We start from the raw sequence: 57,671 nt of genomic DNA, 5'->3' as shown, positions 1-57,671 counted from the left end.
AAGTCTGTGAACCTTTGCACTACATCCATTTGATTTTCAAGAATGTTTAAAGTCACTGCTGCATGGTCAGGAACCATGTTATACCTTTGTCCAGAAGTAAAACGTAGAACTTCAATTTTACCTTTTCCACCTTCCTCAACAGGTACCTTCTGAACAATATCCATATCGGCAATCCCTTTTTCAGCATTTATGATAGGAAAGTCAGCATCAGGTGCAAAACCTAGTGCAGGCATTTCTTCATGCTCAAAGTAGTGCTCCACACATCTCCAATCACTTTCTTCGTCAGTTCCGATAATCATCCTGACACGCTTCTTTAGAGGCAGCCCGAGCTCCAATACTATTTTCATTGCGTAGTAGGCAGCCATTGTTGGCCCTTTGTCATCAATAGCACCGCGGGCAAATATTTTACCTTCACGAATTTCAGCTGCAAAAGGATCACTTGTCCAGCCATCACCTGCTGGAACAACATCAACATGGCAGAGAATTCCGAGCAGCTCCTCTCCTTCACCAAATTCTAAATGTCCTGCTAAATTTCCAACATTCTTTGGTTTAAACCCATCCTTTTCACCGAGAGTGAGCATAAAATCTAATGCTTCTTTTACGCCTTTACCCAGTGGCGCATCTGGAAAGGTATTTACTTCGTCTAATAGACTCTTAATATGTAATAAATTTTGGGTATCTTTTAACAAGTCATCTTTTCTTTTTTCAACTTCATCCATCCAATTAATCTTTGTCAAATGTGTTGTCCTCCTAAGAGCTGCATTTGTTATTAATATCCATGCAGATATTCTATCAATATTCACCAAAAAAACGAAGTAATTTCCCGTTATGGTTTTCTATATTAATTTACTAAAAATTCAATTAATTTGTCATAATCTTAACATTCAAAACCATAGACTGTAGTAAGAATCTTGCAAAGGAGGAGAAAAACCGAACAATAATTGTTAAGAAAAGATGATTTTTATGTAAAATATTCACTAATGGTGGAAATTTTCAGAAATTATGGGTACAATAAACGTAAGTCAACAGGGTATCCACTGCAACTATTTATGAATAAAAGGAGTTGTCTGCGGAAATAAAATTACATACTAATCAAAGAGGCTGTCGGTAGCAGGAAATTGCCATAGGTTTGAAAAAAGGATAGGGAGTGGTTTTTTGAAACCTTCGACTAACCGGATGTTAAACCGCATCAAATGCATCTACATGTTTATTCGTAATAAAGGCACAGTCACGACGCAAGAACTTGTAGAGGAATTTGGTATCACTCCTCGCACCATACAACGAGATTTAAATGTTTTAGCCTATAATGACTTGGTAATTAGCCCAAGCCGCGGAAAATGGACGACCACACAAAAGAAAGTAAAAATGTCTTCTTAAAATATGAATAAACAGTTTGAACAAACAAGCACGCGATTAATTCGCGTGCTTGTTTGCTTTTATTTTAAAAATAAGGTTGAATATCTATTATACTATGATATATTAGTATAATACTTTAGTGCTTAAAAGCGTTTATGTAAGAGAGTGATAATTTTTAAATAAAGGTAGGACCAACATGGAAAATAATCATCAAGAATTAAAAAAAGGATTACTGCCAAGGCATGTCCAGTTTATCGCTTTAGCCGGCATGATTGGGACAGGAATTTTCAAAGGGAGTTCCGATACGTTAAATATTGCGGGACCTAGTGTTATCTTTACTTATTTAATTGGCGGGCTATTATTATTTATTGTAATGGCTGCTTTAGGTGAGATGGCAATTGCTTTTCCCAATCACAATGTTCAACTGCTCCTTTATCGAGCATTTGGTTTTAAGCTGTCGTTTATTACAGGCTGGCTGTATTGGATTAACTGGACTATTGTGATAACAGTTGAATTATTAGCTGCGGGAAGCTTTTTACAATTTTGGTATCCATCTGTTCCATTATGGCTTCTGAGTCTTCTGTGTGCTGCTGTTATCATTGGCATTAATTTATTCCCAGTAAAATATTACGGAGAGATGGAATTTTGGTTTGCTGGCATAAAGATCGTCGCATTGGTTGCGTTTATCTTATTAGGTGCACTTATTATTTTTGGCGTTTTACCTAGTAATATTGAGGATCCTCTAGCAAACTACACAGCGCATGGCGGATTTTTTCCTCATGGAGTCAGCGGAATGCTAAGTGCCTTTTTAGTGGTTATGTTTTCGTACGGTGGTGCCGAGTTAATTGGGGTAGCTGTAACCGAGACTCAGGATGCTGAGCGAGTAATGCCAAGTATCATAAAGGGTGCAGTATGGCGGGTAATTATTTTTTATATCTTCCCTATCTTAATTATTTGCGGCATTATGCCTTGGAATCAAGTCACGGGGCAGGATAGTCCGTTCGTTCAGGTTTTCAATATTACCGGGCTTCCAGGTGCTGCTCATGTGATGAACTTTATTCTATTAACAGCTGTACTGTCGGCTGCCAACTCTGGGATATATGCTACATCGCGAACGCTCTTTTCAATGGCAAAAAGCGGAGTAGCTCCGAAAGTATTAATGAAAACCACAAGAAACGGAATTCCGATTACTGGACTTACAATTACGACGCTCTGTCTATTAGTTGGTGTTTTTCTAGCTTATATTAGTCCAAGTAATATCATCAGTTACCTTATGACTATCCCTGGATTCACCATCATGTTGGTTTGGATAGGAATTTGTGCAGCACATTTAAAGCTAAGGCCGCAATACAAGACCCTGCCATCTTTTAAGGTTAGATGGTTCCCATTCACAACCATCCTTGCGTTTCTTGCTTTAAGTTTAATATTTATTGGATTTATCCTAAGTCCAAATAATCTAACTGGCTCAACAGTATCTCTATTAATCGTGGGAATACTTGTATTCCTTTCATTTTTAGCGAAAAAGAAGTGATATCCCATTTGGGTATCACTTCTTTTTTATAGAGCTATTCATCCTCTTTAAAAAGCTCGTAGAGAAACCTTTTTCGATTCTCTAGAAAATATTTAGTAATGCTGTAATGGTCTGTATCCTCATAGTTTACTTTTGAAATTTGTCCATGATCAAAACTATAGATATCTGCATCTGGATAACCCAATAGAATCGGAGAATGAGTTGCAATGATGAATTGGGCATCGCCTTCTGTTTCAAGGTCATGGATGATTTTCAAGAGGGTTAATTGCCTTGCAGGAGATAATGCAGCCTCGGGTTCATCTAGAAGGTAAATTGCTTCCCCATTGAAGCGATTTAGAAATAACGAAATAAATGATTCACCATGTGATTGTTGGAGCAGCGATTTTCCGCCATAATCTTTAAATCCATTCTCATCTATTTCATCAATATGGGTAGCAAAATGATAAAAGGATTCTGCACGTAGAAAGAAACCATTTGTTGCTTTTGGCATCCAGGAGAGTCTAATGTACTCACTTAGTTCTGAATTTGATTCATAAACATTATAAGAATTATTTCTGCCTCCGCCAGCTGTATTAAAATCACATTTGTCTGCTATTGCTTCTAATAAGGTAGATTTACCGGATCCATTTTCTCCTACAAAGAAGGTGACGTTACTTTCTAACTCCATTTCATTAAGACTCGCTATTGAAGGAATTGAAAAAGGATATTGGCTATAGGTATGGATTTTTTCTTTTAACAAAGTAACTTTTTTTAAAAACATTATTTTCTCCTCTAATAAATCATCTTCTATAAATACCATTTTACACCATACACACAAAAAAGCAGCCTTACTTTTTCGTAAAGCTGCTGCGAACTCTTCTTTTGGCCACTATTCGACTTATTAACGCGATGAGTAGAATAGTCATTTATTGGATGTTCTTGCCATAAAAGATTTCATCCATTTCTAACTTTATTCTCTCGGTAATTTCGATGAGTTCTTCTGGATGTAAGGTTTCTTTTTTATAGCCAAATAAATAGTTATTCAAATCAAATTCCCGAAGCTTACATTTTGTGTGAAAAATATTTTCCTGATATACATTTACATCAATCATGTCGAACATTTCGCCAACGTCCTCAGGAATATAATTCTGTATTGAGCCAATTTCATGGTCTATAAATAATTTATATCCGTCCTTATCCCTTGTAAAACCACGGACACGATAATCAATAGTCATAACGTCTGTTTCAAATGAACGAATTAGATAATGCAGTGCTTTAAGCGGGGAGATTTCGCCGCAGGTTGATACATCAATGTCTGCCCTGAAAGTACTAATTCCTTCATCCGGATGATATTCAGGGTATGTATGAACCGTAATATGGCTCTTATCCAACTGCAGCACTACTGAGCCTGGCAATGGACCTGGTGACTCCTCAAAGTGTTCTAAAGGAGCATTTTCAACAGGTCCTTCTGATACAAGTAGTGTTACACTTGCACCAGCCGGTTCAAAATCCTGGCTCGCTACATTTAATACATGTGCCCCAATAATATCTGAAACATGCGTTAATATCTTTTGTAATCTTTCGGCACTGTATTGTTCATCAATGTATTTTAAATAGGCCTCTCGCTCTTCTCGTGAGCGAGTGTAACAAATATCGTACATATTAAAACTCAATGATTTAGTTAAGTTGTTAAAACCATGCAGTTCAATTGTTTCCTTGTGTGTTAATTTCATGATGCTTCCCCCTTTTGTATTTTCAAAACGTGGGACAGTGTAGTAAATATCTATAGATTACCCATTTTCATAAATTGTTACTTATTTTTTAGATAATGATTTTCGTTTCAGGCACTTCGCTTTCCGCAGGCGGTTCGGGAAGCCTCCTCGGCGCTAAAGCGTCTGCGGGGTCTCCCCTGTCCCGTCCTCTGAGCAGGAGTCTACGTGCCTGAAACGAAAATCAACATGTTATAGCATTTAATCACCTTGTTTATAATAATTCTAATTTAATATTTACTTTCATTTAATATGTGTTATAATTAAAATAGATAAGAAATTAGGAGGAATGACAAATGACCCAAACAATTTCATTAGAACAAGTGATGAATCAACAACTCGCAAACTGGAATGTACTGTACACAAAACTACACCGTTTTCACTGGTATGTAAAAGGACCGCACTTCTTTACCCTGCATGCTAAATTTGAAGAATTGTATGAGGAAGCTGCTGGAACGATCGATGAATTGGCTGAACGATTATTAATTACTGGCGGTAATCCAATATCAACTTTAAAAGAATACATCGAATATGCCACTGTTGAAGAAACAACCGATGTTTTAACTGCTGAAGAAATGGTACAAGCTATTGTTAATGATTTTACCCAGATTATTTCAGAATTAAAAAGCGGTAAAGAAGCAGCAGAACAGGTGAATGATGATGTAACGAGTGATATGTTTACCGAACTAATCGAAAAACTAAGCAAGCATACTTGGATGTTAACTTCATTCTTACAGGCATAAAAAGGACAAGGCTGGCTGCCTTGTCCTTTTTGCTATTTATGAGTTCTTTTATCCTACTTGATACTCTTTAAGCATTTCTACTTCTTCCTCGGTTAATTCCCTGTATTCCCCAAGCTCAAGCGTTTCATCCAGCGGTAAAGGTCCCATGGATATTCGCTTTAAGTAAACGACCTTTTTTCCAACAGCTTCGAACATTCTTTTCACTTGATGAAACTTTCCCTCAGTAATCGTCAACTCAATATCAGAGCGAAGCCCAGACTTTAAAATTTTCAACTCACCTGGTTTTGTTTCGTACCCATCATCAAGCGTAACTCCCTCCGCAAAAGCCTTTACGTCATCTTCAGTTACTTCCTGATCTATCACTGCGAAATAGGTTTTGGGAACATGTTTTTTTGGTGATAATAACCTGTGGGCTAATTGGCCATCATTTGTTATAAGCAATAACCCTTCTGTATCCTTGTCCAGCCTTCCAACCGGGAATGGCTCATATACTTGGTCTTCGAGCTCCAATAAGTCAATTACCGTTTCTGCTGCACTGTCCTCGGTAGCTGACAAAACTCCTTGAGGTTTGTTCATCATTAAATAGATAAACTCTTTGTATTCAATAACTTCACCATTTAATGTAACAGTTTGTTTGTTTGTATCTACATGCTGTTTTGCATCCTTTACGATTACATCATCGATTTTGACTGCACCGCTTTTTAGAAGCTGCTTCACTTCTTTTCGGCTGCCATAGCCAAGATTAGCCAACATTTTATCAATTCTCAAAGTGATCCTCCTTCATTTTTTAGGAGTTTAATTCGTCAATCTTAATTTCTGTTTAATACGGTCCACCCTGTCACCAAATAGTCTGTTTACAAGTCCTGATTTTAATCCTAAGTAAAAATAGATTAAAGCTCCAATGGCTGCACAAACGAAAATGATTAAAAGCGACTGAAATTTAGAAGCTGGAGTTAAAAATAACAAGAGTAACTGATAAGCAATTTCGGTCCCAGCCCACATGATTCCAGCAAAAATGACAATTAACAAGCTCCTTCTCCAAACAAATAAGAATGGATATTTTGCATAACTTTTTATAACAAGTAATTGAATCAATATGGCTCCGATGTATCCAAGTGCTGTTGCGTACACCGCGCCTCTTGTTTCAAACATAGTAATTAGAGGTATATTAAGCGACAATTTAATCAGTAATCCAACTAACAGGCTTAACACTGTCCAGCGCTGCTCATTGATTCCCTGCAGAATTGAACTAGTGACTAGAAATAGAGAAAATAGAATGCCGACTGGGGCATAGGCTTTAAGAACTTCATATCCAAGTTCCTTATGCTCATAAAATACAGTATAGATCGGCTCCGCTAATAGAGAAAGACCAATTGCGGCAGGCAGTGTCAGGAACAACAGTACCTGAAAAGTTTGATTTAACTGCAGTTTTAACGCTTTCCGATCACCTTCCACAAATGCCTTCGTGATACTTGGAACAAGCGCTAACGAGAAGCCTGTTGCAAGAGAAACAGGGATGATTACGATTTTATGTGATTCAAAATTTAGAATGGAGAATGCTGCTTCGGCTGCGTTATAACTGTGACCAATATCCTGCATTGTCCGTGAAAAGGTAACTTGATCAATGGCTTGAAATAATGGGTTGGCGATTCCAACAAATACAAACGGAGCTGCATAGACAAGGATTTCCTTATAAATTTCTGATAACGAAACCTCTGCTTCCCCTTTATCATGCTGGAGCAGCTGGTCCAAATGTGGTTTCCGCTTATACCAATACCAAAATAAAACCACCAGACTTCCAATGGCCCCTGCAAATGCAGCAAAGGTTGCCACACTTACAGCTGTTACAATACTTCCATTTAAAAAATTTATGACAATAAAGGCTCCTGCCAGCGTGAAGGCAATTCGTACAATCTGTTCCACTACTTGAGATACAGCTGACGGTCCCATCGATTGATGCCCTTGAAAGAATCCTCTGATTAAACTCATGAATGGAATAACAATCAAGGCAAAGCTTACTGCACGGATAACTGTTATAATATCCTGTGCTCTTGAGCCGACATCGTCTTTTTTGCTGATAATCATGTCAGCTATAAGCGGGGCCGACAGGTATAGAATTAAAAACGCAGCAATACCCGTCAAAAGCATCATAATAAGTCCCGATTTAAATAACCTGCGGCCCACTGCATATTCTTCGAGTGCATTATACTTTGAAATAAATTTTGAAACAGCAAGCGGCACACCGGCCGTGGCAATACTTATAAAGATCGTATAGGGTATGTATGAATATTGGTACAACGCCGTTCCTTCTGAACCTACAATCTGATAAAAGGGTATGACATATAGTAAGCCAAGAATCTTGGATATAATGGTACCCAATGTTAAAATAAATGTTCCTCTTATTAACTTAGACGACATAAAATAAGAATCCCTTCCTAGTGAAGAAAAAGTTTGTGCGCATGTGAGCAAAGTTTATATCGGCTATTTTGCACACTATTAGTAGTTTACAACTCTTTGGGCTGTGATGCTACTAAGAGCATAGTTAATTTTTTTAAAATAGATGACTTTTCGTTTTCTTTTCTATTAGGATGTTTATAATGGAATAATGCGCAGGCTTAAATTTTTTACTTGAATATAAATAAAGTTGGTGGAAGTATGATATACGATGTTGTTGTTATTGGAGGCGGACCTTCAGGGTTAATGGCTGCGATTGCTGCAGGCGAGAAGGGTTTAAAAGTTCTATTAATTGATAAAGGGGACAAGCTTGGCAGAAAGCTGGCCATTTCTGGCGGCGGACGCTGTAATGTTACCAATCGTCTCCCTGTTGAGGAAATTATCAAGCACTTACCTGGGAACGGGAAGTTTTTATATAGTGCCTTTTCTATTTTTAGTAATGAAGATATTATTAAATTCTTTGAAAAGCTGGGAATTGAGTTAAAAGAAGAGGACCACGGCCGGATGTTCCCGGTTTCTAATAAAGCACAATCTGTTGTAGATGCCCTTCTGGAGCAATTAGAGAAGCTCAAGGTCAAAGTATATACCAACAGCCCCGTAGCGGATATTCATTACCAAGACGGACATGTATCTTCTTTAATTTTAAAAAATGGTACAGAAATTCAAGCAAAATCTGTTGTTATCGCGGTAGGCGGTAAATCTGTCCCCCATACAGGTTCAACGGGAGATGGCTATGCGTGGGCAAAGAAAGCCGGCCATACGATTACAGAACTGTTTCCGACTGAGGTGCCTGTCACCTCAAAAGAACCTTTTATCAAAAACAAATCACTTCAAGGTCTATCTTTAAGAGATATCGAGCTTAGTGTTTTGAATCCAAAAGGAAAACCTATAATTACTCACAAGATGGATATGATTTTCACACATTTTGGTCTCAGCGGCCCTGCTGTTCTGCGCTGCAGTCAATTTGTGGTTAAAGCAATGAAAAAGTGGAAGTTAGCTGAGGTCACCATGAGTTTAGATGTTATACCAGATAAAAAGGAAGAAGAGTTTTTCCAAGAAATTGTGAAGCTGGTAAAAAGCGAACCGAAAAAAAGTATAAAAAACACCTTAAAAGGACTTGTTCCTGAACGTTATCTGTTGTTCCTGCTAGAACAGAATGAAATTGACCCTTTAGAACAGGGCGCAACAATCTCAAATGAAAAAATTCGTACTTTTGTGAAAAGCTGTAAACAATTCTTGATTAAAGTAAATGGCACCCTGCCACTAGAAAAAGCATTCGTTACGGGCGGCGGCGTTTCCGTAAAAGAAATTGAACCGCAGACAATGGGTTCGAAAAAAATGGGAGGTCTTTATTTTTGCGGTGAGATTCTAGATGTTCATGGATATACAGGAGGATACAATATTACTTCAGCATTGGTAACCGGCCGACTCGCAGGTACTAACGCAGCACTTTCTGCAAAAAAACAATATCAGGCATGATGACTAATCATCATGCCCGATATATAATCATAGCTGAAAAACAATAAATTTGCTCTTCCTCTTCATCCTCCGTTATGGCTGCTACATTATACTTTATATCCATTAATTTCTTTTCATCAATCCCCTTTAAAAATCGGTTCATTTCCTTTTCTAGGTCCTTTTCATGTTCACGATCAAACAACTTTACCTGAATCATATGATTCTCCTTATCTGTTTTTACTATCATTATTTCCACTTTTTCTGAAAATTAAAAATAAAGGGTATAAAAAAAACGATTCCGCATTGGAATCGTTTATTTTGTTTCCCCAGTCCATTCAAGCATGCCGCCAATCATATTGCGAACCTTGTATCCTTGTTCTTGAAGATAATAACATACATTTTCACTTCTTCTGCTTGAGCGGCAAATAAAGATATACTCTTTATCTTTATCAAAATAATCAAGGTTAGCAGGAATCTCGCCCATCCGGATATGCTTTGCACCAGGTATCATTCCTTGCTCTACCTCTTCATGTTCCCTAACATCAATAAGCTCAAGGTTTTCCCCCTGCTCGAGCTTTTTCTTTAATTCTTCAGGCGTAATAATCTGAATTTCTTCCATATGTTCCACCCCTTTGTAAGGATTTCCCCCTCATAAAAGGGGGAACTACTATTAGTTAGCTACAATATTAACAAGTTTACCAGGTACAGTGATGACCTTGCGAATGGTTTTGCCTTCGATTTGTTCTTTTACTCGTTCATCATCCATTGCAATTCCTTCTAATGCTTCTTTGCTGGCATCTGTAGGAACTAGTAATTTAGTCTTTACCTTTCCGTTTACCTGTATAACAATTTCAACTTCTTCATCCACTAATTTAGCTTCATCATATGCCGGCCAAGTTTCGTATGAAATCGTACCGCGAGACCCAAGCTTTTCCCAAAGTTCTTCAGCAACATGCGGTGCTACTGGCGCAAGCATTTTTACGAAGCCTTCCATATAGTGCTTTGGAAGCACAGTTGCTTTATATGCTTCGTTAATAAATACCATCATTTGAGAAATAGCAGTATTAAATCTTAAGCCTTCATAGTCCTCTGTTACCTTTTTCACTGTTTGGTGGTAAACCTTTTCTAAATTAGCTGCTTCTTCATTTTCTTGAATTTTTGGATTTAATTCTCCATTTTCCTCAACCATCAAACGCCAAATACGATCTAAGAAACGACGGGAACCATCAAGACCATTTGTTGACCAAGCGATGGAAGCATCAAGCGGACCCATAAACATTTCATATAAACGAAGTGTATCTGCACCATGGCTGTCAACAATATCATCCGGATTTACAACATTTCCTTTTGATTTACTCATCTTTTCATTGTTTTCGCCTAAGATCATTCCTTGGTTGAATAGCTTTTGGAATGGTTCTTTCGTATGGACGACACCAAGATCATATAAAACTTTATGCCAGAAACGTGCGTATAGTAAGTGAAGAACCGCATGCTCTGCACCGCCAATGTAAACATCAACTGGTAACCAGTGCTTTAATTTCTCAGGTGAAGCAAGTGCTTGATCATTTTTTGGATCAATATAGCGTAAATAATACCAGCAGCTGCCTGCCCATTGCGGCATTGTATTGGTTTCACGGCGGCCCTTCTTGCCTGTTTCTGGATCCACTACATTTACCCAATCCTCAATCACAGCAAGCGGTGATTCTCCAGTTCCAGAAGGTTTGATGTTGGTTGTTTTCGGTAAGGTTAATGGAAGCTGATCTTCAGGAACGGCTGTCATTGTACCATCTTCCCAATGAATGATTGGAATCGGCTCACCCCAATAGCGCTGACGGCTAAACAGCCAATCACGTAAACGGAACGTTACCTTCTTCGTACCAATTCCCTTTTCTTCCAACCAAGAAATCATCTTGGTGATTGCTTCTTCTTTATTTAGACCATTTAAGAAATCAGAGTTAATGTGCTCTCCATCACCCGTATAGGCCTCTGTTTCAATACTGCCGCCTGCTACAACTGCTTTTATCGGAAGGTCAAATTGCTTTGCGAACTCGTAGTCACGTTCGTCATGAGCAGGTACCGCCATGATAGCACCAGTACCGTAGCTGACTAATACATAATCGGCAATCCAGATCGGCATTTTTTCACCATTTGCAGGATTGATTGCATACGCACCGGTAAATACTCCGGTCTTTTCTTTTGCTAAATCAGTTCGTTCAAGATCACTCTTCGTCTTTACTTTATCCAAATATGCATCAACTGCTGCCCGCTGTTCCGCTGTTGTAATTTTATCAACAAAGGAATGTTCAGGAGCAAGTACTGCATATGTTGCACCAAAAAGAGTATCAGGACGAGTTGTAAACACAGTAAAGGTTTCATCATGTCCTTCAATGTTAAACGTTACTTCCGCACCTTCCGAACGGCCGATCCAGTTACGCTGCATTTCTTTAAGGCTCTCTGGCCAGTCAAGCTCTTCTAAGTCCTCAAGTAAACGATCACCGTAAGCAGTAATTTTTAACATCCACTGCTTCATTGGTCTCCGTTCAACCGGGTGTCCGCCGCGCTCACTCTTACCATCAATGACTTCTTCATTTGCCAATACGGTGCCTAGTGCCGGGCACCAGTTAACAGCTACTTCATCTATATACGCAAGACCCTTTTCCCAAAGCTTCAAGAAAATCCATTGCGTCCATTTATAATATTCTGGATCTGTTGTATTTACTTCACGATCCCAGTCGTATGAGAAACCTAACGATTTAATTTGTCTGCGGAACGTGTTTATATTTTTCTCTGTAAATTCAGCAGGGTCGTTTCCGGTATCCAATGCATATTGCTCAGCAGGTAAACCAAATGCATCCCATCCCATTGGATGTAAAACATTATAGCCCTGCATTCTCTTTAGACGTGAAAGTATATCTGTAGCGGTATAGCCTTCAGGGTGTCCAACATGTAATCCTGCTCCGGATGGATAAGGAAACATATCTAATGCGTAGAATTTTGGTTTATCAAATTCTTCACTTGTTTTGAATGTTTTTTCTTCTTCCCATTTCTTTTGCCACTTTTTCTCGATATGCTGATGATCGAAACTCATAGTCCGTTCCTTCCTTCTTTAAAAAAATAAAAAACCCCTCATCCCAAAAAAGGGACGAGAGGATTGTATGTATCTTCCCGCGGTACCACCCACATTAGTGTTGTAAACACTCGCTTCATTCATCCTTAACGCGGAATACGGCAAACATTACTGCTAACATTTCATGTTTGCAACTCATAGGCGAGTTCATGATGTACCCGATTGACTTTCACCAGCCGTCAACTCTCTAAAAACGGATATGATTCACTACTACTCCTAATCACTGTCGTTCATTATAAAAGTATTACGGTTATTGTAATAAATTTCTTAGCAGTATGCAAGTAACATTCTCCTAAAACAGTTTGACCAAAAGAAATATTTTTAATACATAAAAAAACGGCCTCATAAAGAAGCCGGTAATTTTATACTAAAAATGTTTTTTGTTCCATTTCCTTTTTCGTTCTTAGTATGCGGTCATAGGATATGGTTGTTAATGCAGCTATGATGAATAATCCTACTAAGACGTAGAATAATGCAGACATACTATACAGGTCAACCAGCAGGCCGCCTAATATTGGACCAATCATTCTTCCTCCGGTAGCTGTGCTGTTTACAATTCCTTGATAAAATCCTTCGCGTCCCTTTGGAGCTAAATCAAAGGCGATGGTTGGAACAGCTGGCCAAATAAACATTTCACCAATTGTTAGTATGATCATAGCAACGAGGAACCCAGAAAATGCATCAGCATTTCCAGCAATTAAAAAGGCTACAGTAAAAATGCCGATCCCGATAAGAATTTGAATCTTTAGGGTCGCAGCCATATATTTTAGGAACCCATTTAGAAGCGGTTGTCCTAGGACAATAATCGCCCCATTTATAGACCACAATAAACTGTACTGTGTTAATGAAATATTTATTTCCTGTGTATAAGCAGCAATCGTTGTTTGCCATTGTACATATGCAACCCAGCACAGTAAGTAGCCGATGCATAGTATTAAGATAGCATACAAATTCTTTCTGCCTGTTTCAGTTAAAGCTGCCTTGTGATTATTTTCATGTTTTGCAGATTCACTAGAAATTCCCTTATAGCCAAAAACAGCGATTAGCATAAAGATTACATACATAATGGTATTTGCAAGGAAGATGTATTCAAAAGAATAATCCGCAACAATACCCCCAAGTGCAGCTCCAATAGCCACTCCGAGGTTTTGGGCAACATAAATTGCATTAAATGCTTTACGCCCTCCCTCTTTCCATACTGAACCTGCCATCGCATACATGGAAGGGAAAATAATCCCAGTTCCAAATCCGATAATAATTTGAAAGATAATATATGCCGGCCAACCGTGCCAAAGTGTTAAACCTATAAGAGCAGAAAGAGTAATACTAATTCCGAGAATAATGGATTTATAGCCGCCTATTTTATCAAATAGACTTCCGCCATAAAGATTTCCAATAACGCTTGCAGCTGAATTCAGCATTAACACAACACCTGCAATCGATAAGGACTTTCCTAGATGGTCGTGAATATAGATGGTATTTAAAGGCCATAAAAAAGAAGAGCCTGTTACATTCACAGCCATCCCAATAATCAAAAGCCATAGAGCACGCGGCATGAAAAACGCTCCTTTACAATAACAATAACAAGTTCCAAAAATATATTTTAGACTCATTCAAGATTCCTGACAATCTTTTTCTTTAAGCTGTTTAAATAATAATCTTGTATTACTCGATAATATTAAATAAAATGAATATATAGTTTATTAAAATAACATTAAGGACGTGGGAAATGATCATTCAACAGCGGCCGGAACCTTTAGAAATACTACTATTTCGCGCATTATTTGAACGACTGGTGTTACTAGAAAACCATATTATTTTTAGTGAAAAAGGCTACGAAGGAGAGTTGAGGAGTGACAAATGGTTAGAGGGCCTAACCGACAATTGGCTCGTGCTGCATGGTTTATTGTTAGAATATAACGGTTCTAAGTTTCAAATCGATACGTTGATAGTAGCACATGAAAAGATTTACCTATTAGACGTGAAAAATTACGAAGGCGACTACTATCTCGAAGATGATAAATGGTTTACCAAAACAAATCCTAACCTCAAGAACCCACTGCACCAGATGATAAGATGTGAAACGCTGCTTCTAAAATTACTCCTTGAGCTTGGATACAATTATCCGATTGAATCTTACCTAATCTTTAACAACCCCGAGTTTCACCTATACATGACCACAATCAATCCATCTATTATTTTTCCATCTCAATTAAACCGCTTTTTGAAAAAACTAAACACACGTCCCATAAAGTTAAATTCAAACCATCATAAATTAGCACAACAATTAGCATCTCTTCATATAGTTGAATCTCCTTATCTACGATTACCTCCTTACACATTTGAACAAATAAAAAAGGGTATTCTCTGCCCGGCTTGTCGAACATATTTTTTGGAAGCTTGTAAAGGTATATTTATTTGCGGACATTGCGGTTGTAAGGAAAGCGCAGATGCTGCTGTCTTGAGGAATGTGAAGGAATACAGACTGCTGTTTCCTGATAGCAAAATTACTACAAATGATATCTACGAGTGGTGTGGACGCATTGTATCCAAGAAAGTAATTCGAAGAATACTATTAAAAAACTTTAAACTAAAAGGATTTGGTCCTTCTTCAAATTTTGTATAAGTATCGTTTTTACTATCTATTAATAATGCAATTAAAAGAAGTAAAAATACCGTTTTAAATCGATAATTATCCCTCTTGGGAATCATTTGCCCCGAATGATTCCCTCCTACCTCCTTTTTCCTCCTTGACGGGCATCATTACCTTCAAATGATTCCCTCCTAACTCCTTTTTCCTCCTTAACGGGCATCTTTACCCTCAAATGATTCCCTCCTAACCCCTTTTTCCTCCTTGACGGGCATCTTTACCTTCGAATGATTCCCTCCTAACCCCTTTTTCCTCCTTGAGGGGCATCTTTACCTTCGAATGATTCCCTCCTACCTCCTTTTTCCTCCTTGTCGGGCATCATTCCCTTCGAATGATTCCCCCTTACCCATTCCCCCCTTCCCGGGAATCAAAGGCCGTATCTTCACAAAAAAAAAGCCCTTCATAAAAAGGACTTTGGTAATTATCTCTTTTTCTTCTTCGCTAGGTCGGCGGCTGTCGGTTTTTTAACTGCTGCCTTTTCTACTGTTATCTGTACATGGACATGCTTGTCATCAACCTGATTAACGCCAGTGACTTTCCCTTTACGACCTTTAATGGAGATCGGTTCACCAAGTTCTGGAACACTTCCAAGAAGCTGATTCAGTATCTCTACTTTATTCTCAAAAAAGTGGACAACATACATGAGACTCACCTATTTCATAAGGATTTTCCTTATAAAATATTTAATTCCCCTCCGTTTTAGACCAATACAAAATAAGTTTTATTGACAACGAGACGGAAATTATTCACAATAACAGCAGAAAACACTGTCTCACAAATAAAAACAGTGTTTTCTTCAATATTTTTATGGACTCTTTCCAAACATCTCTTAATCCTTCTTAGCGGGACGAATTAGGAAGATGATTGAAAGGGTCTATTTTTTTACAGCAGGCACTACTGGCTGCTGTGCAGGGAAGTAGCTATTTAGAGCATGATCCTTTTTCTTTTCATTTACAGTTTCAGCTTTAACCGCACTCTTTGCTTTTTCAATTTCTGAATTAAGCTCTTCGATGCTGACACCTTTTTTCACTAGCTCCTCTGTTGCAAGGCGAATGGCATTGTTGGATTGTACAACGGACTCTCTTAATGAATCCATGGAACCTTGCGGATTGTGGAAGCCTGAAGAATTCTCAGCTGCAATAATATCCCAGAACCATTGACCTTTACGTACAAATTCTTGAGCTTGCTTGATCTTATCTTGGCTCACTCCAGAAGTAATCATCCTGTTAATATAGTAGTGCGCCGTGGTTGAAATATCCTGTGCTTCATGTAATGCACTTACGTTTGCATCTTGGATTTCAATTACACGGTCTTTTAATTTGTCTAAATCTCTATCACCATGACATTGACCGCAAGATGTATCCATTGTTTTAAGCGGTGAAGTCCAATAGTGGGAAGTGATTTTTCTTTTTCCATCTACACGCTCGTACGGCATATGACAGTCTGCACAAGATACATTAGCCTTCCCGTGTGTACCACTGGCATGTGTTTCATATTCAGGGTGCTGTGCTTTTAACATTGGTGCTCCTGAAATATTGTGAACCCAGTCTTTCTCAAAGCCGTTTTCTTTAGCAATGGTGTTATAGTATTCATACATATCTTCAGGCTTGAAACCATTATCCCATGGGAACGTTACTTCGCTGTTATCTGCCGCAAAGTGGTACTCAACATGGCACTGTCCGCAAACATAGCTGCGCATATCGTTCTTAGTTGGATTGGAAGTATCTATTCCTTGAGCTTCTAAAGCCTTGTAAAAGCTTGGACGTGTAACCCGTAAGTCCATTGTTTCGGGATCATGGCAGTCAGAACAGCCAATTGGTGAGTGTCCCATTGCTTCCCCTTTTGGCCAAATTTCTTGATTAAAATTGGCTCCCCAATAATCGTCGCCCATTTCTTCAATCATTTGAGGGACTGCAGTTGATTTACAAGTATAACAAGAACCAACTGATTTATCAGTAATCCGCTTTACATCACGAATATCTTCTAGCGCATAAACGTGCCCGCGGTCTTCATTGTATTCAGTAGCAAATCCATACCCATTAAATAGTACTGGAAGTAATGGTTCTTTATCAGGGTCATATTTGCTGCGTTTTACGGATCCATTGTATTTTGTATCTTCCATTTTTTCATTTTTCATATAGCTATTATATTGAAGTGGAAATAACTCTTTAAAGGCCTCATTGCTTATTTCGTCTTTAGAAAGGCCTGTAGTACCCCTCGCTTCCTTAGCACTTGCACTTTTTTCACCAGCACTATCACTGGAGCCGCTGCAGCCAGTAACAATGAGAACAAATACTAGTAGAAGGAGGTATGCCCCATAACGGAACTTATTCATTCTTAAAATCCTCCCTTATTTTTTAATAGCTCACCAGACTTAGGCGGCTGATGGTAACTGTCATCTTTAAAATCACTTCCATGCGGCACAGTTTGGTGACATGACATGCAATTTTCTTTAGCATCATGTGAGACATTATCAACTGTGCTTTTATGACACTCTGCACAGTTTTTATTTATTACCCTCAAGGTCCGTGTTGTCGCATAAATTCTATCAGGTATATCCTCAGTACCCAGGGTGTTGTAAAAAATATGTGTCATCCCGGCACGGCCTTTAAAAAATAACTTTCCAACCTCACTCTCATGCGGCAAATGGCAGTCGTTACACTGCAATTCTGCATGAGTCGAATCTACAAATGATGTATACACCGACTTCATTGTATGACAGTTCTGACAAAAACCTGGTGAATCTAAGTAAGCCATCGTTTTAACTGTCCCGAATGAAAAGAGTACGCCGGCGATAAGAGCACCTAATATTAATACTCTCTTATCAATTGCCAGCAATTTCTTTAACCCTCTTTTTAACATTCTTTCACCTCCCATAATATAGATCTTTCTCTCTAATTTATTGAATAAAGTACGTAAGCACTTTATTTCCAAAAGGAATGTCTTGCATGCTAAATCTTTTCTCGTTTTCTTATCATGAAAAAAGCAAATGCACCTGCAGCAATTAAACCTATTCCACTAACTGCTGCGATTGAAAAAATAGCAGGACTTTTTTCACTATCCAACGTGTCAAGCGGTTGTTGTTCTTGTTTCTCCATCAACTCAAAAGTAGGGGTTGTTTCTTCACGTTCATATGAAAGAGTAAAGCTTTTCTCTTCTCCGGCTTTTAATCCTTGAAAGAAATAGGAGTGAACTCCTATTTCTTCAGCATGATTACTTTTCTTTTCAATTGCTGGTTCAAGTACGACTTTTTTTGCTTTTAGGGGCTCAACGAACGAAACATTGAATAAGCCAACTTCCGTAAAGCTCTTAAATTGGTATGATACTGTTTTCTTTTCTTTTTCAACACTTATGGTATCTATATAAAATTCAATAACAAATTTATAAACATCATTGGGCTGTATTTCTTCACTCGTTGTCCAGGAAATTGTTCCTTTTTCTTGATCTAGTAAGTACTCTATTTCATATACCTTCGATAAGTCGCTTGAATAATCCGCAACATAGCCTATTCGGAAGTTCTTATCATCCACGGGAAGAGGAATTTCAATCTGCCCTTTTTGTGTCTGTTCCGATTTGTTACGCATGGTTCCTTGATAGCCAATTAATAATGGAGGATCCTCTTTTTTCACGTCATTTGGATGGTAAGCAAATTCAGGCATTACTTTTATCGACAGTTCTTCCATAAGTAAGATATTTTGATTTTCTTCTCCGGCTGTAATGGAAGGATTTAATAGTAGCAGTAAACATAAGAAAATATTTATATGAAGCAGCGATTTCTTCATTCGTTCTTACTTCCTTTCTAATTGTGAACTTTTTGTGAATTTATTCACAAGATTTGTCACTTTTAATCAATAGTAGCGGAAAACTTCATACTTTATTTATCCCATGATGGCCAAACTCATTCTGTGACCAAAATCACAAATACATTTTGAGTTATTTCTAATTTGTGAACTGGAATTTTACCTTATTTTCATGGTGGTATTAGGGATTTTTGATATAAAAAGACCTTCAACGAATGTTGAAGGCCAAATGTATTATGAAGATTGATTTTTTTCTTGATGAAATTTTGATTTGACTGGCTGTCCGCCTGATTGTTCGTATTTCTTTTTCGCTTGTTTTACAAGGTCAAGGTCTTGACCTAACTCGAGATCTTGATTATTGCTGCCATTTCTTGTTTTTTGTTCTGGGTTATTTTTTTTCGAGCGTTTTTTCAAGTTAGGTTTCCTCCTGTGTAAGTCTGCCCTTCTAAAACCATGGTATTTTGTAGCTGCTGTATTTGTAATCTCATACGATGGAGTTGATCCCGCTGCTGGGAATTTGCACTATGGGCCATTTTTGCAATATCCTGATAGGTTTGTTCAAGATCCTGTAAGGCCTTTGTATAGTCATCATTATTGTAATGCTCTTGAAGACTGCTTGTTTCAAACTGTTCTTTCGCATAGCGAATTGTATCCTCACACTGCTGGATTAATGCGTCCATTGAAGCACGTGTAGCCATCTAAGGACCCCCTTCTTTTTGGTGACAGGAATTCAATCCGAATCTCCTGAAGCACAGGCTTCATTCCTTATTTTGTTCTCTAACAACTTTCCTATTACAACTTCTGATTGATAATTACTGCCAATACATTTATTACAAATGGATAAGCCCTTCTATTCATGTTAAAATGGTAGTTATGTTAAAAAATATAAAGGAGGTTTCTGAATTGACTCAGACCAACCCTTTTCCATATGCTACTGACGATAAACGTTACCATACATGGAATTATCACCTTCGCCAGCAATTTGGCCATAAAGTATTTAAAGTAGCTCTAGATGGCGGCTTTGATTGCCCTAATCGTGATGGCACAGTTGCACACGGTGGCTGTACTTTTTGCAGTGCTGCTGGTTCTGGTGATTTTGCCGGTGACCGAACAGATGATTTAGAAACACAATTCCTTGAAATTAAGGAAAAGATGCATACGAAATGGAAAGATGGCAAGTACATGGCCTACTTTCAAGCCTATACAAACACGCATGCACCTGTTGAGGTTCTACGTGAAAAATTCGAGAAGGTTCTCAAGCAGGAGGGAGTCGTTGGATTATCAATTGCGACTCGTCCAGACTGCCTTCCTGATGACGTCGTTGAATATCTAGCTGAGTTAAACAAAAGAACTTATCTGTGGGTTGAACTTGGCTTGCAAACCGTGCATGAACGTACTGCGTTATTAATTAATCGTGCTCATGATTTTCAATGTTACGTTGAAGGTGTAAATAAGCTTAGAAAACATGGAATCCGCATTTGCTCCCACATTATCAATGGATTACCGCTTGAATCGTATGAAATGATGATGGAAACGGCAAGGGAAGTGGCTAAGCTTGATGTCCAAGGGATCAAAATTCATTTGCTCCACTTACTAAAAGGTACTCCGATGGTTAAACAGTATGAAAAAGGAATGCTCGAATTTCTTTCTCAAGAGGATTATGTCAATTTAGTATGTGACCAATTAGAAATTTTACCACCGGAAATGATTGTTCATCGAATTACCGGTGATGGTCCGATTGATTTAATGGTTGGACCAATGTGGAGTGTCAATAAGTGGGAAGTACTTAATTCCATTGATGCTGAGTTAAAAAGAAGAAACAGCTATCAAGGTAAATATTATCAAAAGAGCGTTGTGAGGAATTAACGATGAAGCTAGAGCGAATACTTCCCTTTGCGAAGAAATTACTCAAAAAAACTGTTACTAGAGGTGCAGTTGTTGTTGACGCTACTTTGGGTAATGGGCATGATACAGTTTTTCTCGCAGACCTTGTTGGTGAAAACGGAAGAGTGTATGGATTTGACGTACAAGAGGATGCCATTCAGTCAAGTTCAGAACGACTAAAACATCATGGGTTCGAAAATCGAGTTACCATTTTTCACGCTGGACATGAACAGCTTTCCCAGTTAATCCCTGATGAACACCACGGGAAGGTAACTGCTGCTATTTTTAACTTAGGATACTTGCCTGGCAGTGATAAAACTATTGTGACAAAACCGGAAACTACCATAGCCGCCATACAACAATTACTTGAAATCATGCTTCCAGAAGGAATAATCATTCTTGTGATTTACCATGGTCATGCTGAGGGTGCAGTTGAGCGGGACGCTTTATTGACGTATTGTCATGAAATCGACCAGAAGAAGGCTCACGTCCTTCAGTATCGATTTATCAACCAGCAAAATAATCCCCCTTTTATCGTTGCAATTGAGAAAAGGTAAACCAGGCTGCTTTGATCAGCCTGGTTTTTTCTTTATTTTTTACGAAAGTCTTGTAAACAATGAGGGAATCCATTTCTGTACGGAACGATAGGCTAATCCATTGATATAGAAAAAATAGCTTATTATTCCGCCCGTCTTTATGATGCCCTTTGCTAATTTCCGTATATTCTTCTGTTTACGAACCTTTCCATCCGATAAATAAATCCCTAGTAAGCCTCTATTAATAAGCTGGTGGAATTTCTTATGCGGCAGAAATTCTGTATGTTTGTCTGCTTCCGTTACAAAGTGCTTTAAACGTTTAAAAAGTGTTTCTGGATTTTCATAATAAAAACAGAAATTCAAGTCGCCGCCTTCGCGATCTTCTTCTTGGTCGATAAAATAATCTAACAATATATGAAGCCCCTGTATGTAAGGAAAATATCCTTTTCGAATATTTTCAGCATCTACTGCAGAAAAATCCTCTCTCATTGCATACGAGATGAGACAAAATATCCCCAATGTAGAACCAGAGCAAGCAGAAAACTCATACCATTCCATTTTAGGCAGGTTACTTTGATGGTCTTCAAACCATTTTTCAAGACGGGGTACACGTTCTTCTTGAATAACATGCTTGTGTATTTGTAAGCTGCAGTAATATTCACAGAGCTCCAGCAAGTAATCCTTTATCAATGGATAATGTTCCACTTCTTGCAAAACAGATCTGCATGTTTCTGCTAAATCGTTTAAATAGCCTCCATCGTTCTGATCCTCACGAAACCGATAATAATTTTTAGATTCACTAGCTAGTGTCAGGGCATCGCGCATGGATTCGTGAAGAGCTGCAAAGTCCTCAGGATCAAGCGAAGTACTCCGATCACAAAGATTATCCAAGTAATCACTAATGGTTTGATACGCAACGATAAACTTCACTGCCATTTTAAACTCACCATCAGCGGAAAGAGCAAGAATCCCTCCGCCTTCACAGTGGAACGTTTTATGTTCGATACTAGCCAGAGCCTGTGTTCTAAGCTCCTGATTAGGGATACTTTCTGCTCGCGATCTCCAATAACCAAGTTCTTTGTGGACTGCTGGTATAATTCTACGATATACATTCGACATGAGTCTGATTGGCATCATGGAGAGAATATCTTTCCTTTCTTAAACAATATATCCTATTGCTTTTAATTGGCTGATAACAAAATCCTTCGCATACTCAAATATATCATCCCGTTCGGGTTCATTAAAAATTTCATGATAAAGCTTTGGCCATTCTTTAAATCTTTTTTCAGATAGTGGTGCATGGTTAAACCATTCCTTAACTGGTACCTTATTTACAATCTTATCGTCACCAGCCTGCATAACAAGCATTGGGACATCCTTCGTGTCTTGAATAGTTAGGAATGCCTCTTTCATGGCCCCAGCTAATTCCCGGTACCATCTGACAGAAACTTTGGATATATAAAGGGTATCCCCTGCGTCAGCCTCAATGACATCTTGGTTTTTAGTAGCCATCTCAACGGTTATTCCAGAGTTCATTCGTAATGAAGGAAAAACAACATTTATCCCGTGTGATAGTAAATCTAAAAATTTGGATGGCCCATGTATAAGCCCGAGGCACGGTGAAGAGAGAATGACTCCAGCCAGGTCCATTTTTTCTTCCTGCAGCAACCGAATAGCTATTAACCCCCCCATACTGTGCCCGAATAAAAAAACAGGAAGTTCATAACGATAAGCTGCTTTAATCCAATCTTTTACTTCTATTAGGTACTCATCAAAGGAATCAATATGTCCTCTGCGGGATCTTGTTGTCATACCTTGTCCAGGAAGATCACCCATGACGACATGAAATCCAGACCTGCGCCACATTTCAATGAGCCAGCCGTAACGACGATGATGTTCCATTGCACCATGAACCATCACGATTACAGCCTTCGCTTCCCCCTCTGCTTCCCACTTCCACATAGCTTTTCCCCCTAGAAAAATATTCTATTTAGTATAATATTAAAGTGAATATCCATTTCAGTCAAAAAGGAGCGACAAATATGATTTATCCATACAATGGTAAATACCCAAAAATAGCTGACTCAGCTTTTATTGCAGATTTTACAACTATTACTGGTGATGTTGAAATAGGTGAGGAATCAAGTGTTTGGTTTAACACTGTTATTAGAGGAGATGTCGCGCCTACTGTTATCGGAAAAAAAGTTAATATTCAAGACAACTCCGTTCTGCACCAAAGCCCAAATAATCCATTGATTTTAGAGGATGAAGTCACCATTGGCCATCAGGTAATCCTCCACAGCTGTATTATTCGAAAAAGAGCATTAATCGGTATGGGCTCAATCGTTCTTGACCATGCCGAAATTGGTGAAGGAGCTTTTATCGGTGCTGGCAGTCTTGTCCCGCAAGGCAAAAAAATACCACCTAATACCTTAGCATTTGGCAGACCTGCAAAAGTTATTAGAGAATTAAATAAACATGACATAAGTGAAATTAACAGAATCTATACACAATATGCAGAAAAGGCCCAATATTATAAGTCATTACAAAAATAATAGTAAAAGCACCCATAACTTTTTTATGGGTGCTTACTATCTACTCTAATGTTTCATTGGCTGCAGTTCTTTTTGTCCGGAAAAGGAATACTTTCCTTCTACATAGACTTGATGCCAAATCATAAAAATAAGAACGGTCCAAATCTTACGGCTGTTATCAGCTTTTCCTTGGCAGTGGTCTTCAAGAAGGTTTAGGACATAAGATTTGTTGATTAAATGGTCTGTGTTGCTTTCGCGAATAATCGTTTTTGCCCACTCATTCATTTCATTCTTCAGCCAATGGCGAATAGGCACTGGGAAACCAAGTTTCTTCCGGTTCAATACATGGTCAGGAACGATTCCTTCTGCAGCTTTTCGCAAGATATACTTTGTTGTACCATTAGCAGTTTTCAAGCTAGTAGGAATTTTTGCTGCCGTATCAAAGACAACTTTATCTAAAAACGGAACACGAAGCTCTAATGAATGAGCCATCGTCATTTTGTCAGCCTTTAAAAGTATATCCCCGCGCATCCATGTATGAATATCAATGTATTGCATAGTATCAACGGGATCATAGCCTCTTGTTTCTGTATAAAGTGGTTTTGTAATATCGGTGAAGTGCAGCCCTTCACGATAAACAGAAAGCAATTCTCGTTTTTCTTCTTCCGTGAACATTTTCGCGTTTCCTATATATCGTTCCTCCATAGGAGTTACTCCACGTTCAATAAAGCTTTTACCCTTCATTCCCTCAGGCATCATGTTCGCTAGCCCTTTTAACAATACTTTTCCGGCTCTAGGGATTTTATTAAACATCTCTAAATCCTGCGGTTCACGGTAAATATTGTAGCCGCCAAATAATTCATCGGCTCCTTCACCCGAAAGAACAACGGTTACATGCTTCCTTGCTTCACGAGCAACAAAGTAAAGCGGAATACAAGCAGGGTCTGCAAGCGGATCATCCATATGCCACATGATTTTAGGAAGTTCATTCATATATTCCTGTGGTGTGATAACATAGCTTATATTTTCTACACCTAACTTTTCTGCTGTTTCTTTAGCTACATCAATTTCACTGAATCCCTGGTGTTCGAAACCAACAGAAAACGTTTTAATAGCTGGGTGAAATTGCTTTGCAATAGATGCAATGATTGAAGAGTCGATTCCGCCAGAAAGAAAAGAACCGACTGGAACATCACTTCTCATATGCATTTTTACTGAATCGATTAACACATCTTGTATTTCCTTAATAAACTCTGACTCTGGTTTTTGTATCGGATTGAAATGAGCTTTCCAATATCTTTTGATTTCCATTGGGGAGCCAATCTTCTTTGTAAAATAATGCCCAGGTTCTAACTTATGAATTCCTTTAGACATTGTATTCGGCTCAGGAACAAACTGATAAGTCAGATAGTACTGTAGTGAATCATAGTCTAAGACATCATTTTCCAGGGCTAACAGAATACTCTTTTTCTCGGAAGCAAAGAAAGTTCTCTCTCCATCTACAAAATAAAAGTATGGTTTAATTCCGAATGGATCCCTTGCACCAAATAAAGTCTGCTCTTGTTTATCCCAGATGGTAAAGGCAAACATACCACGAAGTTTTTCTACAGCTTTTTCTTTCAAATGACTGTAAAGGGCAATAATGACTTCAGTATCCGAATTTGTAGCAAATTCCAAGCCTTCTTTAAGCAACTCTTCACGAAGTTCTACATAGTTATAAACCTCGCCGTTAAAAATAATCCAATACCGTTCATTTTCATATGTTAACGGCTGATGACCGCATTCGATATCAATAATACTTAACCTGCGAAAACCAAATTGAATATGGTCATCATAATAAAAACCATCATCATCTGGTCCACGATGGGTAATAATATCGTTCATATTTTTAAATAGTTGTTTTTGTTCATCACGATAGTTTTGTTCCTTGTCGTGTACACAACCAATAAACCCACACATTATGTACGTCACCTACTCCAATCTAAATATCCAATCTAAAAAACACACTCTCTATCCTACCACTATTTATATAAAAATGTCAGTGTGAAAGGTAGGAAAATTCAGGTATAAACAGTTTTCACCTAAACACATTGCCCTAAACTTAGACGACTAAATGAAAAAGAGAGTTACATATAATGCAACCCCCCCTGTGTTGTTTCTGCTTAAATATTAGCTTGTTGACGCAAAGCATCTGCTTTATCCGTACGTTCCCAAGGAAGATCCACATCTGTACGGCCAAAATGACCATATGCAGCTGTTTGTTTGTAAATTGGGCGACGTAGATTTAACATGTTAATAATTCCTGCAGGACGAAGGTCAAAGTTTGCACTAACAAGGTCAACTAGTACATCTTCGCTTACTGTACCAGTACCAAAAGTATCAACTGAAATAGATACAGGTTTTGCTACCCCGATAGCATATGCAAGTTGAACTTCAACCTTGTCAGCAAGTCCTGCTGCTACTATATTCTTAGCAACGTAACGAGCTGCATAGGCTGCTGAACGGTCAACTTTTGTTGGATCTTTACCAGAGAATGCTCCACCGCCATGACGAGCATAACCGCCGTAAGTGTCTACGATGATTTTTCGACCTGTTAAACCAGCATCCCCTTGAGGTCCGCCGATAACAAAACGACCTGTTGGATTAATGAAATACTTTGTATTTTCATCAATTAGTTCAGTCGGAACAACTGGATTAATAACATACTCTTTTACATTACGCTGAATTTGCTCTAGCGTAATTTCAGGATGGTGCTGTGTCGAAATAACAATTGTGTCGATACGGACAGGCTTGTCATTCTCATCATATTCAACTGTTACTTGTGTCTTACCATCTGGACGCAGGTAAGGAAGAAGTTCCTCTTTACGAACCTCTGTCAAACGACGTGCAAGTTTGTGTGCTAAAGAAATTGGAAGAGGCATTAGTTCTTTCGTTTCATTACAAGCAAAACCAAACATTAAACCTTGGTCTCCTGCACCAATTGCTTCAATTTCTTCATCAGACATTTGACCTTCACGCGCTTCAAGTGCCTGATCGACACCCATCGCAATGTCCGGAGACTGTTCACCAATAGAGGTGATAACGCCACAAGTCTCGGAATCAAAGCCATACTTTGCACGATTGTAGCCAATTCCTTTAATAGTTTCACGAACAATTTTAGGAATGTCTACATAAGTGGATGTGGTGATTTCGCCAGCAACTAACACGAGTCCAGTTGTTACTGATGTTTCAGCAGCAACTCGGGCATTAGCATCCTTCGCTAAAATAGCATCTAAAATGGAATCAGAAATTTGGTCACACATCTTATCAGGATGACCTTCAGTTACTGATTCAGAAGTGAACAAACGACGTTTTGTTGACATCTGAATTCCTCCTATATTATGAGATAAATCAAGGTTCATATGAAGGTTACAGGAATACTTCTTGAACCACTGACATTGATACGGTACTCATTCCCTTAGTATGAAATAAACAAAGGATTTTTATTAGCAACTCTTAAATAAAAGGTCTTATACAAAACAAAAAACCTTACCACATGAGGAAAGGTTGTTTTCGGGCCTTTCGCTCTTATCGTTCAAGGTCAAAGCCTTGCGTCAGATTAGCACCTTCGCACTTGAGATTAGGACCAACGCTAGATTTAAATGGTCATCTCATGAAGCAGGTTGCTGGGTTTCATAGGGCCTGTCCCTCCACCAGCTCAGGATAAGAGAGTATCCGTTCAAATTAGTATCATACTTGAACTAGTCGAGCAATGTCAATGAATTTTTTAGCAAATTAAGGATAAACGTATTAAACTTTTCCATTTTAATTTAAAAGTAAGTTATACAACCTAAATTCACTAATTAGTATAGACTATTCATTTGAATGTGTTATACTATTTGTAAATATATTGAATATTAAAAACTTGAAAAGGAAGGGTTCCCTTGATCAATTCAGTTCATGTCCCAAATGAATTAAGCCAATTGTTGAATGAAAATAATGTACACATTCAATTGTCTGTACCTCAACTAGTGGAGAAAATCTTATCAAGAAATGAAGGGAAATTAACCTCTACTGGGGCTATTAGTGTTTCAACAGGTAAATATACCGGCAGATCTCCTTCTGATAAATTTATTGTAATGGAAGAATCAACCAAGGAAAAAATCGATTGGGGTCATTTAAATCAACCAATTTCAGAGGATGTCTTTAACAGCCTCTATCATAAAATGTTAGAATACTTAAAAGTAAAAGATGAGATTTTTGTGTTTAAAGGTTTTGCAGGTGCAGATAAAAAAACGCAGCTGCCAATTCAAATTGTGAATGAATATGCTTGGCATAATTTATTTGCTCATCAATTATTTATCCGCCCTAGTGATGAAGAATTACTGACACATAAATCCGGGTTCACGGTAATTGCTGCTCCAAATTTCAAGGCAGACCCTGTTATGGATGGAACAAAATCAGAAACTTTTATCATTATTTCCTTCGAAAAGCGTACTATTTTAATTGGCGGTACTGAATATGCCGGTGAAATGAAAAAGTCCATTTTCTCCATTATGAATTACTTATTGCCTGAGAATAATATTTTCTCCATGCATTGTTCTGCTAATATCGGTGTAGAAGGTGATGTAGCTCTATTCTTCGGTCTTTCTGGCACAGGTAAAACAACTTTATCTGCAGATCCAAAACGCCGTTTAATTGGTGATGATGAGCATGGCTGGTCATCTAACGGGGTCTTCAATATTGAAGGCGGCTGTTACGCAAAAACCATTAATTTATCCCGTGAAAAAGAACCACAAATCTTCGATGCCATCTGTTTTGGTTCTGTACTTGAAAATGTTGTCCTTAATCCAGAAACACGAATTGCTGACTACGACGATGCTACCCTTACCGAAAATACACGGGCTGCCTATCCAATAGATGCAATCGATAATATTGTTAAGCCAAGCATTGCAGGGCACCCGAATACCATCGTTTTTTTAACAGCTGATGCCTTTGGTGTACTGCCCCCAATTTCAAAGTTAACAAAGGAACAAGCCATGTATCATTTCTTAAGTGGCTATACTTCAAAATTAGCAGGAACAGAACGTGGTGTTACATCTCCTGAAGCAACTTTCTCTACATGTTTTGGTGCACCATTCCTTCCTTTACCTGCTACACGTTATGCCGAAATGCTGGGTGAGAAAATTCTTGAGCATAATGCGAATGTCTTTTTAGTGAATACCGGATGGACAGGTGGAGAATACGGAGTCGGCAGCCGAATGAAGCTATCTTACACAAGGGCTATGATCCAGGCTGCATTAGAAGGCGAACTGAACTTAGTTGAAACAGTTAGAGACAATATTTTCGGTCTGAATATTCCGCTCCATGTTGCCGGGGTTCCTGATGAGGTGTTGCAGCCAAGCAAAACATGGGCTGATCCACAGGCTTATGATACGAAAGCGAAAGAATTAGCAGGCAAATTCCGTGAAAACTTTAAAAAATTCACCAAAGTCTCTGCAGAAATAGAAGAAAAAGGCGGTCCTGTCGCTTAAAATGAAAGCCCTTATCGATATCGATAAGGGCAATTTTTATTAATTTGTAGAATTTAATGAAATTAATTGGTAGGTTATCATCGTACTGCTGTTTTGCCATTCAACTTTTTTAATCACAGCTGATCCGCTCGTATCACTTTCAAGTGTTTTTCTAACATCAATCGGAATATCAATCGGATAAAGCCTATAGCCTTCTTTTTCTAATTGGAAAAGGTTTTCTTCTACTCTCTTCTCTCTGCCTTTTGTGACAATTAAGGTATTTAACTCAAAGGGCATACCCATAGTATTTCGCTCCTTTAGCATTTGGACTTACTATTATCTTATCATCTTTTGATCTGATTTTTCATCCACTGGCATAAATCCTTCACAATTTTTCTGTTTACCCCAGGAGGAAAATAGTGAGTATACTCATCAAAATACCAGGATTCCACCGGCTTACCTAATGTCCTAAGTCTGCGCTCAAGTCTGTAGGCATGCTCAACTGATACATTCTTGTCATTAACCCCATGAATGATGAGAACTGGGGCAGTAAGGCTTTCAAGCTCATAGAGCGGAGTTCGCTCTTGGTATCTGTCCGGATACCTTCCTGGAGTACCACCGATTACCCTTTTCATCATTTTTCGCAAATCTTTTCTTTCTTCGTATGTTAAAGTCATGTCTGATACCCCGCCCCACGTAACAACCGAAGCTGTCTCAGGAAATTGCAGACCTGTCATCAATGCCATCACACCGCCACGGGAAAAACCAAATACATGGATATCTCTCACCCTCGATATTGTTTTTAAAAGCTCAAAGGCAGCAAAAGCATCCAGTCTATCCTCTCCGGCAAAATCTTCATTACCTTCTCCGCCTTGATTTCCCCGATAGTATGGGGCAAATACAATGAATCCCTCAGAGGCAAATTGTGCAATTCTTGAAGGTCTTACTTTTCCAACATTCTTTATGCCTCCCCGCAAGTATAAAAAGCCGTCATACACCTCTTTACTTTTCGGTTCAGCAAGCATCCCTTTTACCCTCAATCCATTGGATAGGTAGGTTATTTCCCATAATTCCACACTAGGATTGGGTGAAGGGAAACGGTGAGCCTCTATGATTATTTCATTTCGTTTGTACACCTAAATTTCACCCTTCCATTTCCAGCTTAAAAATTTTATGTAACTAGGCATTCACACATTTTTTTCTCATTCATACGATATGGTAGGCCAATAGCCCAGATATAGCTGTATTTAAAGGAGGTTTAAATGTGAAAAAATGGTTCAAATTGTGTTTATCATCCTTTCTCATTGTGATTCTAATGTTTTCCATTGCAGCTTGTAACGGTACTGACAAGAACGATACAGAGAAAATCGAAAAGGTGCGTTTAGTAGAAGTTACCCGTTCGATCTTCTATGCTCCTGAATATGTTGCTATCGCAAAAGGATTTTTCGAGGAAGAAGGCTTAGATGTCGAACTGACTACAGCTTTTGGCGGTGATAAAACCATGACTGCTCTATTATCAGGTGGTGCCGACATTGCTCTAGTAGGGTCTGAAACTTCAATTTATGTTTACGCTCAGGATTCAAATGACCCAGTCATAAACTTTGCTCAATTAACGCAAACAGATGGTACTTTCCTTGTGTCTAGAGAAAAAATTGATAATTTCTCATGGGATCTTTTAAAGGGGTCAACGTTCTTAGGGCAGCGTACTGGCGGTATGCCGCAGATGGTTGGAGAATTTGTTTTAAAGAAACATGGCATTGATCCGCATCAGGATTTAAATCTTATTCAAAATATAGACTTTGCTAATATTGCGAGTGCTTTTGCTTCCGGAACAGGGGATTTTGTTCAATTATTCGAACCGCAAGCCAGCATCTTTGAACAAGAAGGTAAAGGACATATTATTGCATCGTTTGGAACTGAATCAGGGCATGTCCCTTATACAACTTTTATGACTAAAGACAGCTACATGAAAGAAAACAAAGACATCGTAGAAAAATTTACACGAGCGATATATAAGGCACAGCAATGGGTTGAAACACATAGCTCTGACGAAGTAGCAGAGGCAATTCAATCCTATTTTCCCGACACTGATGTTGAACTCATCAGTACAGTGGTAGACCGTTACAAAGAGCAAGGATCATTTGCGACTGACCCAATCCTTGATGTTGATGAATGGAACAATCTTCAGGATATCATGGATGAAGCCGGTGAGCTCCCAGAAGAAATTGATCATAAAACACTGGTCAATACAGAAATAGCAGAAAAAGTGACAGAAGAATAATGAATTTGGGAGGCCGTCCATATGAGTTTTTTAGCTATTAAGGATGTACATCACACTTATTTTACTAAAGCCTCTGCAACCACGGCCCTCTCCGAGATTACTTTGCAAGTTGAGGAAGGAGAATTTGTTTCCTTCCTCGGCCCTAGCGGCTGTGGGAAAACAACATTACTTTCCATCATTGCCGGGCTGATAAAGCCTACCCATGGAACCATATTACTTGAAAACAAACCCTTATCAGGATTAAAAAATCAAATAGGTTATATGCTTCAGCAGGATTACCTATTTCCTTGGAAAACGATAGAGGAAAATATCCTCCTCGGTTTAAAATTATCAAATCAATTAAATGATGGAACCAAAAGAGCAGCTTTAGACTTGTTAAAACAAATAGGATTAGGCGGTATAGAGAAGCAGCTTCCGAAACAGCTCTCAGGCGGCATGCGCCAGCGTGCAGCTTTGGTTAGGACCCTAGCCACTGAACCTAAACTGCTGATGCTGGATGAACCCTTTTCTGCTTTAGATTATCAGACCAAGTTAAAGCTCGAAGATCTAGTGTCGAAAACGCTTGACGAATTTGGAAAAACAGCCATCCTTGTAACCCACGATATCGGAGAAGCCATTGCCATGAGTGACCGGGTTGTACTCTTTTCACCAAGCCCGGGAAGGATTCATAAGGTATTTGAAATGCCCGATGAACTAAAAAGCTTGTCGCCTTTTAACGCAAGAAACCATGAAACTTTTTCTAGTATTTTTCAGACAATATGGAAGGAGTTGGAGTCACTTGAGTCAGGGAAAGAATAGTGTGAACCTCCTCCATAAAAATTATTTACATTCACTAAGCATAGAAAAAAGATGGGTACGTTTCTATCAGGGTGTCATATTCATCGTTTTTTTCTCAGGCTGGGAATTATCCAGTCAGCAGCGTTGGATTGACCCGCTGCTGTTCAGTTCCCCATCTAAGATTTGGAATTTATTTTTAGAGAAATTCCATGATGGAACCTTGCTGTCCAATCTTGGTGTCACCTTAACAGAAACAGTTTTTGGTTTTATATTAGGGACTCTGCTTGGTACATTATTAGCAGCACTGCTATGGTGGTCACCAATGCTGTCAAAGATTATTGACCCCTATCTAGTCATCTTAAATGCTATGCCTAAGGTTGCATTAGGGCCAATTTTAATTGTTGCTCTTGGGCCAGGATATTCGTCAATCATTGCAATGGGTGCAATCATTTCCGTGATTATTACCACCATCGTCGTTTATACGTCCTTTAAAGAAGTGGACCCTAACTATTTAAAAGTACTTCAAACATTTGGAGCAAATCGCTTTCAGTGTTTTAAAGAGGCTATCCTGCCTGCCAGCTTTCCAACTATTATTTCAACCCTAAAGGTAAATGTTGGTTTATCGTGGGTTGGTGTCATTGTTGGTGAATTCCTAGTTTCCTCTAGAGGCCTGGGTTATATGATTATTTATGGCTTCCAAGTATTTAATTTCACACTCGTCTTTTTATCACTGCTGGTGATTGCTGTCGTTGCTACCATTATGTACCAGCTTGTAGAGTTATTAGAGAAAAAACTTATCAAGGAATAGCGGCTTATTATATATTTGTCGCTATTCTTTTTCGTTATTAAGTTTATATATATACTGAATACATTCTAAGATCACTTCATCCTTCATAATGAAACTGTACTCATTACCAAACCGGAATTGCAAGATATCTCCTTGAACCTCTACAGGTCCATTTGTTTCGTGATAATTGGCCGATTTACTTATCTCTTTTACTTTGCCCCAAAAAACGGCCTTCACAAATGATTCATTTTCTTTAATTACTTTATATTCAGCGATCTGTGCCATTTCATCCATTATGGCACCCGTTTCTTCATAAACCTCTCGGCAAGCCGCCTCTTTTAGTGACTCACCTTCTTCCACTTTCCCTCCTGGAAATTCCAGACCGCGTACCTTATGATTTGTTAAGAACCAAGCACCCTTATACTGACAAATAACTAGGACATGCTTTACTGGCTCCTGGAATGCATTGGTTGTGAGTGATAGCTCCACTTTGTTGCCGAGTTTATCAAAAAAAACTTTCATACATACTCTCCCTTAGAACCCTTGTTGCATTCATTATAATCGAAAAAAACGGAAAATCCTCTAAATAGGATTTCCCGCTTCTCTCAACCTTGATTAGGTAAAATATTCATTGACCTAATATGGTTTTTTGCTTCTTCATCGCCAAGGTTATAAATCATTCCATACACTTGATCAATGGTGCTGTCATATGAGTCATTTTCACGATCATGGTGATATTGAACATATGGAACATGGGCTCTAAAGAAGTTTTTCCATTCCGTCGAGTAGTTCTGATCAAAAAGCTCTCTTAACTGTGTGATTTCTTCATCATTCGCTTGAATTTTAAAGCTCCATGCAGAAGCTGTTGGACTTTGTGATATTTGTCCATGCCCAACGTCTATATAATAGGTCTTTTTTTGCTCTTCCATTATGTCATCCCCTTACTTATATTATTTAAAATTTCCCACAATCAAATAAAATTTATTCTTTTTCAGATTTCTACTCATTTTTTAGAACTGAATGATGTATAATTGTCATAATATTAAGAAAATGGATTTTGAACATTTTAAGATATTTTTGCTTCAGTCATAGAGGATATTTTTCATCATTAAGGGAATTGAATAAGTAAGGAAAAAATTTTTAAAAAATTCTTTGGAGGTGAACGGAAATGAGATTGGTCGATGAATTATTTCAGATGTATCGAGACAAGCTGACGGGTGATGAAGAGGACATTGATATGTTAGCATTCGCCTTCTTAGAAGAAATGTCACATGAGGATCTTCTCCATTTAATAAAAGAGATGGATAAACAAGAACTATATGATTTAATGGGGCTTTATTTAATTGAAAGCTTAAAAGGAAAGTTTGCACAAGAGGAATACGGACAACAGCGCACCCATACTTACTATCCAAGAAATATCCATTGATTAATACATACCAGAGATTTATAGGAACTGCACATGCAGTTTCTTTTTTTTTGTAAAAAAAGTGTAAAACCATGCTAAAATAAGGAGGGGAAAGGGAGGAGAAAGAATGTATACAATATTTGTAGTAAGTATTATTATCATCATTGTGGTATTATTGCTTGCTGTTATTACAACTTCAAAAGCCTATTCATTTAAACATACAGTAGATTCTCTTGACGATAATCCTTATTTAAATAACGAGCAGAATGAGGATGACGAAAAAAGGCCATAAAAAATTCCTATTCAACCGAATAGGAATTTTTTTAATCTAACTCCATCATTAAATCTTTTTGATTTAAGCAAATACTTGTTTTAAGTCTTCTTTATCCTGTTCAAGCCAAAAACGCATTAAACGTTTTGCCCCCTCTAAATCATGAAGCTTTGCTTGTCCGCATTGTCTTTCATTTGCTGCAGGGATCTCAGTTATCTCTACTGCACTCTTCATCGTTGCTTCAAGAAGGTCAATAATTTCTTCAACTGTCGGCTCACCACTAACCACCAAATAATAGCCTGTTTGACAGCCCATAGGTGAAATATCGATAATATCGAAATGATTATACTTTTCTACATGAGCACGAAGATTGAAGGCTAGGAGATGCTCTAATGTATGGATGACATCTGGTTTCATTGCCTGTTTGTTTGGCTGACAAAAACGGATATCATATTTATTAACAATACCGTCACTTCCTACCTTATGAACGCCACAATGTCTAACATATGGGGCTTTAACGGCATTATGATCTAAATCAAAGCTTTCTACTGATGGCATGCTTCTCCACTCCTTTTGTTCGTCTAAACAGTATCATACAATAAATCCCGAGTTTTTTCATCAACATTAAGACATTTAACAATTTAGACGTTTTTTTCTATCTATGATATGGTTTAAGTAATCTTGTTTGGAGAGTGTAACTATGTTTAAAAAAATCTTTATTTCCATTATTCGATTTTACCAAGTGGTAATATCACCAATTAAACCGCCAAGCTGCCGCTTTTATCCCACATGTTCACATTACGGCCTAGAAGCAGTTCAGCGATTTGGTGCGTTAAAGGGCGGCTGGCTGACTATAAAGAGAATTTCTAAATGTCATCCTTTTCATCCAGGTGGAATTGATCACGTGCCTGAAAAAAAAGAGTTTTAGATTTCATATCCATTGACAACCACATCAAGCTTTCCTGTTTTTGGATCAATAACGAGCCCGTGTACCGGAACACCTTCTGGCATTAATGGATGGTTTCTTATTACTCCAACACTGTGCTCGACACTTTCTGTGACATTATCGAAACCGTGAAGCCAATCTTTTATATTGATTCCTGAATAAGTCAGCGTATCAATGGTTTCAGAGGTTACCCCTCGACTCATCATACTATCTATTACCGGCTCAGCTTTTAATCCACTCATCCCGCAATCGTGGTGAGCAATAACTAGAACTTCCTCTGCTTGCAGCTGGTATACTGCAATAAGGATACTCCTCATAATACTTCCAAATGGATGAGATACTAACGCCCCAGCATTTTTAACAGTTTTTACGTCCCCGTTATTTAAGTTTAAAGCCTTAGGCAATAACTCCAATAATCTTGTATCCATACAAGTTAAAATGACCGTTTTTTTATTTGGGAACTTTGTTGTTTCATATTTCTCATATTCACGACTCTCAACAAATTTTTGATTATAATCCAGTATTTCATTCAATAATGCCACTTTTATCCCACCTTTTTTTAGATTACTATTAGCATACATAAATACAAAAGGATGAAACAATATTTTGCTTGCAATTAGTTGATTTTTTTTGTAAGATACATAAGGAAATCGGAATCGTTCCGTATTACACAATTTTATATAATTTGAATTCCAAAAATTTTTCGAATATAAATCGTAATAACTCCGGTTTATAGTCCATACAACAAAGGAGAACTTATGAAAAAAAACTTTTTATTCCCGATAATATTATTAATTGTAAGTTTTGTAATGACTGCATGCAGTAATGAAAAAGAGAAATCACAGAAAGAGAATGACGAGTTATCGATTTATACCACTGTATTCCCAATTCAATATTTTACTGAGCGAATCGGAGGTAAACATGTTAATGTAAACACCATTTACCCGCCAGGCGCGGATGAGCACACTTTTGAACCATCCCAAAAGGATATGATAAAACTTGCTGACTCAGACTTATTTTTCTATATTGGCTTAGGTTTAGAAGGATTCGTTGAAAAAGCAAAAACATCATTAAAAAACGAAAATGTCCTGCTGATTCCAGTTGCAGAGGATTTAAATTTAGAATCTGCCGAAGAACATGAGCATGAAGAAGAAGGTCATGAAGATGAAAAACATGACCATGGAGATTTTAATCCACATGTATGGCTTGATCCCATTTATTCAAAAGAAATGGCAGCTGTCATTAAAGATTCTTTAGTTGAAAAAATGCCCGGAAATAAACAGGTATTTGAACAAAATTATCATCAGCTAGCGGATGAATTAGATCAACTAAATGTAGAATTTGAAGATACAATAAAAAATGCAAAACATAAAGATATCCTTGTCACCCATGCAGCATTTAGTTATTGGGAGCATCGGTATGGTTTAAAAGAAATTAGCATTTCTGGTCTGTCTACAACCAACGAACCCTCTCAACGAGAACTAGAAGATATTATCTCACTTGCTGATGAGCTTGGTCTGCATTATATCCTCTTTGAACAAAACGTACAATCAAAATTAGCAGAAATTGTTCAGGAAGAAATTGGTGCAAAGGCATTACCTGTCCATAATTTAGGGATATTAACAAAAGAAAATATTGAAGAAAATGAAACATACTTTTCACTAATGAAACAAAACCTTAAGTCACTTAAAACAGCATTAAATGATTGATTTCCTGTTACTGACAGGGATGACAATCGTGTAAATATCAAAAGCTATTTCTGTATTACGAATTAAATTGAGGAGTGATACGAATGGCACAAGATGTATTATGTGAAGTAAACAACTGCTCTTACTGGGCAAAGGGAAATAAATGCAGTGCTGATAGCATATATGTTGTCAGCCATAAAGGTAAGACCGCTGATAACAGCCGTGAAACTGATTGTAAAACCTTCGAACCTTCAGATATATAAATAAAAATAAACCAGACTTTTTCGGTCTGGTTTATTTATTTTCAAAGGTAAATAATCTTTCAGCTATAGTAGTTTCTTTCAGCCTGTTTCTGTTGATATCAAATCCAATACCCGGCTTATCAGGTACATGTACAAATCCATTTTCAATACTAACTTCTGGTGTAATAATATCTTCATCCCAAAATCGATTGGATGCGGAAATATCCCCTGGAATTGTAAAGCCTGGCAGGGAAGCAAGTGCAATATTATGTGCTCGGGAAATTCCGAATTCAATCATTCCCCCACACCAAACCTCTATTCCCTTATCAAGACAATAATCATGTATTCTTTTTGCTTCGTGAATGCCCCCAACTCTTCCTGCCTTAATATTAATTATTTTACAGCTCCCCAGTTCAACCGCATTTTTTGCATCTTCAAAACTTACAATACTCTCATCTAAGCAGATTGGCGTATTTAGCTGTTTTTGGAGCAAGGAATGCTGAATGATATCATCACTTGCCAATGGCTGTTCAATCATCAATAGATTAAAGTCATCGAGGGATTTTAACCTATCAAGATCTTTTAATGTATAAGCAGAATTAGCGTCAGCCATTATTTGCAAATTGGGAAAATGACTTCGAATACCTGCTAGGAAAGAATAATCCTGTTGTGGACTTATTTTAACCTTAACGCGCTGATATCCCTCACCTATGTAGTTTTCTATCTCTTTAAGAGCATTGCTGAGTGAATCAACTGCAACTACAACACCTGAAGCAACTTGTTCTCTCGTTCCGCCAATAATCTTAGAAAGAGATTTGGAATTTCTTTTTGCATACAAATCCCAAATGGCCATTTCTAACCCAGCCTTAGCCATATTATTTCTTCTTACAGTCTTAAATAATATGGCTGCGTCCTCAGGATGCTTAATACGATTATTCATAAGCAAAGGAATTAAGATATCACTTAACATATGTAGACTGGTCTTAACTGTCTCTTCTGTATACCATGGGGTAGAAAAGGCCACACCTTCCCCAAATCCGGAAACCCCATCTGTATCCATTACCTCTATGATGATTCCTTCACGTTCTATCACTTTACCTAAGTGTGTATGGAAGGGTGATTTCAGTGGCATAGTGATCACTTTAAGTCGGATTTGTGCTATCCTCATTCCTTTTCCCTGCCCTCATCAATCAATTCATATAACTTTCTGCGAAGCAGCTTTTTAGCAGCATTTCGCGGGAGTAATTCTGTAAAGTGAAACGTTCTCGGTACTTTGTATTTAGCTAAGTTTTCTAAACAGTGTTGTTGAAGTTGGCTGGCAGAAACACTCGCACCATCTCTCCGAACAATAAAGGCAATCGGAACCTGTCCCCATGTTTCATCTTCCACTCCTGTAATACCGGCATCAGCAACCTCAGGATGAGATAATAAAACGGATTCTACTTCTGCAGGGTAAATGTTTTCCCCGCCTGAAATTATCAGGTCAGAACGTCTGTCAAGAACATATAAGAATCCTTCTTCGTCGACATAGCCAATATCCCCAGTATGAAACCAACCCTCGACAAGGTTCTTCTTTGTGGCTTCAGGTCGAAATAAATAACCTGTTGTGACGTTTGGACCTTTTACAACAATCTCGCCTGCTTCTTTTGGTGCAGCCATTTTTCCATCCGCCAGCAGGATTTTAAGCTGCGAGGGAAACAAAGGCTTACCTGCTGAACCTAGTTTTGAGATGCTGTATTCAGGGGAAAGTGTCACAATTTGTGATGATGTCTCGGTCATCCCATAAGATTGAAAAACAGGTAGTTTCTTTTCCAAACAAGCCTCTAATAGTGGTAATGGTGCAGGACCACCCCCAAGAAGGAAACAACGGAAATGAGAAGGAAGTTGTGCTTCCTTAAGGCTCTCAACAATCCTAAACAGCATGGTACCAACTACTGACATAATCGTAACCTGTTTCGTTCTAATATCCTCTATTGCTTGCTCAGCATCAAATGTGTGATGTAGAATAATAGGCATTCCATAGATAACACCGCGCATTAAAATTGAAAATCCGCTTATATGAAAAAGAGGAACACTGCATAGCCAGCGATCTGTCTCGGTATATCCTAAGTTTAAAGCTGATCCAACACTACTCCACCAATGGTTTCCGTATGTTTGAATAACTCCCTTCGGATTTCCTGTAGTACCTGACGTATACATAATGGTACAGACGTCATCTAAATTTATTTCTTCCTGAATGACTGGTACATCGGTTGGTACTGCAAACAGCTCATCTTTTGTTATAACTGGTATGGTTACTTTTTGTTTTAATTCATCAAAGCCTGATTCAGTAATCAAAATAGAAGTCTTCGAATCGTTTAACTGCCATGCTAACTCTTTTGACGTTAAGCGGTTATTTAGAATGACTGACTTAACCCCAAGCAGCTGAAGAGCAAATAATATCACTACCGTATCAATATGATTTTTCAACAATACTCCGATATATTGATCTCTTTTTACTCCTATACTTGTGAGTTGACCAGCACTTATAATCGATTTTTCATAAAGCTCTCTAAACGTAATTGGTTCATTTTGAAAATAAACCGCGATCCGATCTGGTGTAAGTAACGCTCTCTTTTTCAAAAAATTCGGCATTGTTTCGGAACTCATTTTTTTCACCTGCTTATTGTCTAGCTTCAGCACAGAGGAGCTTGAAGCCTTTTCGATATAAAAACAGCCTGATGGAGTCCATCAAGCTGCAATAAAAAATCTTCAAATCAAGGAAAACGTGGGAATTGACCAAAATCTGGCTTACGCTTTTCTTTAAATGCGTCACGGCCTTCTTTGGCTTCTTCTGTTGTATAGTAAAGCAGTGTTGCGTCACCAGCAAACTGTTGAAGACCTGCTAATCCATCAGTATCTGCATTCATTGCTGCCTTCAAGAAACGAAGGGCAGTTGGGCTTTTCTCAAGAATTTCATTACACCACTGAATGGTTTCCTCTTCTACTCTTTCAAGAGGAACCACTGTATTTACTAAGCCCATGTCAAGAGCTTCCTGTGCATTATACTGACGGCATAAGAACCAAATTTCACGAGCCTTTTTATGACCGATAATTCTAGCTAGGTAGCCTGAACCATAACCTGCATCGAAGCTGCCTACATTCGGACCTGTTTGTCCAAAAACGGCATTATCCGCTGCAATCGTTAAATCACACACAACATGTAAAACATGTCCGCCGCCAATCGCATATCCCTTAACCATCGCAATAACTGGTTTTGGAATGACACGTATTAAGCGTTGAAGATCAAGGACATTTAAACGAGGGATTTGATCCTCACCCACATATCCGCCATGGCCGCGTACTTTTTGGTCACCGCCTGAACAAAATGCCTTATCTCCAGCACCTGTTAAAACAATTACCCCTACACTTGAATCATCACGAGCATAGGCAAAAGCATCGATTAATTCCATAACGGTTCTTGGTGTAAATGCATTATGTACATGTGGACGATTAATGGTAATCTTTGCGATTCCGTTATATGTTTCATATAAAATTTCTTCATATTTACGTCCTGCAATCCATTCTACTGTCAAATTAAACTTCCTCCTTTATAATTTACTAACTAAAAAGTCACTTACTATTGTACCAAACTTTTCTTTTTGTTCCACATGAATTGCATGTCCGCTATCATTAATTATAATACTTGAAGCATTTTTTAAATCCTTTAGCATTTTTTCAGTAATTTTGCAGAACTTTTCGTCCTTATTTCCAGTTACCAATAACACTTCACAATTTAGTAATGATAACTTTTCCCACCAAGATGGCTGGGAACCTGTCCCCATCCCCAGCAGACTATTCGCAAGTCCTAAAGTATTATTGGATATTCGTTGTTCCCTAATACTTCTTTGAATTGATTCGGGAAGGTTTTTCATCGTTGAAAAGAGCGGGATGCATTCCCAATAGTCAACAAATGAAGGAATGCCCTGTTCCTTAATAAAGTTTGCTAGTTCCCTATCTTTCATACGGCGCTGAATTCTTTCTTCTTCCGTTCTCAGTCCTGGTGAAGCACTTTCCAATATAAGCTTTCGAACTCTCTCAGGAAACAAAATAGCAAAGGTCAGAGCAAGCCTTCCCCCCATTGAATATCCGAGCAAATCCGTTTGTTCAATTCCCAGCTCATCTAGAAGCGCCAGCAAGTCTTTTGCAGCTGATTCAATTGTATAGCGATGTACATCTTTGGGTGAATCAGATTTGCCATGACCGATAATGTCTGGAATGATTAATTTTGAATGCTTACCCCAAATGGAGCAAAAAGGTGTCCAGGTGGAAGAGTCTCCAGTAAATCCATGTAATAACAATAACGGAAATCCTTCCCCGCACACTTCGACATGAACATCTAGATTGTTAATAGTAACCCGCATTACTGCAGACCTTTGACATAATTTGATATTTCCTGGGAAACAATCCGCCAAAAGTCGCGGTGTTGTGTTAAATTACTGTCTCTATTTGTTACAACTTCATATACATTTAAACCCTTAGCATAAGATGATTGGTTCATTAGTTCATTAAAATGTTCCCAATCCTTTACTTTTGTATAGTTCCCATTGAACATCGTAACTGAATGCTCAAATTCTAAGTTTAACGGAGTACCAAATAAAAGTTCGAAATTCTTAGGGTGCTGCGCTTGCGGCAGGAAGGAGAAGATTCCGCCTCCATTATTGTTTACAACAATAATTCGTATATCAATACCATACAGCTTTGATGCAACCATACCATTTAAATCATGGAAAAAGGTTAAATCACCTAAAACAAGATATAAAGGTTCTGTGTAAATAGCAGCGCCCAAGGCTGTTGAGACCGTACCATCGATACCATTGGCGCCCCTATTTGCCATTACTTTAATTGACTTTTGATTATTGAGAAAGAAACTATCCAAGTCTCTAATCGGCATACTGTTTCCAACAAACAATGTTGCATTTTCCGGAAGCATCTGTGCTAATTGGTAGAACAAGCGGCCTTCACTTAACTCTTGATGATCCTTTATTAGCGCCATATTCGCTTTGGTAAGATTATTTACTTTCTGCCATTTCTCTAGAAAATCCTCAGATTTACTAGGTTGGATATAGGCTGATAATTGCTCACAGAATATAGTTTCATTACAGTAGATCATCTCGGTAGAAAGTGATGCTGGATCCCTCCAGCCTCCTGCCCCGTCAATAACAAATTGTTCAGCCTGATGATTTTCTTTTAGGAATATGGTTAGTGCCTTTGAAATAGGCATTGCTCCAAAACGGAGGATTACTTCTGGCTTTAAGTATGAAACAGCATCTTCGTTCCGTAAAAAAGTGTCATATGTTTCTACAACATTTTCTAATGGATGTTGACCACTTCTAAGCTGTGACAATGGATCAGCCAGTATAGGATATTTTAATTTTTTTGATAATTCTGTGATAGTCTGAGCAAATCTCTCGTCTGCAATATTGCCACATACAATAATACCGTTTTTATATCCATTCAACTTTTGAGCGATTTCTCTGAATTCATCCTCACGAAGTGTCATTTCTCCATTTCGAACATGAACATACCCCATTGGGCGTTCATCTAAAATGAAGGTATCCTCATCAATTTTGGGGATGAGCGGTTCCCTAAACGGGAAATTCAAGTGCACAGGTCCCGCTGGTGCCTGGCTGGCAATTGCTGCTGCCCGTGCACAAACCGTACGTGCATACCGAATAACCTCACTGCTGCTTTCCGGCAAGGCCATGTCTGCAAACCATTTTACATGCTGACCATATAGATGAATTTGATCAATCGCCTGCGGAGCCCCAACTTCTCTTAGCTCATGTGGCCGGTCAGCGGTTAGAACGAGTAATGGTACACGTGAATAGCGTGCTTCAACGATAGCAGGAAAATAGTTTGCTGCTGCAGTACCAGAGGTACATAAAATAGCAACTGGTTTGTTTGCTGCTTTTGCCATTCCTAATGCAAAGAAAGCAGCAGAACGTTCATCCACATGGATATGAATATTTATTTCAGGATGTTCTGCCATCACCATTGCCATTGGCGTTGACCTAGAACCTGGACTAACCACAACATCTTTGATTCCTGTTTGTACTAACTCCACTACAAAGGCAGCCAAGTATGCCGTTAATGTTTCTTGATGATTCATATTAATTTCCTCCAAGGGCACGCAGCATCGGTCTAAACTTTAAGCCAGTTTCTAAATATTCACTTTCAGAATCTGAATCTGCAACGACGCCGCATCCTGCAAATATTGAAGCTTCCTTACCTTGAATAAGACCTGAACGAATGGCAACCGAGAACTCCCCGTTTCCACGATAATCAACCCATCCAAGCGGAGCAGCATAAAATCCTCGGTCCAACTCCTCAACTTCTCTAATTTTCTCTACTGCTTCTTGCTTAGGCAGTCCACCTAAAGCAGGAGTTGGATGAAGCCTCTCAACTAATAAAAGCAAAGATGCGTCCTTTTGACATTTACCAATTACAGGTGTATAAAGGTGTTGAATATCCCTTATCTTCATTAATTGCGGTTCATCGGGAAGGATTATTTCCTCACAGGATTCTTCTAGCGCTTCCTTTATCATTTCAACCACAAATCCATGTTCAATAAGGTTTTTCTGATCTGTTAATAATGCCTGCCCTAAAATTTGGTCTTCTGTTTCGTCCTTACCTCGTCTTATCGATCCTGCAAGACATGTAGAGAATACATTATTTCCCTGCTTTTTCACTAGTCTTTCAGGCGTTGCACCAATAAAACAATCTCCATTCGATTCAAAAACAAAGATAAAGCTATCGCGCTGTTGAGTATAAAGATTTTTAAGGATAATCTCTGCTTTAACGTGATTATCAAAAAATAATCTTAATTCACGTGCAAGAACAACCTTTTTTAAGGATCCAGTTTTCAAATCCTCAACCACATCATCCACACTTTGTTTCCATTGCTGTGGTGAGATTTCTTTCGTATCTATGAGTTTAGCTGGCTTTAATCCGGTATCCTGTTTAAGTGAAGTAAGTAATTGGATTCGCTCCTTTATTACTTTTTCAAATAATGTTTCATCATCATTAAGCGTAAATACTATATTGGTTGTTAAAAACGTTTGACCCTCAACTATTGTTAACATATATTTGGGAACATGGAATAAAGAATCAGCGTATTTCGACCACAGCGTTGTTTTCTCTTTAATTGGATCAAAGGAGAACCCGCCAAACATTACAGGTCCTAAACCATTTTCATGGTATGGATTAAAAATTAGGCTGTCCTTTAAGAATTCCTTCCACTCTTCTTCAACATGAAAAAAGCGGTCAGTAGCCTGATCCGACTGAATTTGCTTCGATATGCCAAGGCCAATTAGGATAATTTCCTCATTTGGGTCTTTCCAATAGAACCTTTCCCCTAGATAGCGCTCTGTTCCACTATTGAAAAAGGATAAGGGGTCAATACTATCCATTTTATGAACTTCGCTAATTAGAATGGGCCGTCCAAGTCTTTGTGCAGTACTTACAGCTAGAAGACCCCTTTCCTTTAATTCCGTCTCTTGAATGGTAACCAAAAAAATCCCTCCAAAACAGTCAAATGACTGTTATCCATTCATTTTAATGCCTATTTAAAGGATACTACTTTCATTGTAAAGAAGTCAGTAATACTTGTCACTACCTATCCAAGGCACTACCTTATTATATCTTAAATCCTACCGAACAGGGTTGTATTTGATTTTCATTCGTTTATTTCATTTTCCCTCCAAAATGCAATTAATAATCGGACTGGAATTATCTGTTAGATCCTCTAATAAAAAATATTTGACCTAGTTCTCAGATTCACATAAACTTAGGTTTGGAAAGTCTTTAGACAATAGTACAAATTATCGATTTTACTATAAATAATAGAAAAATTTTATAAAGGGAGAGAAGAGAATGCAGCCAAATTTACAGCATACTTCAAAGCCTGCAGTCGAATCGAATCGCGGTTTCCAGGTTTGGTGGCAAATGACCCGTCCCCATACTTTAACTGCATCATTCGTCCCAGTCTTACTTGGTACAGCACTATCACTTTCAAATGGAGAAATACATTTTGGTCTTTTCTTTGCTATGTTAATCGCAAGCTTATTAATCCAAGCAGCAACGAATATGTTCAATGAGTATTATGATTTTAAACGCGGACTCGATAATGAGCATTCAATCGGTATTGGCGGATCGATTGTCCGTGATGGAATTAAGCCGAAAACAGTCATGCAGCTCGCACTAAGCCTGTATGGAATTGCTTTATTAATTGGAGTATATATTTGTATGAGTACCAGCTGGTGGCTGGCAGTTATTGGGCTAGTTTGTATGGCAGTTGGTTATTTATATACAGGTGGACCTTTCCCAATAGCCTATACACCATTTGGAGAAGTCTTTGCAGGATTCTTTATGGGTATGTTAATCATTTTGATTTCATTCTTTATTCAAACAGGAACAGTGACAGCCACTAGCATCCTTGTTTCAGTACCAATTCTAGTTCTTGTTGGGGCCATTAACTTTTCAAATAATATACGAGATTTAGATGGCGATAAGGAAAACGGACGAAAAACGTTAGCCATTTTACTAGGTAAAAATAAGGCAGTCACCTTAATGGGTTATATGTTCATCTTTTCATTTCTTTGGATAATTGGATTAATCATTGCAGGTGTTGCTCCAATTTGGACATTAATCGTGGTTCTAAGTATTCCTAAGGCAATGAAAGCAATTAAAGGCTTTAAAGCAGGCGTTTCACCTATCCAAATGGCTCCTGCCATGAAAGCAACAGCACAAACCAATACAATTTTTGGCTTTTTACTAGCTATTGGTATTTTTATCGGGCACTTTGTTTCTTAACTATAAAAAAGGCTTCTGCTGATTAGCAGAAGCCTTTTTGTTTATACCGGTTTAATTCCCCAAATATTGTCCGCATATTCTTTGATTGTCCGATCACTCGAAAAGTAACCTGCATGTGCGATATTAACTAGACATTTCTGTTGCCAGATTTGCTGGTCCCTAAATGTCTCTCCAATGGTCTTTTGCGTATCCGCGTAGGAAGCAAAATCCTTCAGAACAAAGTATTGGTCATTCTCCTCGAGCAATGAATCAAAGATTGGTTCAAATTCATTATAAACGCCCGGGAAGAAACCATTAACAAGCTGATCTACGGCTTGCCGAATTCGGCTGTCATGGTGGTAATATTCAATCGATTGATAACCTCCATGCTGGTAATAATGGAGAACCTCAGCAGCAGATAGTCCAAATGTAAAGATATTCTCATCCCCAACCAGCTCATGAATTTCGATATTAGCCCCATCCATTGTCCCAACTGTCAGCGCACCATTAATCATAAATTTCATATTTCCTGTACCAGACGCCTCTTTACTTGCAGTAGATATCTGTTCACTTAAGTCTGCAGCAGGAAAGACCTTCTCTGCAAGTGAAACACGGTAATTTTCAAGGAAAACGACTTTCATTTTATCCCCAATAAAAGGGTCATTATTAACCTTCTCAGCTACCGTATTGATAAGCTTAATAATTTTTTTCGCATAATAGTACCCCGGAGACGCTTTTGCTCCAAAAATGAAAACTCGTGGTACCATTGTAAAACTAGAATCCTCTTTTATCCGATTATAAAGATACATGATATGTAATACCTTTAAAAGCTGCCTCTTGTACGCATGAAGACGCTTTACCTGGACATCAAAAATTGCAGAGGAATCTACAACAATACCATTCTTACTCTGGATTACTTCAGCAAGACGCTGCTTGTTATCCTTTTTAATTCTTAAAAGCTGTTCCATGAAGGATGAATCGTGCTGATATTTTAGTAAGTGAATTAAATCTGCGGGTGATTGAGTCCATGAAGAACCAATTGAATCACTAATTAAGTTTGATAAATCTGGATTCCCTTTTAATAACCAGCGGCGATGGGCAATTCCATTCGTTTTATTATTGAATTTTTCTGGGAACAGTTGATAAAATTGATTCATTTCACGAGTTTTAAGAATTTCTGTATGAAGCTTGGCAACTCCATTAACACTAAAACTCCCTACAATCGCTAAATGAGCCATTTTCACATAGCCGTCCGCGATGATGGCAAGCTTTGCAATTCTATCCCAATCCCCTGTGTATTGATCCCATAAATCCCCGCAAAATCGTTCATTTATTTCTTCTACAATCATATAAATTCGCGGTAATAGCGGCTGAAAAATCCGGATTGGCCATTTTTCCAATGCTTCTGATAAGGTCGTATGATTGGTATAGGAAATCGTATGACTTGTGATATTCCAGGCTAGATCCCAATCAAATCCTTCCTCATCAATGAGGATTCTCATTAGTTCAGGAATCGCCAGTACGGGGTGAGTATCATTGATGTGAATACAAACATGCTGATGAAGTTCCTTTAAGTTTCCGTGTTGTTTCCGATACGTTTTAATGATGGATTGAATACTTGCGGATACTAAAAAGTATTGCTGCTTTAGCCGCAGTATTTTTCCCTCATCGTGGGTATCATCCGGATATAGGAATTCTGATACTAATTCTGTTTCCCGTTTGTACTTTAAAATATCATCATGAATAGGGAATTGAGACGGCTCAGCATTCCATAATCTTAAGGTATTTACGGTTTCTGAATTATATCCAATAACCGGCATATCATGTGGAACGGCAGTAACGGTTTCAGCATTCATATGTTGGAACACAAGGCGGCCGTTCTCTGTTCTGCCTTCTACCTTACCCCAAAATGGTATTTTAACAGCTAAGTCTGCCTTCCGAACTTCCCAAACATTTCCGCTTCTGAGCCATTGCTCTGGCAGTTCTACTTGATAACCATCTACAATTTTCTGCTCAAATAGTCCATGTTTATAACGAATTCCATGACCGTGTCCTGGGAGATTAAGTGAGGCAAGGGAATCAAGAAAACAAGCGGCTAATCTACCTAAGCCGCCATTTCCCAAGCCTGCATCACTTTCCAATTCCTCAAGGTTACTTAAATCGATACCTAGTTCGCTAAGACCAGCTTGTACGGTTTCTTCAATACCCAAATTAATTAGATTTTGCCGCAGAAGCTTACCTAATAGATATTCTATTGATAAATAATAGACTTGTTTTCCTTTTGCAGCCAGATAACGTTCATTTGTTTTTATCCAATCGTTACTAACAAATTCACGAATCATAATTCCAAGGGTTTGGTAATGGTCACGCTCTGAACTTTCTGAAAAACTCTTACCGCAAACCATATTCAACCTCTTTAGAAACGTGTTCTTAAACTCTGTGGTATTAGAAAACATGGGTCTCACTCCTCGAGATCAGCTCTGCATAAAGCTGATTGTACTTGAATGCAGACTGGGCCCAGCTATTATCCTTTTCCATCGCTTTTTGAACAATCGTTTCCCAAGCGGGGTCGTGATAAAAGTGTATTGCCCTTCTAATGGTATATAGCATGTCATGAGCATTAAAATTTTTGAAAGAAAACCCATTCCCTTCATTGGCAGTCTCATTCCAAGATTGTACGGTATCATTTAATCCGCCTGTTTCACGTACAATTGGAACCGCACCGTACTTCATGGCGATTAGCTGCCCCAGACCACAAGGTTCGAATAGAGATGGCATTAGGAATAGGTCTGCACCTGCATATAGCTTGTGAGCCAGCCCTTCACTAAAACCGATATGAACCTTTAATTTATCTGGATAGGCGTTTGCTGACTGACGCAGAAACTCTTCGTATCCATAGTCTCCCGTACCGAGAACCACCATTTGAATGTCTTCATGAAGAATATCCCTTAAAACACATTTTACAAGATCTAATCCCTTTTGTTTTGTAAGTCGAGTAATCATGACCATTAATGGAGTGTTTGGTTTTTGTGGAAGTCCAAAGTATTTTTGAACCTCACTTTTGTTAATGGCTTTATTTTCAAGACTATTTACTGTATATGTTTTAAACAGCAGGGGATCATCAGCAGGATTATAGAAATTTTCGTCGATTCCATTTAAGATTCCAACTAAATCTTCTTCTCTCGTTTTTAGGAGCCCCTCCAGTTTTTCGCCATATGCAGGAGTCTGAATCTCCTGTTTATAGGTTGGACTTACTGTTGTAATCTCGTCAGCCGCAACAAGAGCACCCTTCATAAAATTAATACAGCCAAAAAACTCTAAATGCTCTGGGGAGAAAGCATCCCAATCTAACCCAAGTAGATCTCCTAATGTTTCTCTTGGGAAAATACCCTGGAATTGAAGATTATGAATGGTAAAAACAGTGCGTATTAACCCATAATTCTTTCGCTTGTAATACTCCATTCTTAATAGAAAAGGAATCATGGCTGTATGCCAGTCATGGCAATGCAGGACATCTGGATAAAAATCAAGATGTGATAATGCTTCCAACACAGCTCGATTAAAATACGCGAATCTTTCGCCATCATCATAATAGCCATAAAACCCTTCACGTTTGAAATAATACTCATTATCTACAAAGTAATAGGTGACTCCTTCATACGATAGCTCCTCAATCCCACAATATTGGTTTCTCCAGCCAACTGGGACTGTAAATTCTTTTATTTTTTTCATGTCCGCTTTAAATTCTTCCGCAATCGTCCCATACTTGGGAAGGATTACTCTTACATCTGTGCCAAGACTTTTCAGTTCTTTAGGCAGGGAACCTGCCACGTCGGCAAGTCCCCCAGATTTTGCAAATGGACCACATTCTGAAACTGCAAATAATACTTTCACGAATTCATCAGAGCTCCTTGTTTAGTTCCCTTCCGCACAACAAAAGGATCCCTGGCAGTACCTGTTAGGATTGTACCCGCCTCTACCTTTACGTCCTTGTCTAAAATAACGGAATCCAGGTAGCAATTATCTTCAATTACACATTTTTGCATGATAATGCAATTCTTAATAACTGCCCCTTTACCAATTTTTACGCCCCTAGAGATAATACTATTTTCAACCGTGCCATTTATTAGGCAGCCATTCGCAATCATGGCATTTTGTACTGCAGAGCCTTTTAAATACCTTGTAGGCGGCTCATCCTTAACCTTTGTCAGTATAGGCTGTTCTTTAATAAATAATTGCTTCCAAACATCAGAGTTCAATAGATTTAAACTAGTAGAAAAATAGTTTTCGATTGAATTAATCATAACTGCATATCCAGAATAATCATATCTGCAAATGGAGTGATTGTGTTCAGGGTCTAACACAACATCCCTCATACATGTATATCCTGTTTCATTTCTTGTTTCTATTAATTTTATGAGCAAGGATGTTTTTACTAAATACATCTCCATTGGAGTCCCATTCTCATGATATATTTCGGTAATATCGCATCCTGAATGTATATGCCAGTCTAACAACGGTTTAAAATTCATATTGAAAACTGTGTAGCAATTCGTAATTATGGAGTACTCTTGAGAACTGCGGTAAAAGAAATCTAAGTTTGCAGCAAAATTTTCAAATGAACCAATTTTATTTATATCAGAATCCACAACAGGAGTTGGAAAAAAGAAAAGTCCATCACGCTTGCGGTTTAAATCCCAATTCTTCCCTGAACCCAGGTGATCCATAAGCGAACGATACATCATCTTTGGAAAGATAGCCACGCTGCTAATTCCGGAATTCACCATATTTGAAAGCACAAAATCAATAATTCGATAACGTCCTGCAAAAGGCAGGGCTGCAAGTGAGCGATGTGTCAAAAGCTCTTCTAAATCATCGTGGTACGTGGTTGCGTCAATAACACCTAATAACTTTCTTTTCAATACTAGTCCCTCCCGTTTATTTAAAAGCAGGATATACCCCGCTTAACATTTCGTCTGTTACTAGAATAATTTCATCATCAAATGAACGTATTACGGTTCCATCTGGGATAACAGCATCACCTGGAACGATTGCTTTTTCAATTTTTACGTTTTCGCCAATAACCGCATCAGGCATAATGACAGACTCTTTAATGATTGATCCTTTTCCAACACTGACTCCTTGGAAAAGTACAGAATTATCAATTTCTCCTTCTATCGTACAGCCCTCGTTAATCAATGATTCTTTAACAATAGCTTCCGGAGAGATATACTGCGGCGGTTGATTAGGGTTTACAGAATAAATCCTCCAATCATGGTCAAACAGGTCTAAATCACATTCATCGTTTAATAAATCCATATTTGCTTCCCAAAGGCTTTTAACAGTACCTACGTCCTTCCAATAGCCTTTAAATGGATACGCATATAACTTCTTGTTTTCTTCTAAAAGGGATGGAATAACATCCTTACCAAAGTCATGGGAGGATTTAGAGTTTCTTGCATCCATCTCTAAATATTCTTTCAGTATATTCCAGCTAAAAATATAAATGCCCATTGAAGCTAGATTGTTCTTCGGCTCAGCTGGCTTTTCCTCAAACTCTGTTATTCTCAGATCCTCGTTTGTATTCATAATCCCAAAGCGGCTTGCTTCTGCCCAAGGAACTTCAATTAGAGAAATGGTGACATCTGCTCTTTTTTCAATATGGTACTCTAGCATACTCTCATAATTCATTTTGTAGATATGGTCGCCAGAAAGGATTAAGACATATTCAGGCTGATATTGTTTTAAATAATTTAAGTTCTGATAAATGGCACTTGCAGTACCGGTATACCACTTTACCTCTGATGTCTCAGCATATGGAGGTAAAACAGTTACCCCTCCATCCTTACGGTCAAGGTCCCATGCACTTCCAATACCGATATAAGAATTTAACAGTAAAGGTTGATACTGGGTTAAAACACCAACTGTATCAATACCTGAATTTGCACAATTGCTTAACGTAAAATCAATGATTCTGTATTTTCCTCCAAAAGGGACAGCAGGCTTCGCTAAATCTTTCGTTAGTGAATTAAGTCTGCTTCCTTTCCCTCCTGCCAATAGCATGGCTACGCACTTTTTCTTTCCCATTCCCTTTTCTCTCCTTTCGTTTTTTAACCGGTCGTAAGATCTGTATGCCAAAAGGCGGGATCGTCACATTAACGGAATATGGCCTGTCATGAAATGGCTCTTCGACAGCCATAAAGGTTTTCTTATTTACAAATCCAGCGCCCCCAAAGTCTTGATGATCACTATTTAAAATTTCCCTAAACTCACTCTGAGCTGGTACGCCGATTTTATATTCTGGATAATGAACACCTGTAAAGTTACAGATGATAACTAAATAATCATTTTCAGTTTTACCTTTTCTAATAAAGGAAAAGACTGATTGGCTGTGGTTATTACAGTCAATCCATTCAAAGCCATCATGCATATGGTCCAATTCATATAATGGTTTTGAACGTTTGTAAAGTTTTGTTAATTGTTTAACATACTGATTTAGATTTTTGTGCATTTCATAATCTAACAAATTCCAGTCTAACTGTTCTTTATCTTTCCACTCTGAAAACTGGCCAAGCTCAAATCCCATAAACAATAAATTCTTCCCAGGGTGCGCAAACATGTATCCCAGCAGCAGCCTTAGTTGAGCGAATTTCTCCCAATAATCCCCTGGCATTTTATCTAACAGTGATTTTTTACCGTGGACCACTTCGTCATGTGAAAATGGGAGCATAAAGTTTTCAGAAAACGCATAAAGAAGGGAAAAAGTTACTTTAGTATGAACACTAGTACGGGCAAATGGCGGAGTTTCCATGTATTTTAACATGTCATTCATCCAGCCCATATTCCACTTATAATCAAAGCCTAATCCGCCATAATGGACAGGTGCTGTCACATTAGGGAAATCTGTTGAATCCTCTCCAATCATCACAAAGGTTGGATCATATTCATGAACTTCTATATTTAATTTTTTTAGAAAATCAATTCCAAAAGGATTTTCTTGATTCTCAGCTGAATTTGGCCAATAGATGATATTTGCAACAGCATCCATCCTAAAGCCGTCAATATGGAAATAATCTATCCAAAAAAATGCATTTGAGATAAGGAAGCTTTGTACCTCTCCTTTTCCTAAATCAAAGTTTGCTGTTCCCCATACCTTATTTTCTCTGTCACTTTCGGTTTCGTATGAATAAATATGTGAGCCATCAAATCGATACAAACCATGTGAATCTTTACAAAAGTGTCCAGGTACCCAATCTAAAATGACTCCAATTCCATTTTGATGACATTGTTCAACAAAATACATAAAGTCTTTTGGTGTACCATAGCGAGAGGTTGTGGAAAAGTATCCTGTTCCTTGATATCCCCACGAACCGTCAAAGGGGTGTTCAATGAGAGGTAATAGCTCAACATGTGTAAAACCATGTTCCAGCACATAAGGAATTAGTTCAGCTGCCATTTCCCTGTAGGTTAAAAAGTCACCATTTTCATGCTTTTTCCACGATCCAAAATGAACTTCATATATTACCTGCGGCTCAGATAATAAGTTCCTTTTTTCCTTCCGCTGCATCCAATGATTATCCTGCCAATCGTAATCCTTCAAAGAATAAACAATTGATGCAGTATTTGGCCTTACTTCAGAATAGAAAGCATATGGATCTGATTTTAAAATTCTTTCTTCTTGCGCAGTAATTATTTCATATTTATAGAGGCAACCATTCAGGTCTTGATCAATGACAATAATCCATACACCTTCATTGTTTACCCTATGTAAATCGTAACCTTCTCCATTCCAGCTATTGAAATTACCAACTAGCCTGACTTCTTTAGCATTTGGAGCCCAAACACAGAATCGTGTGTAAACTTTATTAGATTCTTTAAAGACGTGTGCTCCAAAAAGCTGATGACTTTGAAAAAGGTTTCCTTCATGAAATAAATGCAATTGGTAGTCAGTTGGATATAACGTATTCACTGCCATTAATAACCTCATCCTTGTGAAATGTACTTCAAGGGTTAATTATAAGTGCAAAGTACTAATAATCCTTGTAAAACTTTTTTATCTTTTCTGACATTTAAATTCATAAAGGGTCATATTCCGCAATTATTCAGCAGTTTTCGACAAGAACTAACACGATATCCATCACGAACTGACAAAAATATATAAAGTTTTTTATGATTTTCGGATAAAAAATATTATTTGATTTGTGATAAATTCAACAGTAATAACGTGCAGAAATTCAGAAGAATGTAAGCGTTATCAAGGTTTTTTATGGTAAAGACGGAAGAGCGAAGTTATACTAATATAAGTTTTTCTGTGAAAAAACGCACTCTATTAGCGAGGACATGCAATGGTGGTTTTAGAAGCTTGGGTGGTTTGTTTTTCTTATATAACAACAAATTTTTTGGGGGGGGTACTTTATAACTTAACGAGGATATCAAAGAGCAGAATGAAACAAATGAGGCAAGTTAGGGAGAGGTTTGATCAATCAGTAGTGAGTGAAGATTGGAGAGACCTAATAGGCAGATTCAGCAGCTACTGTGTCACTTCAGGAGGGCTGCATTTACCCAAGTGGCATATCTAGAAGGCTCTCGGTCACTCCAAGAGTGCTGCATTTACCCAAGTGACATATCTAGAAGACTCTCGGTCACTCAAGGAGGGCTGCATTTACCCAAGTGGCATACCTAGAAGGCTCTCGGTCACTCCAGGAGGGTTGCATTTACCTAAGTGGCCTACCTAGAAGACTCTCGGTCTCTCCAGAAGGGCTGCATTGACCCGAATCGAAAATTCAACAGTCTCTCGGGGACTCCAGAGTATCCCAATTAGGAAAATGGCATATTCAGAATGTAACCAATGAAATTTCAGGAAAATTAAGCACAAAAAAACTGATGATAAATTTATCATCAGCCTTTTTGTATGACCCCTACGGGATTCGAACCCGTGTTACCGCCGTGAAAGGGCGGTGTCTTAACCGCTTGACCAAGGGGCCTTAAATTTTATGGCGGAGAAGGAGGGATTTGAACCCTCGCGCCGGTTACCCGACCTACACCCTTAGCAGGGGCGCCTCTTCAGCCTCTTGAGTACTTCCCCATAAAAAATGGCTCCGCAGGTAGGACTCGAACCTACGACCGATCGGTTAACAGCCGATAGCTCTACCACTGAGCTACTGCGGAACAATGGAAAGTTATTTTGCTTTCGCAAAAAACTATAATTATTTTGCTTTGCAAAAAATTCTGGTGGGCCTAAATGGACTCGAACCATCGACCTCACGCTTATCAGGCGTGCGCTCTAACCAGCTGAGCTATAGGCCCATAAATTGGAGCGGGTGATGAGAATCGAACTCACAACATCAGCTTGGAAGGCTGAGGTTTTACCACTAAACTACACCCGCAAATAATAGATTATAGATGGGGCGACTGATGGGAATCGAACCCACGAATGCCTGAACCACAATCAGGTGCGTTAACCACTTCGCCACAATCGCCATCATAATAGTTTTCCATAAAAAACAAATGGTGGCTCAGGACGGAATCGAACCGCCGACACAAGGATTTTCAGTCCTTTGCTCTACCGACTGAGCTACTGAGCCACAATATTTTGCCATCTTAATAAAAATGGCGGTCTGGACGGGACTCGAACCCGCGACCTCCTGCGTGACAGGCAGGCATTCTAACCAACTGAACTACCAGACCAATTGCGGGGACAGGATTTGAACCTGCGACCTTCGGGTTATGAGCCCGACGAGCTACCGGACTGCTCCACCCCGCGACAATAAAAAGTGTTTCAATGCATTTTATATCAATCTCAGAAAGCTTATTCAAGCTGCGGCTCGATTGATACAACTCGAGGTTAATTCATTGAAGTAACGCTCGTTGCTGAAGTAATAATATGGCGGAGGAAGAGGGATTCGAACCCCCGCGCGGTTTAACCCGCCTGTCGGTTTTCAAGACCGATCCCTTCAGCCGGACTTGGGTATTCCTCCATATTATATAAGGTTGTTGGTGGACCTTGTAGGACTCGAACCTACGACCGGACGGTTATGAGCCGTCTGCTCTAACCAGCTGAGCTAAAGGTCCTCAAATTTGTTATTTTGCTTCATAAAAACATTGGTAGCGGCGGAGGGGATCGAACCCCCGACCTTACGGGTATGAACCGTACGCTCTAGCCAGCTGAGCTACACCGCCAAATATTCAAAATTTTATTTTTCAGTGAAGTGAAAAATTTTTGGTGGAGCCTAGCGGGATCGAACCGCTGACCTCCTGCGTGCAAAGCAGGCGCTCTCCCAGCTGAGCTAAGGCCCCATTTGTTAATTAAGAAGACTGGTCGGGAAGACAGGATTCGAACCTGCGACCCCTTGGTCCCAAACCAAGTGCTCTACCAAGCTGAGCTACTTCCCGTAAATATGGCGCGCCCGAAAGGAGTCGAACCCATAACCTTCTGATCCGTAGTCAGACACTCTATCCAATTGAGCTACGGGCGCATATTTTGCTAAAAAACTTGGTGCCGAGGACCGGAATCGAACCGGTACGGTAGTCACCTACCGCAGGATTTTAAGTCCTGTGCGTCTGCCAGTTCCGCCACCCCGGCAATATTGGAGCGGAAGACGGGATTCGAACCCGCGACCCCCACCTTGGCAAGGTGGTGTTCTACCACTGAACTACTTCCGCATCTATTGATTTCTTAAAACTTAAGTGCGGGTGAAGGGAGTCGAACCCCCACGCCTTGCGGCGCCAGATCCTAAGTCTGGTGCGTCTGCCAATTCCGCCACACCCGCATATAGAAGATTTTTCTTACACAAAGATCTTGGTGAGCCATGAAGGACTCGAACCTTCGACCCTCTGATTAAAAGTCAGATGCTCTACCAACTGAGCTAATGGCTCATACAATTTAATAAAATAAAGAGCATGGTGCCGGCGAGAGGACTTGAACCCCCAACCTACTGATTACAAGTCAGTTGCTCTACCAATTGAGCTACCCCGGCATTATAATAGGTTATTTTCACTTTCGCGAAGAAAATATGGTGGAGGATGACGGGATCGAACCGCCGACCCTCTGCTTGTAAGGCAGATGCTCTCCCAGCTGAGCTAATCCTCCATTTATATAACAGCCTGGCAACGTCCTACTCTCACAGGGA

At 38.6% G+C, this 57,671-nt stretch carries 54 protein-coding genes, 21 tRNA genes, 1 riboswitch and 1 other annotated feature (1 of these 77 running past the window's edge); of the genes, 18 read left to right on the top strand and 57 right to left on the bottom strand.

Annotation, left to right across the window (positions count from 1 at the left end; translation table 11 throughout):
• Positions 1 to 737, bottom strand: partial view of a dipeptidase PepV gene (pepV, locus tag H0184_RS11815; protein ID WP_221824719.1) — the 5' portion only. 682 nt of this gene lie to the left of the window's left edge; 737 of the gene's 1,419 nt are visible here — the first part of the coding sequence; its start codon is at positions 735 to 737; its stop codon lies beyond the left edge, outside the window.
• 418 nt (positions 738 to 1,155) lie between these two features.
• Here pepV and H0184_RS11810 point away from each other — a divergent pair, with 418 nt between their 5' ends.
• Both H0184_RS11810 and H0184_RS11805 read left to right on the top strand, forming a co-directional pair.
• A complete protein-coding gene (locus tag H0184_RS11810; RefSeq protein ID WP_063252171.1) occupies positions 1,156 to 1,377 on the top strand; it encodes a DeoR family transcriptional regulator in 222 nt (73 codons plus the stop codon).
• 175 nt (positions 1,378 to 1,552) lie between these two features.
• Positions 1,553 to 2,887, top strand: a complete 1,335-nt coding sequence (locus tag H0184_RS11805; protein ID WP_221824710.1) for an amino acid permease — start codon at positions 1,553 to 1,555, stop codon at positions 2,885 to 2,887.
• A gap of 34 nt (positions 2,888 to 2,921) precedes the next feature.
• Here H0184_RS11805 and H0184_RS11800 read toward each other — a convergent pair whose 3' ends face one another.
• Together H0184_RS11800 and speD are read right to left on the bottom strand one after the other, a co-directional pair.
• Entirely contained in the window at positions 2,922 to 3,647 is a 726-nt protein-coding gene (locus tag H0184_RS11800; RefSeq protein WP_221824708.1) for an AAA family ATPase, read from the bottom strand.
• A 145-nt stretch (positions 3,648 to 3,792) separates the two neighbouring features.
• Complete coding sequence (gene speD / locus H0184_RS11795) at positions 3,793 to 4,599, bottom strand: adenosylmethionine decarboxylase (RefSeq protein WP_221824706.1); 807 nt, start codon at positions 4,597 to 4,599, stop codon at positions 3,793 to 3,795.
• Positions 4,600 to 4,931: 332 nt separating this feature from the next.
• On the opposite strand from speD, the gene H0184_RS11790 reads away from it, so the two are divergent.
• Positions 4,932 to 5,378 carry a Dps family protein gene (locus tag H0184_RS11790; protein ID WP_221824703.1) on the top strand — a complete coding sequence of 149 codons (447 nt, stop codon included), beginning with the start codon at positions 4,932 to 4,934 and terminating at the stop codon, positions 5,376 to 5,378.
• A 48-nt stretch (positions 5,379 to 5,426) separates the two neighbouring features.
• On the opposite strand, the gene H0184_RS11785 is transcribed toward H0184_RS11790, so the two are convergent.
• Positions 5,427 to 6,146 (bottom strand): pseudouridine synthase, encoded by a 720-nt coding sequence (locus H0184_RS11785; protein ID WP_221824701.1) that lies wholly within the window; start codon positions 6,144 to 6,146, stop codon positions 5,427 to 5,429.
• A gap of 27 nt (positions 6,147 to 6,173) precedes the next feature.
• A complete protein-coding gene (locus tag H0184_RS11780; RefSeq protein ID WP_221824698.1) occupies positions 6,174 to 7,796 on the bottom strand; it encodes a putative polysaccharide biosynthesis protein in 1,623 nt (540 codons plus the stop codon).
• Positions 7,797 to 8,033: 237 nt separating this feature from the next.
• Between H0184_RS11780 and H0184_RS11775 the strand changes: the two genes are divergently transcribed.
• Positions 8,034 to 9,311 (top strand): BaiN/RdsA family NAD(P)/FAD-dependent oxidoreductase, encoded by a 1,278-nt coding sequence (locus H0184_RS11775; protein ID WP_221824691.1) that lies wholly within the window; start codon positions 8,034 to 8,036, stop codon positions 9,309 to 9,311.
• Between the two features lie 10 nt (positions 9,312 to 9,321).
• Here H0184_RS11775 and H0184_RS11770 read toward each other — a convergent pair whose 3' ends face one another.
• From H0184_RS11770 to H0184_RS11755, 4 genes are all read right to left on the bottom strand, one after another.
• Entirely contained in the window at positions 9,322 to 9,507 is a 186-nt protein-coding gene (locus tag H0184_RS11770; RefSeq protein WP_221824688.1) for a sporulation protein Cse60, read from the bottom strand.
• Positions 9,508 to 9,603: 96 nt separating this feature from the next.
• On the bottom strand, positions 9,604 to 9,909 hold the full coding sequence (locus tag H0184_RS11765; RefSeq protein WP_221824686.1) for a rhodanese-like domain-containing protein: 306 nt from the start codon (positions 9,907 to 9,909) through the stop codon (positions 9,604 to 9,606).
• Between the two features lie 51 nt (positions 9,910 to 9,960).
• Entirely contained in the window at positions 9,961 to 12,378 is a 2,418-nt protein-coding gene (leuS, locus tag H0184_RS11760) for a leucine--tRNA ligase (RefSeq protein ID WP_221824684.1), read from the bottom strand.
• A gap of 47 nt (positions 12,379 to 12,425) precedes the next feature.
• Positions 12,426 to 12,650: a binding site (T-box leader), on the bottom strand.
• A 129-nt stretch (positions 12,651 to 12,779) separates the two neighbouring features.
• Positions 12,780 to 13,973, bottom strand: coding sequence for an MDR family MFS transporter (locus H0184_RS11755; protein WP_221824676.1), 1,194 nt, complete (start codon positions 13,971 to 13,973; stop codon positions 12,780 to 12,782).
• Between the two features lie 173 nt (positions 13,974 to 14,146).
• Here H0184_RS11755 and H0184_RS11750 point away from each other — a divergent pair, with 173 nt between their 5' ends.
• Positions 14,147 to 15,043 (top strand): nuclease-related domain-containing protein, encoded by an 897-nt coding sequence (locus H0184_RS11750; protein ID WP_221824674.1) that lies wholly within the window; start codon positions 14,147 to 14,149, stop codon positions 15,041 to 15,043.
• A gap of 445 nt (positions 15,044 to 15,488) precedes the next feature.
• Here the strand turns inward: H0184_RS11750 and H0184_RS11745 are convergent, their stop codons facing one another.
• The 6 genes from H0184_RS11745 to H0184_RS11720 all read right to left on the bottom strand — a co-directional run bounded on the left by H0184_RS11745 (position 15,489) and on the right by H0184_RS11720 (position 19,565).
• Positions 15,489 to 15,710: a hypothetical protein gene (locus H0184_RS11745; protein ID WP_221824671.1), complete on the bottom strand. Its 222-nt coding sequence runs from the start codon at positions 15,708 to 15,710 to the stop codon at positions 15,489 to 15,491.
• A 231-nt stretch (positions 15,711 to 15,941) separates the two neighbouring features.
• Positions 15,942 to 17,402 (bottom strand): ammonia-forming cytochrome c nitrite reductase subunit c552, encoded by a 1,461-nt coding sequence (locus H0184_RS11740; protein ID WP_221824668.1) that lies wholly within the window; start codon positions 17,400 to 17,402, stop codon positions 15,942 to 15,944.
• Positions 17,403 to 17,404: 2 nt separating this feature from the next.
• On the bottom strand, positions 17,405 to 17,929 hold the full coding sequence (locus H0184_RS11735; protein WP_221824666.1) for a cytochrome c3 family protein: 525 nt from the start codon (positions 17,927 to 17,929) through the stop codon (positions 17,405 to 17,407).
• Between the two features lie 89 nt (positions 17,930 to 18,018).
• Complete coding sequence (locus H0184_RS11730) at positions 18,019 to 18,849, bottom strand: hypothetical protein (RefSeq protein ID WP_221824664.1); 831 nt, start codon at positions 18,847 to 18,849, stop codon at positions 18,019 to 18,021.
• A 252-nt stretch (positions 18,850 to 19,101) separates the two neighbouring features.
• Complete coding sequence (locus tag H0184_RS11725; protein WP_221824662.1) at positions 19,102 to 19,281, bottom strand: glycogen biosynthesis protein GlgD; 180 nt, start codon at positions 19,279 to 19,281, stop codon at positions 19,102 to 19,104.
• The gene (locus H0184_RS11720; protein WP_221824661.1) at positions 19,278 to 19,565 is read right to left on the bottom strand and encodes a YtzC family protein; all 288 of its coding nucleotides are present in this window, start codon (positions 19,563 to 19,565) and stop codon (positions 19,278 to 19,280) included. The genes H0184_RS11725 and H0184_RS11720 overlap by 4 nt, the downstream gene beginning before the upstream one ends.
• 205 nt (positions 19,566 to 19,770) lie before the next feature.
• Here H0184_RS11720 and mnmL point away from each other — a divergent pair, with 205 nt between their 5' ends.
• Both mnmL and mnmM read left to right on the top strand, forming a co-directional pair.
• Positions 19,771 to 20,733 (top strand): tRNA modification radical SAM protein MnmL/YtqA, encoded by a 963-nt coding sequence (gene mnmL / locus H0184_RS11715; RefSeq protein WP_221824659.1) that lies wholly within the window; start codon positions 19,771 to 19,773, stop codon positions 20,731 to 20,733.
• A gap of 2 nt (positions 20,734 to 20,735) precedes the next feature.
• Positions 20,736 to 21,308 (top strand): tRNA 5-(aminomethyl)-2-thiouridylate-methyltransferase MnmM, encoded by a 573-nt coding sequence (gene mnmM, locus H0184_RS11710; RefSeq protein WP_221824656.1) that lies wholly within the window; start codon positions 20,736 to 20,738, stop codon positions 21,306 to 21,308.
• Positions 21,309 to 21,347: 39 nt separating this feature from the next.
• Here mnmM and H0184_RS11705 read toward each other — a convergent pair whose 3' ends face one another.
• Together H0184_RS11705 and H0184_RS11700 are read right to left on the bottom strand one after the other, a co-directional pair.
• On the bottom strand, positions 21,348 to 22,424 hold the full coding sequence (locus tag H0184_RS11705; RefSeq protein ID WP_221824655.1) for a tetraprenyl-beta-curcumene synthase family protein: 1,077 nt from the start codon (positions 22,422 to 22,424) through the stop codon (positions 21,348 to 21,350).
• A 21-nt stretch (positions 22,425 to 22,445) separates the two neighbouring features.
• The gene (locus H0184_RS11700; protein WP_221824653.1) at positions 22,446 to 23,249 is read right to left on the bottom strand and encodes an alpha/beta hydrolase; all 804 of its coding nucleotides are present in this window, start codon (positions 23,247 to 23,249) and stop codon (positions 22,446 to 22,448) included.
• An 80-nt stretch (positions 23,250 to 23,329) separates the two neighbouring features.
• Between H0184_RS11700 and H0184_RS11695 the strand changes: the two genes are divergently transcribed.
• Complete coding sequence (locus tag H0184_RS11695) at positions 23,330 to 23,842, top strand: gamma carbonic anhydrase (protein WP_221824651.1); 513 nt, start codon at positions 23,330 to 23,332, stop codon at positions 23,840 to 23,842.
• 45 nt (positions 23,843 to 23,887) lie between these two features.
• Here the strand turns inward: H0184_RS11695 and asnB are convergent, their stop codons facing one another.
• Entirely contained in the window at positions 23,888 to 25,780 is a 1,893-nt protein-coding gene (gene asnB / locus H0184_RS11690) for an asparagine synthase (glutamine-hydrolyzing) (protein WP_221824648.1), read from the bottom strand.
• Positions 25,781 to 25,983: 203 nt separating this feature from the next.
• A complete protein-coding gene (gene metK, locus H0184_RS11685; RefSeq protein WP_221824646.1) occupies positions 25,984 to 27,183 on the bottom strand; it encodes a methionine adenosyltransferase in 1,200 nt (399 codons plus the stop codon).
• Between the two features lie 202 nt (positions 27,184 to 27,385).
• A riboswitch (SAM riboswitch) is annotated at positions 27,386 to 27,530 on the bottom strand.
• A 217-nt stretch (positions 27,531 to 27,747) separates the two neighbouring features.
• On the opposite strand from metK, the gene pckA reads away from it, so the two are divergent.
• Entirely contained in the window at positions 27,748 to 29,334 is a 1,587-nt protein-coding gene (pckA, locus tag H0184_RS11680) for a phosphoenolpyruvate carboxykinase (ATP) (protein ID WP_221825903.1), read from the top strand.
• A 39-nt stretch (positions 29,335 to 29,373) separates the two neighbouring features.
• Here the strand turns inward: pckA and H0184_RS11675 are convergent, their stop codons facing one another.
• Positions 29,374 to 29,616 carry a DUF2584 domain-containing protein gene (locus tag H0184_RS11675; protein WP_221824644.1) on the bottom strand — a complete coding sequence of 81 codons (243 nt, stop codon included), beginning with the start codon at positions 29,614 to 29,616 and terminating at the stop codon, positions 29,374 to 29,376.
• Between the two features lie 41 nt (positions 29,617 to 29,657).
• Complete coding sequence (locus H0184_RS11670; RefSeq protein WP_313771756.1) at positions 29,658 to 30,449, bottom strand: alpha/beta hydrolase family protein; 792 nt, start codon at positions 30,447 to 30,449, stop codon at positions 29,658 to 29,660.
• Positions 30,450 to 30,628: 179 nt separating this feature from the next.
• On the opposite strand from H0184_RS11670, the gene H0184_RS11665 reads away from it, so the two are divergent.
• The 3 genes from H0184_RS11665 to H0184_RS11655 are packed head-to-tail and all read left to right on the top strand — an operon-like array spanning position 30,629 to position 33,179.
• Positions 30,629 to 31,594 (top strand): ABC transporter substrate-binding protein, encoded by a 966-nt coding sequence (locus H0184_RS11665; RefSeq protein ID WP_221825898.1) that lies wholly within the window; start codon positions 30,629 to 30,631, stop codon positions 31,592 to 31,594.
• A 21-nt stretch (positions 31,595 to 31,615) separates the two neighbouring features.
• Positions 31,616 to 32,392, top strand: a complete 777-nt coding sequence (locus tag H0184_RS11660; protein WP_221824642.1) for an ABC transporter ATP-binding protein — start codon at positions 31,616 to 31,618, stop codon at positions 32,390 to 32,392.
• A complete protein-coding gene (locus tag H0184_RS11655) occupies positions 32,373 to 33,179 on the top strand; it encodes an ABC transporter permease (protein WP_221824640.1) in 807 nt (268 codons plus the stop codon). The genes H0184_RS11660 and H0184_RS11655 overlap by 20 nt, the downstream gene beginning before the upstream one ends.
• Positions 33,180 to 33,200: 21 nt before the next feature.
• Here H0184_RS11655 and ytkD read toward each other — a convergent pair whose 3' ends face one another.
• Both ytkD and H0184_RS11645 read right to left on the bottom strand, forming a co-directional pair.
• The gene (gene ytkD, locus H0184_RS11650) at positions 33,201 to 33,680 is read right to left on the bottom strand and encodes an RNA deprotection pyrophosphohydrolase (RefSeq protein ID WP_221824638.1); all 480 of its coding nucleotides are present in this window, start codon (positions 33,678 to 33,680) and stop codon (positions 33,201 to 33,203) included.
• Positions 33,681 to 33,763: 83 nt separating this feature from the next.
• Complete coding sequence (locus tag H0184_RS11645) at positions 33,764 to 34,087, bottom strand: hydrolase (RefSeq protein ID WP_221824636.1); 324 nt, start codon at positions 34,085 to 34,087, stop codon at positions 33,764 to 33,766.
• Between the two features lie 239 nt (positions 34,088 to 34,326).
• On the opposite strand from H0184_RS11645, the gene H0184_RS11640 reads away from it, so the two are divergent.
• Positions 34,327 to 34,584, top strand: coding sequence for a DUF6154 family protein (locus H0184_RS11640; protein WP_179160128.1), 258 nt, complete (start codon positions 34,327 to 34,329; stop codon positions 34,582 to 34,584).
• A gap of 106 nt (positions 34,585 to 34,690) precedes the next feature.
• Complete coding sequence (gene ytzI / locus H0184_RS11635) at positions 34,691 to 34,855, top strand: YtzI protein (RefSeq protein ID WP_221824634.1); 165 nt, start codon at positions 34,691 to 34,693, stop codon at positions 34,853 to 34,855.
• A 63-nt stretch (positions 34,856 to 34,918) separates the two neighbouring features.
• On the opposite strand, the gene H0184_RS11630 is transcribed toward ytzI, so the two are convergent.
• A complete protein-coding gene (locus H0184_RS11630; protein ID WP_221824632.1) occupies positions 34,919 to 35,392 on the bottom strand; it encodes an S-ribosylhomocysteine lyase in 474 nt (157 codons plus the stop codon).
• A 142-nt stretch (positions 35,393 to 35,534) separates the two neighbouring features.
• Here H0184_RS11630 and yidD point away from each other — a divergent pair, with 142 nt between their 5' ends.
• Positions 35,535 to 35,762, top strand: coding sequence for a membrane protein insertion efficiency factor YidD (gene yidD / locus H0184_RS11625; protein WP_221824630.1), 228 nt, complete (start codon positions 35,535 to 35,537; stop codon positions 35,760 to 35,762).
• Here yidD and H0184_RS11620 read toward each other — a convergent pair.
• Positions 35,759 to 36,361 (bottom strand): beta-class carbonic anhydrase, encoded by a 603-nt coding sequence (locus H0184_RS11620; RefSeq protein WP_260631552.1) that lies wholly within the window; start codon positions 36,359 to 36,361, stop codon positions 35,759 to 35,761. The two genes, yidD and H0184_RS11620, sit on opposite strands and share 4 nt — an antisense overlap.
• Positions 36,362 to 36,538: 177 nt before the next feature.
• Between H0184_RS11620 and H0184_RS11615 the strand changes: the two genes are divergently transcribed.
• Together H0184_RS11615 and H0184_RS11610 are read left to right on the top strand one after the other, a co-directional pair.
• Positions 36,539 to 37,489, top strand: coding sequence for a metal ABC transporter solute-binding protein, Zn/Mn family (locus H0184_RS11615; RefSeq protein ID WP_221824625.1), 951 nt, complete (start codon positions 36,539 to 36,541; stop codon positions 37,487 to 37,489).
• A gap of 83 nt (positions 37,490 to 37,572) precedes the next feature.
• Complete coding sequence (locus H0184_RS11610; RefSeq protein ID WP_221824623.1) at positions 37,573 to 37,731, top strand: DUF1540 domain-containing protein; 159 nt, start codon at positions 37,573 to 37,575, stop codon at positions 37,729 to 37,731.
• A gap of 31 nt (positions 37,732 to 37,762) precedes the next feature.
• Here the strand turns inward: H0184_RS11610 and menC are convergent, their stop codons facing one another.
• The 6 genes from menC to H0184_RS11580 form a co-directional block, all read right to left on the bottom strand.
• Positions 37,763 to 38,878, bottom strand: a complete 1,116-nt coding sequence (gene menC / locus H0184_RS11605; RefSeq protein WP_221824621.1) for an o-succinylbenzoate synthase — start codon at positions 38,876 to 38,878, stop codon at positions 37,763 to 37,765.
• On the bottom strand, positions 38,875 to 40,359 hold the full coding sequence (locus H0184_RS11600) for an o-succinylbenzoate--CoA ligase (RefSeq protein WP_221824619.1): 1,485 nt from the start codon (positions 40,357 to 40,359) through the stop codon (positions 38,875 to 38,877). Before H0184_RS11600 ends, menC begins: the two co-directional genes overlap by 4 nt.
• Before the next feature lie 107 nt (positions 40,360 to 40,466).
• On the bottom strand, positions 40,467 to 41,285 hold the full coding sequence (gene menB / locus H0184_RS11595) for a 1,4-dihydroxy-2-naphthoyl-CoA synthase (protein ID WP_221824617.1): 819 nt from the start codon (positions 41,283 to 41,285) through the stop codon (positions 40,467 to 40,469).
• A 15-nt stretch (positions 41,286 to 41,300) separates the two neighbouring features.
• Positions 41,301 to 42,113 carry a 2-succinyl-6-hydroxy-2,4-cyclohexadiene-1-carboxylate synthase gene (menH, locus tag H0184_RS11590; RefSeq protein ID WP_221824615.1) on the bottom strand — a complete coding sequence of 271 codons (813 nt, stop codon included), beginning with the start codon at positions 42,111 to 42,113 and terminating at the stop codon, positions 41,301 to 41,303.
• Entirely contained in the window at positions 42,113 to 43,861 is a 1,749-nt protein-coding gene (menD, locus tag H0184_RS11585; protein ID WP_221824613.1) for a 2-succinyl-5-enolpyruvyl-6-hydroxy-3-cyclohexene-1-carboxylic-acid synthase, read from the bottom strand. Before menD ends, menH begins: the two co-directional genes overlap by 1 nt.
• Position 43,862: 1 nt before the next feature.
• Positions 43,863 to 45,263, bottom strand: a complete 1,401-nt coding sequence (locus H0184_RS11580; protein WP_221824611.1) for an isochorismate synthase — start codon at positions 45,261 to 45,263, stop codon at positions 43,863 to 43,865.
• 361 nt (positions 45,264 to 45,624) lie between these two features.
• On the opposite strand from H0184_RS11580, the gene H0184_RS11575 reads away from it, so the two are divergent.
• Entirely contained in the window at positions 45,625 to 46,563 is a 939-nt protein-coding gene (locus tag H0184_RS11575) for a 1,4-dihydroxy-2-naphthoate polyprenyltransferase (RefSeq protein WP_221824609.1), read from the top strand.
• 41 nt (positions 46,564 to 46,604) lie between these two features.
• On the opposite strand, the gene H0184_RS11570 is transcribed toward H0184_RS11575, so the two are convergent.
• The 26 genes from H0184_RS11570 to H0184_RS11445 all read right to left on the bottom strand — a co-directional run bounded on the left by H0184_RS11570 (position 46,605) and on the right by H0184_RS11445 (position 57,631).
• Positions 46,605 to 48,998, bottom strand: a complete 2,394-nt coding sequence (locus H0184_RS11570; protein WP_221824607.1) for a glycogen/starch/alpha-glucan phosphorylase — start codon at positions 48,996 to 48,998, stop codon at positions 46,605 to 46,607.
• The gene (glgA, locus tag H0184_RS11565; protein WP_221824604.1) at positions 48,988 to 50,436 is read right to left on the bottom strand and encodes a glycogen synthase GlgA; all 1,449 of its coding nucleotides are present in this window, start codon (positions 50,434 to 50,436) and stop codon (positions 48,988 to 48,990) included. Before glgA ends, H0184_RS11570 begins: the two co-directional genes overlap by 11 nt.
• Entirely contained in the window at positions 50,433 to 51,464 is a 1,032-nt protein-coding gene (locus tag H0184_RS11560; protein ID WP_221824602.1) for a GlgC family sugar phosphate nucleotidyltransferase, read from the bottom strand. Before H0184_RS11560 ends, glgA begins: the two co-directional genes overlap by 4 nt.
• A 16-nt stretch (positions 51,465 to 51,480) precedes the next feature.
• On the bottom strand, positions 51,481 to 52,629 hold the full coding sequence (locus H0184_RS11555; protein ID WP_221824600.1) for a glucose-1-phosphate adenylyltransferase: 1,149 nt from the start codon (positions 52,627 to 52,629) through the stop codon (positions 51,481 to 51,483).
• The gene (gene glgB / locus H0184_RS11550) at positions 52,571 to 54,517 is read right to left on the bottom strand and encodes a 1,4-alpha-glucan branching protein GlgB (protein WP_221824598.1); all 1,947 of its coding nucleotides are present in this window, start codon (positions 54,515 to 54,517) and stop codon (positions 52,571 to 52,573) included. The genes H0184_RS11555 and glgB overlap by 59 nt, the downstream gene beginning before the upstream one ends.
• A gap of 937 nt (positions 54,518 to 55,454) precedes the next feature.
• Positions 55,455 to 55,526, bottom strand: a tRNA-Glu gene (locus H0184_RS11545).
• 10 nt (positions 55,527 to 55,536) lie between these two features.
• A tRNA-Ser gene (locus H0184_RS11540) sits at positions 55,537 to 55,627 on the bottom strand.
• An 8-nt stretch (positions 55,628 to 55,635) separates the two neighbouring features.
• A tRNA-Asn gene (locus tag H0184_RS11535) sits at positions 55,636 to 55,710 on the bottom strand.
• Between the two features lie 61 nt (positions 55,711 to 55,771).
• Positions 55,772 to 55,848, bottom strand: a tRNA-Ile gene (locus H0184_RS11530).
• A gap of 6 nt (positions 55,849 to 55,854) precedes the next feature.
• Positions 55,855 to 55,928: transfer RNA gene (locus H0184_RS11525), tRNA-Gly, on the bottom strand.
• 17 nt (positions 55,929 to 55,945) lie between these two features.
• A tRNA-His gene (locus tag H0184_RS11520) sits at positions 55,946 to 56,021 on the bottom strand.
• A gap of 29 nt (positions 56,022 to 56,050) precedes the next feature.
• A tRNA-Phe gene (locus H0184_RS11515) sits at positions 56,051 to 56,126 on the bottom strand.
• 26 nt (positions 56,127 to 56,152) lie between these two features.
• Positions 56,153 to 56,229 (bottom strand) — tRNA-Asp (locus H0184_RS11510).
• A 2-nt stretch (positions 56,230 to 56,231) separates the two neighbouring features.
• Positions 56,232 to 56,305, bottom strand: a tRNA-Met gene (locus H0184_RS11505).
• A 121-nt stretch (positions 56,306 to 56,426) separates the two neighbouring features.
• Positions 56,427 to 56,519: transfer RNA gene (locus H0184_RS11500), tRNA-Ser, on the bottom strand.
• 17 nt (positions 56,520 to 56,536) lie between these two features.
• A tRNA-Ile gene (locus H0184_RS11495) sits at positions 56,537 to 56,613 on the bottom strand.
• A gap of 31 nt (positions 56,614 to 56,644) precedes the next feature.
• Positions 56,645 to 56,721, bottom strand: a tRNA-Met gene (locus tag H0184_RS11490).
• A 41-nt stretch (positions 56,722 to 56,762) separates the two neighbouring features.
• Positions 56,763 to 56,838, bottom strand: a tRNA-Ala gene (locus H0184_RS11485).
• A gap of 19 nt (positions 56,839 to 56,857) precedes the next feature.
• Positions 56,858 to 56,934: transfer RNA gene (locus H0184_RS11480), tRNA-Pro, on the bottom strand.
• Between the two features lie 6 nt (positions 56,935 to 56,940).
• Positions 56,941 to 57,017 (bottom strand) — tRNA-Arg (locus tag H0184_RS11475).
• Between the two features lie 18 nt (positions 57,018 to 57,035).
• Positions 57,036 to 57,124, bottom strand: a tRNA-Leu gene (locus tag H0184_RS11470).
• Between the two features lie 5 nt (positions 57,125 to 57,129).
• Positions 57,130 to 57,204: transfer RNA gene (locus tag H0184_RS11465), tRNA-Gly, on the bottom strand.
• A gap of 25 nt (positions 57,205 to 57,229) precedes the next feature.
• Positions 57,230 to 57,311 (bottom strand) — tRNA-Leu (locus H0184_RS11460).
• A gap of 30 nt (positions 57,312 to 57,341) precedes the next feature.
• Positions 57,342 to 57,417 (bottom strand) — tRNA-Lys (locus tag H0184_RS11455).
• Between the two features lie 25 nt (positions 57,418 to 57,442).
• Positions 57,443 to 57,518: transfer RNA gene (locus tag H0184_RS11450), tRNA-Thr, on the bottom strand.
• Between the two features lie 37 nt (positions 57,519 to 57,555).
• Positions 57,556 to 57,631 (bottom strand) — tRNA-Val (locus H0184_RS11445).
• Between the last annotated feature and the right edge of the window lie 40 nt (positions 57,632 to 57,671).

It is taken from the genome of Neobacillus niacini (assembly GCF_019749295.1).
Lineage (GTDB): Bacteria > Bacillota > Bacilli > Bacillales > Cytobacillaceae > Neobacillus > Neobacillus niacini_D.
The sequence above is the reverse complement of the archived record's forward strand: the minus strand, read 5'-3'. Positions and strand labels throughout refer to the sequence as shown.

Bases quoted from the DNA above. Each gene is read 5' to 3' on its own strand.
- H0184_RS11805 (WP_221824710.1), top strand. From the start codon at position 1,553: ATGGAAAATAATCATCAAGAATTAAAAAAAGGATTACTGCCAAGGCAT.
- H0184_RS11800 (WP_221824708.1), bottom strand. From the start codon at position 3,647: ATGTTTTTAAAAAAAGTTACTTTGTTAAAAGAAAAAATCCATACCTAT.
- speD (WP_221824706.1), bottom strand. From the start codon at position 4,599: ATGAAATTAACACACAAGGAAACAATTGAACTGCATGGTTTTAACAAC.
- H0184_RS11790 (WP_221824703.1), top strand. From the start codon at position 4,932: ATGACCCAAACAATTTCATTAGAACAAGTGATGAATCAACAACTCGCA.
- H0184_RS11780 (WP_221824698.1), bottom strand. From the start codon at position 7,796: ATGTCGTCTAAGTTAATAAGAGGAACATTTATTTTAACATTGGGTACC.
- H0184_RS11775 (WP_221824691.1), top strand. From the start codon at position 8,034: ATGATATACGATGTTGTTGTTATTGGAGGCGGACCTTCAGGGTTAATG.
- H0184_RS11770 (WP_221824688.1), bottom strand. From the start codon at position 9,507: ATGATTCAGGTAAAGTTGTTTGATCGTGAACATGAAAAGGACCTAGAA.
- H0184_RS11765 (WP_221824686.1), bottom strand. From the start codon at position 9,909: ATGGAAGAAATTCAGATTATTACGCCTGAAGAATTAAAGAAAAAGCTC.
- leuS (WP_221824684.1), bottom strand. From the start codon at position 12,378: ATGAGTTTCGATCATCAGCATATCGAGAAAAAGTGGCAAAAGAAATGG.
- H0184_RS11755 (WP_221824676.1), bottom strand. From the start codon at position 13,973: ATGCCGCGTGCTCTATGGCTTTTGATTATTGGGATGGCTGTGAATGTA.
- H0184_RS11750 (WP_221824674.1), top strand. From the start codon at position 14,147: ATGATCATTCAACAGCGGCCGGAACCTTTAGAAATACTACTATTTCGC.
- H0184_RS11745 (WP_221824671.1), bottom strand. From the start codon at position 15,710: ATGTATGTTGTCCACTTTTTTGAGAATAAAGTAGAGATACTGAATCAG.
- H0184_RS11740 (WP_221824668.1), bottom strand. From the start codon at position 17,402: ATGAATAAGTTCCGTTATGGGGCATACCTCCTTCTACTAGTATTTGTT.
- H0184_RS11735 (WP_221824666.1), bottom strand. From the start codon at position 17,929: ATGTTAAAAAGAGGGTTAAAGAAATTGCTGGCAATTGATAAGAGAGTA.
- H0184_RS11730 (WP_221824664.1), bottom strand. From the start codon at position 18,849: ATGAAGAAATCGCTGCTTCATATAAATATTTTCTTATGTTTACTGCTA.
- H0184_RS11720 (WP_221824661.1), bottom strand. From the start codon at position 19,565: ATGGCTACACGTGCTTCAATGGACGCATTAATCCAGCAGTGTGAGGAT.
- mnmM (WP_221824656.1), top strand. From the start codon at position 20,736: ATGAAGCTAGAGCGAATACTTCCCTTTGCGAAGAAATTACTCAAAAAA.
- H0184_RS11705 (WP_221824655.1), bottom strand. From the start codon at position 22,424: ATGATGCCAATCAGACTCATGTCGAATGTATATCGTAGAATTATACCA.
- H0184_RS11700 (WP_221824653.1), bottom strand. From the start codon at position 23,249: ATGTGGAAGTGGGAAGCAGAGGGGGAAGCGAAGGCTGTAATCGTGATG.
- H0184_RS11695 (WP_221824651.1), top strand. From the start codon at position 23,330: ATGATTTATCCATACAATGGTAAATACCCAAAAATAGCTGACTCAGCT.
- asnB (WP_221824648.1), bottom strand. From the start codon at position 25,780: ATGTGTGGGTTTATTGGTTGTGTACACGACAAGGAACAAAACTATCGT.
- metK (WP_221824646.1), bottom strand. From the start codon at position 27,183: ATGTCAACAAAACGTCGTTTGTTCACTTCTGAATCAGTAACTGAAGGT.
- H0184_RS11675 (WP_221824644.1), bottom strand. From the start codon at position 29,616: ATGGGTATGCCCTTTGAGTTAAATACCTTAATTGTCACAAAAGGCAGA.
- H0184_RS11665 (WP_221825898.1), top strand. From the start codon at position 30,629: ATGTTTTCCATTGCAGCTTGTAACGGTACTGACAAGAACGATACAGAG.
- H0184_RS11660 (WP_221824642.1), top strand. From the start codon at position 31,616: ATGAGTTTTTTAGCTATTAAGGATGTACATCACACTTATTTTACTAAA.
- ytkD (WP_221824638.1), bottom strand. From the start codon at position 33,680: ATGAAAGTTTTTTTTGATAAACTCGGCAACAAAGTGGAGCTATCACTC.
- H0184_RS11645 (WP_221824636.1), bottom strand. From the start codon at position 34,087: ATGGAAGAGCAAAAAAAGACCTATTATATAGACGTTGGGCATGGACAA.
- H0184_RS11640 (WP_179160128.1), top strand. From the start codon at position 34,327: ATGAGATTGGTCGATGAATTATTTCAGATGTATCGAGACAAGCTGACG.
- ytzI (WP_221824634.1), top strand. From the start codon at position 34,691: ATGTATACAATATTTGTAGTAAGTATTATTATCATCATTGTGGTATTA.
- H0184_RS11630 (WP_221824632.1), bottom strand. From the start codon at position 35,392: ATGCCATCAGTAGAAAGCTTTGATTTAGATCATAATGCCGTTAAAGCC.
- yidD (WP_221824630.1), top strand. From the start codon at position 35,535: ATGTTTAAAAAAATCTTTATTTCCATTATTCGATTTTACCAAGTGGTA.
- H0184_RS11620 (WP_260631552.1), bottom strand. From the start codon at position 36,361: ATGTATGCTAATAGTAATCTAAAAAAAGGTGGGATAAAAGTGGCATTA.
- H0184_RS11615 (WP_221824625.1), top strand. From the start codon at position 36,539: ATGAAAAAAAACTTTTTATTCCCGATAATATTATTAATTGTAAGTTTT.
- H0184_RS11610 (WP_221824623.1), top strand. From the start codon at position 37,573: ATGGCACAAGATGTATTATGTGAAGTAAACAACTGCTCTTACTGGGCA.
- menC (WP_221824621.1), bottom strand. From the start codon at position 38,878: ATGAGGATAGCACAAATCCGACTTAAAGTGATCACTATGCCACTGAAA.
- H0184_RS11600 (WP_221824619.1), bottom strand. From the start codon at position 40,359: ATGAGTTCCGAAACAATGCCGAATTTTTTGAAAAAGAGAGCGTTACTT.
- menH (WP_221824615.1), bottom strand. From the start codon at position 42,113: ATGCGGGTTACTATTAACAATCTAGATGTTCATGTCGAAGTGTGCGGG.
- menD (WP_221824613.1), bottom strand. From the start codon at position 43,861: ATGAATCATCAAGAAACATTAACGGCATACTTGGCTGCCTTTGTAGTG.
- H0184_RS11575 (WP_221824609.1), top strand. From the start codon at position 45,625: ATGCAGCCAAATTTACAGCATACTTCAAAGCCTGCAGTCGAATCGAAT.
- H0184_RS11570 (WP_221824607.1), bottom strand. From the start codon at position 48,998: ATGTTTTCTAATACCACAGAGTTTAAGAACACGTTTCTAAAGAGGTTG.
- H0184_RS11555 (WP_221824600.1), bottom strand. From the start codon at position 52,629: ATGGGAAAGAAAAAGTGCGTAGCCATGCTATTGGCAGGAGGGAAAGGA.
- glgB (WP_221824598.1), bottom strand. From the start codon at position 54,517: ATGGCAGTGAATACGTTATATCCAACTGACTACCAATTGCATTTATTT.